Source organism: Geomonas propionica, from assembly GCF_016458235.1.
Taxonomy (GTDB): Bacteria; Desulfobacterota; Desulfuromonadia; order Geobacterales; family Geobacteraceae; genus Geomonas; species Geomonas propionica.
The window spans coordinates 57,672-114,723 of the sequence record NZ_JAEMHK010000005.1 but is presented as its reverse complement, the minus strand read 5'-3'; the positions used below and the strand labels follow the sequence as shown (position 1 = coordinate 114,723).

Here is a 57,052-nt window from a genome sequence, read left to right as displayed (position 1 = left end):
CGTTGCCGAGAATGTTGGAAAGAAGCTGCATGAGGCGCAGCGCGTCGCCGCGGATAGTCGGGAGCGACTCGTCCAGGCCGAGCACCACCTCCTGTTTCCGCATGGAGAAGAAGAAGCGCAACTCGTTCACGCTCGCCTCGATGAGGCGGTTCAGCTGGATGTCCTCGACCTTGAGCTGCAGCCGCTTCTCGTCGATCATGGACACATCCACCATGTCCTTGATGATGTTGTCCAGGCGCGCCGCGGCGTTGGCGATGTTGACCACCATCTCCAGCACGGTCTTGTCCACCTTGTCGGCGAGGTCGGTGGTGATCAGTTCGGAGTACCCCATGATCACGGTGAGCGGCGTCTTCAGCTCGTGCGAGGCGAGCCCCAGAAAGGAGTCCTTCATCCGGTTCAGGCGCGCGAGGTCGGCGGAGCTCTTCTCCAGGTTGAGGATGATCTCGCGCTCGCGGGTCACGTCGCGGAAGATCGCCTGCACCAGGGTCTCTGAGCCGCTCTTTATGCTGGAGGCGTGCAGCATGGCGACCATGGCGCCCCCCTCCTTGCGGCAGAGTTGCATCTCCTCGGCTATGTGCGCCCCTTCGGCCGCCTCGCGGAAGATCCGGTGCACCTTGGGGATGTTACCGATGTTCAAAAGCAGGAGCATCTTGGTGAGCGGCAGGCCGACCAGCTCCTTGGCCTCGTAGCCGAAGAACTCTTCGGCCATCTTGTTGACCATGCGGATGCACTCGTCGGAGCCGATCACCACGATGGCGTCGCTGGCGTCCTCCATGAGCGACTTGTACAGCTCCTCGGAGCGCTCGAGATCGGTGGAGAGTTTCTCCAGCTTGCGGTAGGAGGCCTGCAGCTCGTCGAAGGTGCGCTCCATGTCCTGGTAGTTCTTCTTGATCTCGGCGTCCCTGTTCTTCAGGAACTGGGACATGATGTTGACGTTGCGGGCCAGTTCGTTGAACTCGTAGACCTGCACCTCGCCGATGTGGGTGTCGAAGGCCCCCTCGGAGATCTGCTTCACCCCCTTGAGCAGCATGGAGATGGGCTGCATCACGTATCTCTTCATAAAGAGCATGATCAGGGTGAAGGATGTGATCAGGGAGATGCCCAAGAGGAACAGGGTCTTCAGCACCATCCCCTTCATCTTGTCGAAGACGACCTGCTCGCTGAAGCCGACGTGGGCCTGCGCCAGCGGCTTGCCGTACGGGCTCATCACCATGACGGCGTTGTCGTAATAGGAGTTGGTCGAGCCGTCCACGGTCATGGAGATGCGGCGCTTGTAGACCGGCTCTTCCCCGAGGCGCGCCTCTTCCTTTTGGGATTCCTGGATAGGCATTGCCATGAAGCGCGGATCGCTGGCGAAGAGCACCTTGCCGTTCAGCTCGGTCACCACGCAATAGGCGATGTCCGGGTTCCCCTCGATGATCTCACGGCACTTCTCGGACACACCGGTCATGTCCTTCAATTCCAAACCGAGGTTGATGACCTTCTCGATGTTGGATTTGAGAGCGACGGCAAGTCCCTTGGAACGCAGGCTGAGCGCGTTCACCTGATCCTTGCGCAACGCCATTATGTCCATACCGGAACCAATGAAGATGGTAAGGAAGAGGATCAGGAAGGAAAACAGTAAGATGCGTTTTTCCAGTGTCATTTTCATCTATAGTCTATTTCCAGCAACGGCGTGGAGAAAAAAATGCGCATCATGGGCAACGCCAGCATAATTTATAGTCCAATAAAAAGTCAATTATTATGTGGATTTATTCACCGATAATTTTCCTGTCACAAGCCCGCGAATCGCGGTCATAAGGATCGCTTCCGGTGCCCATTGACGCTATCGACCATAGCAGAAAAAGCTTGAATAAAATCTTGACGCCCACCGGTTCGGCTGTTAGTATCCTCAATTGTGAAAGAATACTTAATTAACAGGAGGGGGACATGGCTTTAAGAGTAGCAGTTAATGGATTCGGCCGCATAGGACGTTGTGTACTCAGAGCTGCTGCACAGTCGCAAGATTTCGAGTTCGTTGCAATCAATGACCTCACTGATGCTAAGACTCTGGCGCACCTGTTAAAGTATGATTCTGTTCATGGGAAATTTCCTGGTGAAGTGTCCGTCGACGGCGATCAGCTCATCGTCAACGGCAAGGCCATCAAGGTTCTGGCGGTGAGAAACCCGGCGGAGCTCCCCTGGAAGGACCTGAAGATCGACATCGTGCTCGAATCGACCGGCCTGTTCACCGCGCGCGACAAGGCCGCCCAGCACCTGACCGCGGGTGCCAAGAAGGTCATCATCTCCGCGCCCGCCACCGACCCCGACCTCACCGTGGTCCTCGGCGTCAACGACAAAGAGTACGACAAGAACAAGCACCACATCGTCTCCAACGCCTCCTGCACCACCAACTGCCTGGCTCCGGTCGCCAAGGTCCTGCAGGACAGCTTCGGCATCGAGAAAGGCCTGGTCACCACCGTCCACTCCTACACCAACGACCAGAACATTCTGGACCTGCCGCACAAGGACCTGCGCCGCGCCCGTGCCGCCGCCCTCTCCATGATCCCGACCACCACCGGCGCCGCCAAGGCGGTATCCCTGGTGCTCCCGGCCCTGAAGGGGAAACTGGACGGCATGGCAATCCGCGTGCCGACCCCGAACGTATCGGTGGTCGACCTGGTGGCGACCCTGTCCAAGTCGACCGATGCCCAGCAGGTCAACGCGGCGCTCAAGGCCGCCGCCGACGGGCCGCTCAAGGGGATCCTCGGTTTCTGCGAAGAACCGCTCGTTTCCTGCGATTTCAACGGCAACACCCTCTCCTCGATCGTCGACGCGTCCTGCACCAAGGTCATCGACGGCAACATGGTAAAGGTCCTCTCCTGGTACGACAACGAGATGGGCTTCTCCAGCAGGGTGGTCGGTCTGATGAAAATCATGTTGTAAGAAGCTCTGAAATTGAATACATATTGCGGGGGGGGAGCTTTTCTCCCCCCTCGTTTATTTTTTTGCGTCTAGGAGGAGTCATGTCAATTCGTTACATCGATGAGATCGAAAACCTTGCCGGGAAGAAGCTGTTCATGCGCGTCGACTTCAACGTGCCTTTGGACGACCACCAGAACATCACCGAGGACACCCGCATCCGCGCCGTGTTGCCGAGCCTGAACTACGCGCTAGACCAGAAGGCGAAGATCGTGCTCGCCTCGCACCTGGGGCGCCCCAAGGGTGAGCGCAAGGAGAAGTACTCCATGGCCCCCGCCGCCAAGCGCCTCTCCAGGCTCCTGGGCAAAGAGGTGAAGCTGGCCTCGGACTGCATCGGTGACGACGTGCGCGCCATGATCGACGCCATGCAGCCGGGCGACGTGGTCATGCTGGAGAACGTCCGCTTCTATGCCGGCGAGGAGAAAAACGACGTTGACTTCGCCAAGGCCCTGACCAACGGCTGCGAGGTGTACGTGAACGACGCATTCGCCGTTTCCCACCGCGCCCACGCTTCCGTCGAGGCGATCACCGACTTCTTCCCGGTGGTGGCTGCGGGCTTTTTGATGAAGAACGAGATGAACTACTTCGAGAAGGCGATGAAGAACCCGATCCGCCCGCTGGTCTCCATCCTGGGGGGCGCCAAGGTTTCCGGCAAGATCGAGGTGCTCGACAACCTGTGCGACAAGGTCGACAAGATCATCATCGGTGGCGGCATGGCCTTCACCTTCCTGAAAGGGATGGGTTACAACGTCGGCAAGTCTCTGGTCGAGGACGACCTGATCGACACCGCCATGAAGGCCTACGAGAAGGCGCGTTCCATGGGCGTCAAGTTCTACCTCCCGGTCGACTGCGTGGTCGCCGACCAGTTCAACCCGGCCGCAGAGACCAAGGTCTGCCCGATCCAGGAAATCCCGGAGGGATGGATGGCGCTCGACATCGGCCCCGCCACCGTGACGCTCTTCGCCGAGGCGCTGCAGAACGCGAAGACCATCGTCTGGAACGGCCCGATGGGGGTCTTCGAGATGGACGCCTTCTCCCGCGGCACCTTCGCCATGGTCTCCGCGGTGGCCAACTCCTACGCGCTCACCATCGTCGGCGGCGGCGACACCGACGTTGCGGTGCACCGTGCCGGCGAGTACGCGAAGATCAGCTACATCTCCACCGGCGGCGGCGCCTTCCTGGAACTCCTGGAAGGAAAGAAACTGCCGGGCATCAAGGTGCTGGAAGACAAGGGACACAAGTAAGTAGCAGGTTGAGGTTAAGGTTGAGGCTGAGAAAAACCTCCCCGGTTTTTTGCCTCTCCTTAACTCGACCTCAACCTTAACCTGTTTTTTAGGAGGGATTAGATGCGCAAGCCGGTCATAGCAGGCAACTGGAAACTATATAAGACAAAGGACGAGGCGCTGGCCCTGATCGAGGAACTGGCCCCGTTGGTGGCCGGGGTTGACAGCGTCGAGGTGGTGGTGGCACCGGTATTCACCGTGCTCCCTTCCCTCCCCGCCGCGCTTGCCGGCACCAGCATCAGCCTGGCCGCCCAGGACGTATTCTGGGAGGAGGAAGGGGCCTTCACCGGCGAGGTGTCGCCGCGCATGCTGCTCGACGCGGGCGCAAGCCACGTCATCATCGGGCACTCCGAGCGCAGGCAGTACTTCGGCGAGACCGACCAGACGGTCAACAAGAAGATCAAGGCCGCGCTCAAGGGCGCACTGGTCCCCATCTTCTGCATCGGCGAGACCCTCGATGCGCGCGAAGCCGGCGAGACCTTCAAGGTGCTGGAGCGCCAGGTGCAGGGAGGGCTGGAAGGCCTGACCGAGACCCAGTTCGCCCCGGTGATCATCGCCTACGAGCCAGTCTGGGCCATCGGCACCGGCAAGGTCGCCACCGACGAGCAGGCGCAGGAAGCGCACGCATTCGTACGCGGCGTGGTGACCAAGATGTTCGGCAAGACCGCCGCCGACAAGGTGAGGATACTCTATGGCGGCTCGGTCAAACCCGACAATGTCAAAGGACTCATGTCCTGCACTGACATAGACGGCGCCTTGGTCGGCGGTGCCAGTCTCAAGGGAGCCTCTTTCGCTTCCATCGTCCGTTTCGGCGAATAAAGGCTTGGTTATTTTTTGCAAATATGCTAAACAGTCTCTTTGGCAGTCTCGTGAACAATCTCGGAGGTTAGGTTTTAAATGACTTATTTACTGGTAACCCTGCACGTCATCGTCTGTTTCGCCCTCATCGTCGTGGTCCTGCTGCAGTCCGGCAAAGGGGCTGAGATGGGCGCATCTTTCGGCGCCAGCGGCAGCCAGTCCGTGTTCGGCGCGGGCGGCGGCAACACCTTCATGAGCAAACTGACCACGTACGCAGCGGTCATCTTCATGCTGACCTCCCTCTCCCTGGCCTTCGTGTCCGGCAAAGGCGGCGGTTCCTCCATCATGTCCAAGGCTCCCAAGGCCAAGCCGGCACCGATGGGCGGCATGCCGCTGCAACAGCCGGTCAAACCGGTGGCACCCGGCAACGCGGCAGCACCCGCGGCTCCGGCCGCACCTGCAGCTCCGGCTGCGCCCGCTGCACCCGCCGCTCCGGCAAAGTAGTTAATTAGAGATTTGCTGTTGACATCTCTGGCGTCAGATGATACAAACTGGGTTCTTCTTGCCGAAGTGGTGGAATTGGTAGACACACCATCTTGAGGGGGTGGCGGGCGATAGCCTGTACGAGTTCGAGTCTCGTCTTCGGCACCAGCTAAACATCGAAAGCGTCCTGCTCCATGAGACAGGACGCTTTTTTCATTCCCTACGTTCCGAACGTGGCGCCCTTCCCTTTTCCGAAACCGCTGCTGCCAATAAAAACTGTCATTCCGCTCTCTTAATTCTTGACTTCGGACTCAGCAGATGATAAAAACTGGGTTCTTCTTGCCGAAGTGGTGGAATTGGTAGACACACCATCTTGAGGGGGTGGCGGGCGATAGCCTGTACGAGTTCGAGTCTCGTCTTCGGCACCACACAAACAAAAAGCGTCCCAGCTTCAGCCGGGACGCTTTTTTGTTTTCTGGTCACCCTCCCCTGCAACAACTGTCACAACCGAAGCGTTACCGTTACACCAACGCTCATCCCCCTTTGATCTTTGGGCAGGACGTATTACACGTCGCTCATCCTCCTTATTCGTCGCGACACTCCCAATTTCCACTGGCATTGCGCAGTCACAGTGGTCCGGTTGACAACCAAACAACACCCCATATAATGTTTACACCGATGACTTTAATGATAATCAAGGGAACAGGGGGTGTGAATGAAAGACATGCAAGACGCACTGAAACAGGCCATCCAGACCGAAAAGAACGCGATGAACTTCTACCAGATCGGCGCACAGCATATGAAGGACAAGGAAGCCAAGCGACTGTTCGAACAGTTGGCCCGTGAAGAGAAGGAACACGCAGCACAGTTCTTCAAGGCCTATCACGGCAACGATCTCGGTTCCTTCGAGGAGTTCATCACCTCGCCGCCGCAAAACGAGGCGCTGTGGGTCACCTCGATCCAGAAGGCCATCGACTCCGACTTCACCGAGCAGAAGGCGCTCGAGTACGCCATGGAGAAGGAGACCCACCTGGAGAAGGCCCTGCGTGAGACCGCCGGCAGAATCACCGACCCGGGCATCAAGGAAATCTTCCTGTGGAACGCCAACGAGACCCACAACCACTTCCTCACCATCGAGGCGGAGTACGCGCGGATCATGGCCATGGTGGACGAATCCGACATGGACACCTACGTCAGGGAATAGCCTGTGACATCGATAGCAGCAACCTCAAGGGGGGCTTCCGAGCCCCTCTTTTTGCATCCGCCGTTTTTTTAATAATTTAGGCGGCCGCCCCAAAAAAGATAATCATTCAGGCATTTTTTTCTTGCACAGGAAGGGCTCCTTTGCTATAAGTAGGTCTCTCGCAAGCCGGAGTGGCGGAATTGGTAGACGCGCTAGATTCAGGTTCTAGTACTCGCAAGGGTGTGCTGGTTCGATTCCAGTCTTCGGCACCAATCAGAAATAACCTGTTGTAACTATTGCAGGTTGCTGAAACTAAAAGGGTTTTCTCGTAGATGTCCACATTCTGGGGCACACGAGGAGACCCTTTTGTTTTACCTCACCAAGATCAACAAGACCTACCAGTTCCGCCTGCGCATCCCCAGCGACCTCCTGCCCCACTTCCAACAGAGAGAGATTCGTCGTACACTGCGCACCACCCGCTACAGGGAGGCAAAGACCCTGCTGCACAAGTTCACTGCTGAGACAGAGAGGATTTTCACCTTGATTCGTTCCAACACCCTCCCCGACGATGTACTCCAGAAGATCATCGACACCTACCTGAACGCAAGCATTACCCTGTTCGAGCGCCAGCGTAACCGAGAGCCTATATCCGCAGACCCCAGACGGCAGCATCGTGTCCAGGATGGTGACGATCTGCTTAGTCAGGTAATCGAATCAGACGAGGGATTCGACCTCTACCAGGAGATGATCGAGAACGACATCGCCAAGAGCAAGAGGCTCCTGGGGCGCAGAAAGGGACAGGAGGTGCCGCAGGTTGTCCGGGCGGCTGATATGTTCATGAAGAAGTTTGACTTGGATCTGGGGAACGATTCGCCGGAGTACGCGAAGCTGTGCAACGAGTTGCTGAAGGCCAAGATCAAGGCCGACACGGTGAACAACGAGCACCTGAACGGCAACTACGACACCGATTACGATGTGGAGCGCCGGAACCGGAAGCAGTCCAAGTCCCTGAAGGAGCTGATTGACATCTACGAGAGGGATAAGATGGACACCTGGAGCAGCCCTAAACGGCTCCAGTCCACTCACCGGCAGATACTTCACATCATTGGAGACGTTCCGCTTGATGCCATAGACCGGGAAGTAAGCATAGACCTTCGTGATGCCCTTAAAGAATATCCGCGCAGCCTACAGAAAAAAGATATGTCTGCTCCTTGGCGTGAACTAGCCAAGAAGCGTAAGGGCCGTCTCTCAGGTGGTTCACAGCACTTTATCCTGACAGAGTTCAGCACACTGATAGACTACGGTAAGACTCACGAATACGGTATCAAGGGAAGTCCCGCAGACGGCCTAGCCGGGAGCAAAGACGACATCAAGCGCATGAAGATTCGGACGCCGTACACCCAGGAGGAGTTGCAACGGATGATCGGCGTACTGGCGGGGGTGGATCGTGAGAAGGAGCCGGAAACATTCTGGCTTCCCCTACTCTTCGCATACACCGGGGCGCGAGCCAACGAGGCCTGCATGTTACGCTGCGCCGACATCGAACAGCGCGGCGACGTGTGGGTGATCTGCTTCCGTAACCGCGAGGAGTTCCACCAGAAGACCAAGAACAGCAAGGACCGGCAAGCACCGATACACCGCGATCTCGTGCGCCTGGGATTCCTGAAGTACGTGGAGGCGCAGAAGGCCAGCGGCAAGGATCGACTGTTTGACAACCTCGTCCTCTACGAGGGAAAGTGGAACAAATACTACGGGAAGGACTTCAACAGGACGTTCAAACAAAAGTTCCTGAAAGGCTACATCAAGGAGCAACTGGCAGAAAAAGACCTGCACAGCTTCCGCATGACAATGATCTCGTGGTTTGTGCAGCGGAAGGACTTGGCGACCGTGCCGAACATCTCGATCCTCCAGAGCATCATCGGCCACTTTGAAGCAGCGGATCTGACGAACAAAATGGAATTTATCAAGGACGCGCAGTTGACACTGGGCACCTACGGCGGCGGGTACGGCAAGGAGCACGAACAGAACGAATTGCTGCAGCACCTTGATTACGGCCTGGATCTGTCGCCACTGCTAAGTAACTGACTTAATTAACTTTTTCAAAAATCCTACGAGCGGGTGGGCAAAAGGGGTCTCGCGTGGGGGCGCTCGGCCACGCTAAGACCGCCCCTACCCCCTCCGAGAATCGCTTCTAGAGGGACTTTAGGACAAGGTGAAGGGGTAGACCTGGGGGTAAAATGCACTTACTGTTCTTCGGGGTGTTGATCTTGATTCATGCCTGCGCTGCTGTCTGGTTCTACCGGCGAGGGTCGCACACCTGGGCGATGTTTAACGGCGGGTGTATCAGCTTGTTGTTGTGGGTGCTGTATCAGAAGCTGTAGAACGAAGAGGGCCACCCCGATCCAGGAGTGGCCCTTCTTGCGTCTACAGTTCCCCTTGGAGGAACAGGTCTTGGATCTCGCTGTCTGCAATGCACAGGTAGTGGAGGGTCTGCCGCTGGCTACTGTGCCCCAGTGCCACCATGATCTCTGGTAGATCGCGCTTGAACGTCACCCGCTGATGATACCCCCACGTTTTGCGTAGTGTGTGGGAGCCGTAGTTGCCCGGCAAGTTGCACCAAGAGCACCACTCTTTGACCAAGCGATTCAGGGTGGAGACTGTGAGCGCCTTGTCTCCCTTCCTGCCGTTGAAGATGGGTACATCGTCTGCGGCATCCGGCATGATCGTCAAAAGAGCCTGCAGCGCATCGTATGCGGCCTTGTTCAACGTCACGTCCCGCTTCTTGCTGGTCTTCTGCTCCCTCACGGTGAAAGTGTCGCCCGGTTGCAGGTGGCGCACCTTCCCCACCGTCAGGGCCAGGAGTTCTGATGCCCGGTATGCGGTGTTGATGCCGACCACGAAGAGGGCGTAGTCGCGGGGCTTGTCGGCCAAGGCCTTCTTGATGAGGTCTATGTGTTTCCGACTCCTGATCGGTTCAACAGAGATGATGCTGCCCTCTTTGGGGGAGTTGCTTGCGCTCTTCGGATTCCACATTTGTAGGCCCTCCATAAATATCAAGTAGCAACCTTATACACCAATACTTGATATTCAGTCAAGCCCAAATTAGAGCCCTTCGGCACCAAATCACACAAGTCACTGTTTTGTAACGGTAATATCTATTTTACCAATATCAACTTCTGCGTAGAAGTTGATATTCACTCCATTTGGGGTTGCGAACGACTTATGCGAGGGTAAATTTAAAGCGACTCTGTCAGAAGGAGAAGCATCTGTGGATTTGACTTCACCGCTATTCACTCTGTTGGGTACGCTGTCAGGAATGTGGATCACCAAACATATCTCACACTACACCCTTACACTGAGTGCCAAGCAGAGGTTCGCTTTGGCATTTGCTGATGAACTGGCAGTGCTCAAAGGTGGATCAGTCGCCATAGAGTGCACAACTGTCATCATGCTTGCGAATGCTCTACCGAAACACCAAAGGGCCTACGTCGAACTCTGGTGCGTTCTTGATAGGGCAGGCAAACGTCAACTTGAGAAGAAATGGAAAACCTATCTCTACGGTCAAGGGAACAGGTGGAACAAGGAGAAATTCATATATCTGGCTTCACCGCATTATGGCACCGAAGAGAGCAGCATGGAACTCGCAGTGCACCACATAGAAAAACTAGTCTCATAACCCGAAGGAGGGTACAGATGAACGGCCTACCGAACTGGTTAAGATGGGTGTTTTTCATCCCCGCAGCAGTCACCACACTGCTCGTGTCCTATCCGGTAATACGCATAGGCAACGACCTATTGAGTCCTGTTACGCACCAACCGATAGGCGTCTGGGCTTCTACCATCATGGCGTGTTTCATTAGCTCGTTCGGGTTCGTCTGGGTAGGAGCTGCTGTCTGCCCGAAGCGTCAAGACATCGTGGCTATTACCCTTACTGCGGTGTACGCACTCGTGGCCGGGGCATGTCTTGGTGGAAAATTTCTGCTCCCGCACAGGGTGTCTACGTCCTGGCTAGAAATATTAGCAATGGTTATACCCGGCACTCTGGGCGCGATCATAGCGTGCAATACGTTCAGAGGTCATCGCTTGATACAATCTGAAGTGGATTGATATTCCCTCTCACCCTGCGCCCCTTCCGATTTGGGGTCCAGGCGGACGCTCTTTGCATATCGCGTGCCACATTTACAGATAATGATTGACAAGATCGGTTTTCAGTGATAAAATGGGGAAGTTCCGGTTCGGAACGACTATACCTGTAGAGTATAGACGTAGATCTGAGCCAATCCCTCCCCGCAACAATCTTGGGATCGCGCGAGCGAAGCGAGCGTGCCATTCCACTCAAGAATCTTTTTTCGGAATCCCACACAACTTGCTATGACAAACAAAAGGCCCCGCCTCTATCTGAGGTGGGGCCTTTGTCTTTCCTGGGATCTACAGGCTACAAGCTACCTTGTCGTGGTCATGACGGCGCAGCCAGTACACAGTTCCCGTTGGGCAATGTCGTAAGTAACGAGTCCTTCTGCTACGAGTTCTTCGGCTTCGGGGCGGTTCTCCAGGTTCTTAGGGCAGGCGGTGCAGGGGTCGGCAGTGGTGTTCGGCATCGGGATCTCCTGGGCGTTGTGGTGGCGGCTACCCTAGCATTAGAGAAATCGACAGTCAAGTCTAATTAGCTAAACCCAATAATCTTTCCACTACTGGAAACGTTTGCAGAGGTGGAATACTGGGTCTGCTCTGTGACGGCGGTGCCTGCGCCCGGTTACTCTTCCCACGGTACGCTGTCAATGTCGGCTGCGGGATCGTGGATCGCGTCGAGCTGGGCACGATACGGGGCTAGTTCGTCATGATCTCGGTGCGGGTCTCGGTCTGCGAGGCCGTCGAACTGCGGTTTGTAGATGTCCAGAGTAGACGGCGGGAGCTTCCGGCGCTTTGTCGGCCTGGGCCGTTTGTAGCTGTTCTCGGATGGATTCCAGATGCCACACCGGCAACGGGTGCCGGGGGTGAAGCCGTAGGACCCGCAGAAGGGGCATTTGTTACGATCACCGGCATACGGGATCTCGATGTTGCGGCGCTTCGGAGCGTGGAGAGTGTGTTCAACAAGCATGATTACTTATTTACCTATTTACCCTATACCTCGGTATGGGTCTGAGAAAGAAATGCCTCTGTAGGCGAAATTTGGAAGCCTCAGCTAGAGGACTGCAGTGACTGAGAGCGGGGTTAGATGCTGGATCATGAGCCAGGAGCGGACCACACGTTCAGCTACCGTTGATGAGATAGCCGGGACGGTGACTTGCCGGGTGACGGTGCGGCCTCTGGATTGGATCGAGTAGAAAACCGGGAAGAGCTGCAATGGATCTCCTTGAACGACAAGAGCCACCCTTTTCGGGGGCGGCTCCTGTGTGTTTGGTCTGGGGTGTCGGTGGTGCGGGGTTAGGCAGGCCCCAAAGCGACCACGGATACGTCCTCGCAGTCAGGGCCTAACTTGGAGCGGATCATGCCAGCGACGAGGGAGCAGGCCTTGTTCGGATCTTCGGCAGGTACGGCGACAGTGCCGCGCCGGGTGGTGCCGTCTGTGAGGTCTGCAGTCCAGCCGACGAGGAAGTCTTGCTTAGGCATTGGCTACCTCCTGGGGGATCGGGATGAGGTAGACGCTGTAGACGTTCTTGCCGACGAGGGTTATCTTGCCAACGGTGAACCGACGGCCTACCGTATCGCGCACGATATGGCCGGGGTCGATCTCATAGAGCGGGTTAGTGGTGAAGACCTCGATGGGGCTGAGGTCGGCAGGAATCGTATCGAAAGAAGAGTTGCCAGTTGTGATGTATGTCATTTGTGTTCCTTTTAGTTTTCGATATGTAGGCGGCGAGGGGAATGACACCCTCGCCGCCTCGGAGAACCCGGCGCATCCCCGCCGGGTGGGCCGCAGTTGCTGAAGCTGCGGAAGCGGTTAGCGTTGGTTCGCCAGTACGCGGAGGGCCTTGACGATCTCAGTCATGGTGACCGTTGCTATCATGGTGTCGGCCTCTTCATTGGCGTGTTGGCGGGTCTTGTCCAGGATCAACGCCTTTAACTCGAAGTCGTCCAGGTGAGCGACTGCTTCGGGATCTTCTTTGCGGATCTCTTTGGCGGTGCGGTCGATGTAGGCTTTCAGGTTGGGAGTCATTACGCCGCTCCTTGACGGAGCTTGAGAAGATCCTGCTGCGGTAGACTCTCGATCTCTTCCAGGATCACCCGGCCTGCGTTGCAGAGGTAGTTCCGCACGTCTGCGCGGTCTTCGTACTTCTGATCGAGAGCGGCTTTCACTGGGGCAAAAGTCTCAGCACCCAGAACAACCTGGGCGGTGATTGCCTTGATGAGAGTCACAGCGTCCTCGCGGATGGCTTCAGTGAAGGCTTCGCTGGCCTCGAAGTCCTCAGTTGCGAATACGGCGGAGGTCTTCTGTTTGGTCGGCTCGTTGTCGATGATCGGTTGCAAGAACATCCTCGTTTGAGAAGAGGCATACTTCAGTACCTTGCGGATGTCGCTTTGAACTTCGGGCTGGGCCGAATACTTGTTGATGATGCTGCGGATGAGTCTGTCGTGGTTCATGTAGTGCTGCTCCTTCTGAGGTTTGCCAGGAGTCTGGCATCGTAGTAGTTAATGTCTGCGGTGGATACTGCGTGGTTTTCAATGTAGTGGCCGTGCCACTCTGGGACATAGGGCCGGAGGTCCAGTGCGTCCCGATGTGACAACAAGCTGCTTCGTGTGGAACGGAGACGTTCGAGGGTGTGGGCTGGATCTCCCAGTGCTCCAGGATCTGCTGCTAGGATCGCGGCGTGTAGGTGAGCGTGAGAGTCACCAGTGTGACCGTAGGAACTAACTGAGATTGACCCGACGCGGGTGTGTAGCAACCTCGTGATGGGCCTGAGAACATGTTCGATGAACAGCGAGTGGCCGTCAGTCAACCGTCGATCTCTGGGAAGTCTCACCGTAGCAAACCAAGTCCACTCCCACGGTTCAAGCAATCCATGTATGTGATTTACAACCAATCTCCTCCTCCAATTCAGTGGATACAAGTATGTCGTCATGGTCACCCAGCACAAGCCAGGATTCCGAGCACTTTGCCGACTCGCACGGCCAAGCGGCCCTCTGGAGGGGCAGATGTTGCACCTGATCGCGGCGACCTCCACCGAGTGCAACGATGGAGCGCATGGCAATTGTCAGAAATTTCTCCTCTCATAGAAGCTATATACATTTGAGAGGTCAAATTTTCCGCGAAAATTTAAATTTTTCTTCGTCTCATACTTTTATGTACAAACAAGCGGTCACTTTCTGCCGCCGATTCAAAAAAAAAATCTGTGACGGGGCAGGCTAGTAACTTCTGGCTAAGGAAAGAGGGCGTGTGGGAGTTCCCCGTCTTGGCTGGAGTCAATGTAGCTGGGTGACGTGTACTAGATCTGGGAGGAGGATGTCGGAGCGGAGAGAGTCAGGGTAACACCTGACACATAACAGACATTCATATATTTATATTATTTATCAGATGATTTGACGGAGTTGCTATCGGGTGATGATCGCTCAGAGAGCTTATTCCACTGTTGACACGCTGCGTTTTACGTGGTATCTCTGGGGCACAATTTAGGGCACACAAGAAAACTTGTGTAGTTTCTATACCTCGCAAGATCAAGGGCTTACAAAGATTGGTTTCGTGTCCAGTCTTCGGCACCAAAAGATCAAGAGGTTGGGCGTTAGCCTAACCTCTTTTTTCTTCCTTCGATCCGCGAGAGACAATGGGGCTGTAGCTCAGTTGGGAGAGCGCTTGAATGGCATTCAAGAGGTCGTCAGTTCGATCCTGATCAGCTCCACCATCAATCAAAAAGGTCCGGCAACTCGCCGGACCTTTTTTTGTTCTCCGACGACTGTCTTTTCCCGTTATCGCCCCCCTACTCCACCTGCCACTACCTTGTGATAGCCGAGCCACTTCTGCGTCTCCTCTGCCTGGTCCCTCGCCCGAACAGTTGGCAGAGGTTATTACCCCAACCGCATGCTAAGAAGGCGTAAAATCAAAGGAGTGTGATGAGAAGCTCGTGAGGCAGGAGGCGGAGCGAGGAGGTCGATCATGAAAAGACACGGTCACCAGCAAATCAGGCACGTAAACCCTGCGGCGGAACTGGACCGCCAGCACCATGGATCGATAGGGGGACAACACTTGGCCCAGCAATTGGTATCAACCTCCCACGAAGGGAAACCCTCCAACCTGCAGCCAGTTATCAACGAGGATTTCACCCCGGGGCGCGACCCGGCGGAAGGGCCCGATGTGGCGTTGACGGCGCCACTACACGAGCGGTGGGCGCAACACACCGCCGAACGTGACCCCACCGAGGGGTCTGCATTGACGGCGACACCGTCCGGCAAAGTGAAACGATGACACCGTCTGCAACCGGAAGCGGGACTGCTCTGTAGCTGTCCCGCTTCTTCATCAGGTACCCGATAATTCTAACCGCACCACTTTGACCAGCCCCGCCACCTCATCCTTTCAATATGTTGCCTACAACCTCGACGCGTATATAATTACCAAGCTCTAATACACCCAACACCATCCCAGTTCGTCAGACCAGTCCACCCATCACAGCAGTCTTTACAACAGGCGGATCTTCGTGACCCCAGGGCGCCTCACCTTCACAAGGCCGGACCGGTCCTTCTACGCAGTGATAGTCGTTGTGGCCGCCCTGCTCGGGTTGCTCAACGTCTTCGTGTATTTATTTTCCCCGCCGACCAGGTTCGAAGTGGTGCAGTGGTATCTGCCGACGGTGCATACCTTCGTTGCCCTTTGCTCCTTCTGTGTCGCTTTCCTTGCCCTCGGCCGGCACCAGGTGCTCAGGTACCCGGCACCCTTCTGGATCGGGATCGCCTATCTCGCCCATTCCATATTCTCAATTTTCCGCCTGTTGGTATTCCCGACCCTGCCGGGCAATCGCGGCATCATCGAAACTATGCCCAGCGTGTCCCCCTGGCTGGTGAACCTGCAGATGGCGAGCCTGGCGGCATGCGTGATAGCCGCTCCCCACATCCCGGTCCCCCGGGACAGACGTTCCGCCTGGATCTTGGCCGTGACGGCAATGGGGGCGGTCACCTTGGCGGCGGTTGCCCTGGTGAAATTCGATCACGCGCTCCCCATCATGGTGGTGGCTGGGCGGTTCACGGAGGCGGAGGTCGCCCTGCTGCTTTTTCTGGCGGCAATGCTCTTCACCAGCGCCGTGGTAGCCACCGCCACCTACCTCGATACCGGAGACCGCCTTTTCGCCTTTACGGCTTTGTCACAACTGGCAGCCACCTCGTCCGTAGCCATGAACGCGTTGGGGGCGAACTGGTTTAACCTCCCCTTCTACCTGGGCCGTAATATCGTCGTGATCGGCTCACTGGTCATGCTGTTCGGTCTCCTTGCCGATTACGTGCAACTGGCGCGCAACGAGCAGGAAAAGAGCGAGGAACTCGCCAAGCGCTCCGAGGAACTGGCGCGCAGCGAGGAGAAGCTGCGCTACAACGAGGCCACCCTGCAGATGGCCATCAACGCCACCGGCATGGGCACCTTCGAATTCGAGCCGCAAACCGGCAAGCTCACCTGGTCCGACCAGGCTAAGAGAAACTTCGGGATGTCACCTGATGCGACGGAAAGCTACGAGTTGTTAATGTCTGCGGTCCATCCGGAAGACCGTCCGGAGGCACAGGAAGCGCTCAAGAGAGCACTGCAGCCGGATAGCGGCGGCTTTTACCGAGCGGAATACCGCACCATCGGCATCGAGGACGGCAAGGAACGCTGGCTCATGGCCAGGGGACAGGTGTTTTTCGACGCCGCTGGAAAGCCGACACGGGTGATCGGGGCCACCCTGGACATCACCGAGCCCAAGAAGGCAGAAGCTCGTCTGCGGCGGATCTTCGACTCCGGCATGATCGGCCTCATCTACTGGAACATGCACGGGGACGTCCTGGATGCCAACGACGCCTTCCTCAGAATGCTGGGACGGAGCCGCGCCGAACTGGAAGCAGGCACGATAAAGTGGAGCGAGCTCACCCCACCCGAGTTCGACGCCCTGGACCAGTACGCCTTGGGCGAACTACGGGCGACAGGCCTGGACACGCCGTACGAGAAGGAGTTTTTCCGCAGCAACGGCACCAGGGTTCCCATCATCATAGGTGCTGCCACTCTGCCCGAAGCCCCTGAGGAAGGTGTCGGCTTCGTGCTGGATATCACCGAGCGCAAGAAGGCCGAGGAGGACGTCCGTCAAGCCAGGAACAGCCTTGAGGTGCGGGTGCGGGAACGTACCGAGGAATTAAGGCGCGCCCTGCAGGACCTGAAAAACGAGACCGAGGAGCGATTGCGCGCCGTCGATGAGCTCAGGGTCAAGGATCAGATGCTCATGCAGCAAAACCGGCTGGCCGCCATGGGGGAAATGCTGGTCAACATCTCGCACCAGTGGCGCCAGCCCCTGAACGTGCTCGGACTCATACTGCAGAACCTGGCCAGGAGCTACGAACGGGGCACCCTGTCCGTGGAGATAGTGCGGAAAAGCGTGGGCCGCGGCACCGAGCTCATCGAACACATGTCCAAGACCATCGAGGACTTCTCCGCGTACCTGAACCCGGACAAAACGAAGCTCCCCTTCGACGTCGGCGAGGTTATCAGTAGCGCACTATCGATGGTGAAGGAAACTCTGCGGGGAATCGAGGTGGAGGTGCACCACCCAGAGGCCGCCGTGCTGGCGGAGGGTTACCGCAACGAATACGCACAGGTGGTGATCAACATCCTGGTCAATGCACGGGACGCGCTGCGTGAAAAATCTATCACCAATCCGAAGGTTACCGTCAGGATCAGCAGACAAGACGACAAAAGCGTGGTGACGGTTTCGGACAACGCGGGAGGGATTCCCGCCGACGTACTGGACAGGATCTTCGACCCCTATTTCACCACCAAGGAGCCCGGCAAGGGGACGGGGATCGGCCTATTTATGTCCAAGGCGATCATAGAGAAGAGCATGGACGGCAAACTGACCGCGCGGAACACGGATAGCGGCGCCGAATTCACCATCGAGGTATGACATGCCTACAGCCAGAGAACGGGTAACGAGCATCCTGTATGTGGAAGACGATGTCGAGGCACGGGAGCTGATCGGCAACTTCCTTATCGAGGAACATCCCCACATCACCGTGTTGATAGCGGCTGACGGAGCACAGGGGCTGGCGCTGTTCAAGGAGCGCCGGCCGCAGATCGTTATCACCGACATCAGGATGCCGGCGATGGACGGCCTCACCATGGCGGGCCACATCCGGGAAGTAGACCAGGAGGTCGACCTGATAGCGGTGAGCGCCTACAGCGATACCAGCTTCCTGGTGCGCGCCATTGAGCTCGGTTTCAGCAACTACATCTTCAAACCGGTAAATTTTTCCAAACTGCACGCCGCCGTAACCGGGATCGTCAAGGTGAGGGAACTGAAGCACCGCTTCACCGAACAGAACGAGCTCCTGCGCAAAAGCGAGCAGCGTCTCCAGGCAACCTTCGACCAAGCGGCGGTCGGGGTCGGGCACGTCGCGATGGACGGCACCTTCCTGCGCATCAACGACAAATACTGTGACATCGCCGGGTGCAACAGCGGTCGCGTGCCGGCCACCATCTACGACTTCACCCATCCCGAAGACCTGCCGGTGTGCCGAACGCACCACGAGCTTCTGCTGGAAGGAAAGCAGCGCAGTTACTCTCTGGAGAAACGCTACGTGCACGAGAACATAACCGTGTGGGCGTCGCTGACAGTTTCCATGGTGCAGGACCGAAACGGCAAGGACACCTTCATGGTGGCCATCATCGACGATATTACCGAGAGAAAGCTCCTGGAGCGGGAAATCGCCGAACTGAACCGGGCACTGTCGGCACGGGCGGAGGAACTTGAGAACGCCAACCGGGACCTCACCGCCTTCAACTACACGGTGGCCCACGACTTGCGCCAGCCCTTGAACCTGATCAGCGGCTACTGCCAGGCCGTCAGCATGACTTGCGGCGGCCTGCTTAACGACGATTGCCGCGACTTCCTGCAGAAGGCCTACGAGGGTACCGTGAAGATGAACAAGCTGGTCAACGCCCTGCTTCAGTTCGCAGAAATGGCACACGCGGAACCGAAGCAGGAAACGGTCGACCTCAGTCGGGAGGCGGAGGAGCTTGCGGCAGAACTGGCGCGGTCGGAGCCGCAGCGGCAGGCGACCTTCATCATCGCCCCCGGCCTGTCGGCACAGGGGGACAACCAGTTGCTCAGGGCGGTCCTTGCCAACCTGCTCGGCAATGCCTGGAAATATTCGGCTAGCCGCCAGGAGACGCTGATTGAATTCGGCAGCACCATGCGTGAGGAGCGGCGCGTTTTTTACGTCAGAGACAACGGCATCGGCTTTGACGCGGCGCAGACCAAGGAGATTTTCGTTCCCTTCCGGCGTCTGCCGGGGGCACAAAGGGCGGGAGGCTTCGGTATCGGGCTGGCGACGGTAGAGAGGATCGTCAAGCGGCACGGAGGCGAGGTTTGGGCGGAAAGCGAACCCGGCCAGGGCGCCACCTTCTATTTCTCCCTACCCTGAACCCAAACGACAAGGAGCGCTGGTGCGTCAGCTAAAGATCCCTTTTGCTTTCCAGCAGGTCCAGGAAAACTTTGAACAGCGCGCTGCGATAGTCGTTTTTCCTGGTTACGATCAACAGGGTCCGTTGCAGATCCACCGGATTCGCCACCTCGCACAGCCACCCATGGTCGAGTTCACGTTGCACGGCCATGCGCGAAATACATCCCACCCCTAACCCGGCCTCCACAGCCTTCTTGATCGCCTCGGTGTGACCCAATTCAAGAGCCACCGCGTAGCTTATTCCTGCCCTCTCCATGGCGGTCTCAAAGATCTCCCGTGTTCCGGATCCCTTCTCCCTCATAATCCATGCCGCGTCCTTGAGCATGTCCGGCGTCGCCCGCCCTAGCGATGCCCACGGATGATCCTTCCCTACGATCAGCACCAATCCATCCCGCCTCCAAGGCGCAGCCGTGAGGGATGGGAGGTGCTGCAGCCCCTCGATGAGCCCCAGGTCGAGTTCGCCCGCCTCGACCCCCTGCTCGATCTGCAGCGCGTTGCCCACTTGCAACAGGGGCTTTGCGCCTGGGTTAAGACGCGAGAACTCGCCGACCATGGCCGGAAGAAGATAATTGCCGATGGTGGTGCTGGCACCGACGATGAGTGAGCCCACCGGTGTCCCGATCGATTCCTCCAGGAACTGCTCAATCCTGCGTACCCTTGCCAGCACCTCGCGTGCCTCGGGGAGCAACTGCCGCCCGCGATCGTTTAAAAAGAGCCGCCGTCCAGAACGCTCGAAAAGCGGCGCCCCCGCCAGCCTCTCAAGTTCCGCGAGCGCCATGCTCACCGCGGACTGTGTCAAGAGCAGCTGACCACTGGCCTGGGTCACCTGCCCGCACACCGCCACCTTCTCGAAGATCTCCAACTGCCTCAACGTGATCGCCATGTCAGCCCCGTCACATAAGTTTAATTAATGTTATACAAATATATTACTCATTTTTATTTATATATCAAGAGCGATATGATCCGACCATGATTTCCACATACGGGAGGGGAAAATGCGGAGAGTAGATATTCGGAAAGTAGTCCTGGGATTGTGCCTTGTAGCAGCCGCCACACCATGGGGCGGCACTGGAATCTCCCTCGCCTTGGGGATTGCCTATGCCCTGACCTTCGGTAGCCCATGGCTGCCGTGCACGGCACGGTTGAGCCGGATCATGCTGCAGCTTTCCGTGGTGGGACTTGGCTTCGGACTGGAGATAGGGGAAGTACTGCAGACAGGGAAGGCGAGTCTGGTTTACACCATCATCGGCATCTGCTGTACCCTCAGTGCGGGGTGGCTACTGGGAAAATTCTTTGGCAACGACAGCAACACCTCGGTGCTGATTTCCGCAGGGACCGCCATCTGCGGAGGCAGTGCGATAGCCGCGATGGCTCCGGTGCTGGACGCCAGGGACGACGAAACCGCGGTCGCCCTCGGCACCGTCTTCACGCTCAATGCTGTCGCTTTGCTGCTTTTCCCTTTCATCGGACACCTACTCGCCCTCCCGCAGGACGTCTTTGGAACCTGGGCAGGCCTTGCCATCCACGACACCAGCAGCGTCGTCGGTGCCGCCTCAGCCTACGGGGCTGAAGCCCTCAAGGTCGGCACCACGGTCAAACTGGCCCGTGCCATCTGGATCACGCCGGTCGTACTGTGCTTCGCGCTGTTGAGGGGATCGAGGGAGAGAATCAGCATCCCTTTTTTCATCATCGGGTTTCTTCTAGCGGCAACTGTCAGGACCGCTCTACCGGCCTATGGAGCACAATGGGATCAGGTCGCGGTATTGGCCACACATTGCCTCAAGATATCGCTTTTCCTGGTGGGGTTGGGGCTGAGCAGGGAAGTGTTCAAGAGAGTGGGACTACGTCCCATGCTGCAAGGCGTGACGCTCTGGGTCACGGTAAGCGGCGCAACCCTGGCGGCGTTGTTGGCGCTGGGGATTGCCTGAAAAGAGCTTACAAAGTACAAAGAGCCCCGGCATCGCTGCCGGGGCTCTTTGGGTAAGGGACGCCCGCCTCGTTGGAGACGGGCTAAATTCTGCAACCTTCTTTGCAGTGCGATACAGGGCGAATAGCAAACTTAGAGGTCCACATAGCCTGATCTCCTTTCCCGAAATAGAAGTTATCTACTTTTACACCGCGACGACAGTCGAAGTCAACATAAAAAGATCAATTCGATCCTTTTTGACTGAGTCGGTTCAATGCACAAGGTCAAATTAACGGCTCATGTGGCACCCTTCACAGGTAGTCGGTCCTTCCATCTTGCCTGCCTCGGCTTCGTGACACCCGATGCAGACCCGGTGGGCGTAGGCCTTGCCAAAACTCCTGATGGCACCGACCCCATTTTCGTGACAGTAGTTGCATTCACCAGAGGCAAGCTTCTCGTGCTTTGCATGTGAGAAGATGACCGTCCCCTTGCTATTCCGAAACTCCATGAAGTCTTTGCCGTTGGCAAAGGCAACCCCGGCAAAGCCGGCAAGAACAACCGGCACCAAAATCCATTTCATGACACCATCCTCCATCCTCATTGCATTGCACAGTTGCCCACACGGACACTATCTAGTACCTTTCAAGATCTAAGTCAACATTTTAGGCTGGCGGCACCCGTAATATCTCATACGATGTCAGACTATGGTAAGGCAAGGAGGAAGCAATGCGCGATATCCCAGATCTTCTCGATTCACTGAAAAGGACACCCAACATTTTGACCCAGTTGGTCCGGAGCATTCCGGAGCAGAAACTCGATGTACGCAGAGGTGACGGCTTCTGGACCATAACCGAGCACGTCAGCCACCTGGCCGAGGTGCAGCCCATGCTGCTGCAGAGGATCGAGCGTTTTCTGAAGGAGGAGCACCCGGAATTCGTCCCCTACCTTCCCGGTCAAGGGGCGGAGGAACCGGACACTCCGGCGCGCTTGGAAATGACGGCGGCTTTGGAGCAGTTCGGGAATTTGCGGACCAGGCAGTTGGAACTGCTGAAAGGGTTGGACGAGACAACGTGGCGCAGGACGGGAACCCATCCGGAATACGAGGCGTACTCGCTGTACACCCTCGTCAGGCACATCCTCATGCACGATCACTGGCACATGTACCGGATGGAAGAGCTCTGGCTGACCCGGGACGCCTACCTCACCCGGCTCGAATAGGATGTTTTAGTGGAGTTGCCCACCGACGTCCGGGCACACCCAGATCACGATGCGCGGATTTCCTTCACCTTGGCGGCGATGAGAGCGGCGGCGTGGTCCACCTCCTCCGCGCTGGTGAGGCGGCCAAGGCTTAGGCGCACGGCGCCAAAACCCTGCGCCCGGGAGAGCCCCATCGCCTTGAGCACGCCGGACAGCTCTCCCTTACCGTCGTGACAGGCGGAGCCGGTAGAGGCCGCGATCTCCGGAAGGCGCGCCAGAAGGTCCGCTCCCACGACACCCTCGAAGCTCACGTTCAACGTATTGGGCAGGCGCTCCTTTTCCGGTCCGTTTAGGAACACGCCGCCGGCCAGCTCCTGAAGCTTGGCGTGCAGGCGATCCCGTAAGACTGCTACCTTCCCCGGCTCCCCGGCGGCGATACGCTGCGCCGCCAGTTCCATCGCTTTCCCAAGGGCCGCCATGTAGGGGACATTCTCGGTCCCCGCCCTCAATCCCCCCTCATGTCCAGCGCCGTGCAAGTAGGGCGCCACGCGCACCCCTTGGCGAATGTAAAGGGCGCCCACCCCTTTGGGGGCGTAGAGCTTATGCCCGGCGACGGTGAGCAGGTCCACCCCCAACTGGTCCACCAGGGTCGGGATCTTCCCCACCGACTGCGCCGCGTCCGTGTGCAGCAGGACACCGCGTTCCCGGGTGATGGCGCTGATCTCCGCGAGCGGTTGGATCGAGCCCACCTCGTTGTTGGCGTGCATGACGCTCACCAGGATGGTCTGCGGGGTGATCGCCTGGCGCACCTGGTCGGGATCGACGCACCCAAAGCCGTCCACCGGCAGGTAGGTCACGGCGAAGCCCTGCTCCTCAAGCCAGCGCAGCGGTTTGAGCACGGCGGGGTGCTCCACCGAGGAAGTGATGATGTGGTTGCCGCGCTCCCGGTTCGCGAAGGCGGTGCCGATCAGGGCCTGGTTATCGGACTCGGTGCCGCCGCTGGTGAAAATGATCTCGCAGGGGGTGCAGCCGAGCGCCGCCGCCACCCTCCCCCGTGCCAGTTCCACCGCGTCCTTCCCTATCTTGCCGTAAGGGTGGTTGCTGGAGGGGTTGCCGAAATGCGTGGTGAGAAAAGGCAGAAGCTCATCGACCACCGCCGAATCAACCGGAGTGGTGGCGTTGTAGTCGAGGTAGATGGGGTCCATAGGTTGTCCTCCGGGAGGCTGCGGCCAGGCGGCAGGCTGGTCCGACCGATCGATCTGCGAGATGGTAAAACAAAAGAGGCCAAGGGGCAATGTTTTGCAGACCTTGGCCTCTTCGTTGGCGTCGCTAGATGCCGGTGCCGTCGTCGCCGTACCCCTTGACCGGGGTGGTCCCGCGCTTGAAGAGCAGGATGCTTACGCCATCGCCGCTGCGGTCGAACTCGAAAGCGAGCTCATGGTCGTAGGCCAACTGCGCCACAGGCTCGAGCTGGGACAGATCCCGCAACCGGATCAGGATGCGGTTCCCCTTGCCCAGGTAGTCGTGGATGCTCTGGGCGAGATCGAGGATGAACAACCCCTTCTCCTCGGTCAGGTCGACTACGTTCAGGTTAGTCGCGGCCACGGCATCCAAGGTGATGTGCCGCGGAGCCCACGGGTTGCTCTCCTCTGCCGACAGGTGTGCCCGCTGCGACTCGTCGGGGGCGTTGAGCACCATGCCTGCCGCCACCGTCGCGTTGGTGAAACGGTCAATAAGAATGAAGCTGCCGGTGTCGCGGTTGGCACCGTAGGGATCGAAGGAAACCGGGCGGTCCAGCTCGATGCGCGCCAGGCCGATCTCGTTCAGCCCCAGCGTGGAGACCTGCTTCTGCTCCAAGGTATTCACGTCCACCGCGTATTGCACCGCGGTCACGCGGCCCGGCGTGATACCGGTGGCGGTCTTCACCAGGTAGAGCTGGCCGGGCTGCAACGGCTCGTCGTGCATCCAGACCAGGTGCGCCTCGGGGTGCCTGGTGTAAAGCGGCGGCGCCTCGGGGCGGGTCAGCATGTCGCCGCGGCTGATGTCGATCTCGTCCTCCAGGGTGAGCGTTACCGCCTGCCCTGCCACCGCCTCATCCAAGTCGCCGTTGAAGGTGACGATACGGGCGACCTTGCTGGTCTGGCCGGAGGAGGCGACCCTGATCTCGTCGCCGGGACGGACGGTGCCGGAGGCGACGGTGCCGCAGAAGCCGCGGAAGTCGAGGTTGGGACGGTTCACCCACTGCACCGGGAGGCGGAAAGGCTGCTCGTCTCGGTCGTCCTCGACCTGAACCGTCTCCAGGAAGTGCAACAGGGGCGGCCCCTGGTACCACGGGGTCTCGCCGCTCTTCTCGATGATGTTGTCGCCGTTCAAGGCTGAAATCGGGAGCGCGGTGATGCTGGTAAAACCAAGCGGCGCGGCGAAGTCGCGGTAATCGGCCTCGATGGCGTTGAACTTCTCCTGGTCGTAGCCGATCAGGTCCATCTTGTTGATGGCCAGGACGATGTGCTTGATCCCCACCAGGGAGACCAGGAAGCTATGGCGGCGGGTCTGGGTCAAGAGCCCCTTGCGCGCGTCGACCAGGATCACAGCCACCTTGGCGGTCGAGGCGCCGGTGACCATGTTGCGGGTGTACTGCTCGTGCCCGGGGGTGTCGGCGACGATGAACTTCCTACGGTCGGTGGAAAAGAAGCGGTAGGCGACGTCGATGGTGATGCCCTGCTCGCGCTCGGCCTGCAGCCCGTCCAGAAGAAGCGCGTAGTCGATGGCTCCCCCCTGGGTTCCCACCTTCTTGCTGTCCGCCTCGAGGGCCGCCAACTGGTCCTCGAAGACCATCTTGGAGTCCCACAGCAGGCGCCCGATCAGGGTGCTCTTGCCGTCGTCAACGCTGCCGCAGGTGATGAAACGGAGCAGCGACTTTTCCTCCTGGCTCTTCAGGTAGGCAAGGATATCTTTCTCGATCAGTTCTGATTGATGTGCCATTAGAAGTACCCTTCCTGTTTCTTCTTCTCCATCGAACCGGCCTGGTCGTGGTCGATCAGGCGCCCCTGGCGCTCGGAGGTACGGGTGAGCAGCATTTCCTGGATGATCTCGGGGAGCGTGTCGGCCTCGGACTCGACCGCGCCGGTAAGCGGATAGCAGCCCAGAGTGCGGAAGCGGACCGACTTGTACTCGACCTGCTCGCCCGGCTGTAGTTCCAACCGGTCGTCGTCGACCATGATCAGCATGCCGTCGCGCTCGACCACCGGACGCACCGCGGAGAAGTACAAGGGCACGATGGGGATCTCTTCCAGGTGGATGTATTGCCAGATGTCCAGTTCGGTCCAGTTGGAGAGCGGGAAGACGCGGATGCTCTCGCCCGGCTTGATGCGGGTGTTGTACAGGCTCCAGAGCTCCGGGCGCTGGTTCTTCGGGTCCCAGCGGTGGTTGGCGCTACGGAAGGAGAATATGCGCTCCTTGGCGCGGGACTTTTCCTCGTCTCGGCGCGCGCCGCCGAAGGCCGCGTCGAACTTGTATTTGTCCAGCGCCTGCTTGAGCCCCTCGGTCTTCATGACGTCGGTGTAGAGCGCGGAGCCGTGGGTGAAGGGGGAAACCCCCTTTTTCACCCCGTCCTCGTTCACGTGCACTAGGAGTTCCATGCCGGACTCCTTGGCCATGCGGCCGCGGAAATCGATCATGTCGCGGAACTTCCAGGTGGTATCGACGTGCAGCAGCGGAAACGGCGGCGGTGCCGGGTAGAAGGCCTTGCGGGCCAGGTGCAGCATCACCGCGGAATCCTTGCCGATGGAATAGAGCATCACCGGGTTATCGAACTCGGCCACCACCTCGCGGATGATGTGAATGCTTTCGGCTTCGAGTTGCTGCAGATGGGTCAGATTTTTCTTCATGGCATTATCCCGTATCGATCTTCGTGTGCCGGTACATTAACAGCACCGGGCGCGTCATCCCCTACCCTGTTACCTGCGATGCAGGCCGCACTCCTTGTGCTCAGGGTTTTCCCACCACCAACGCCCGGCACGGGCATCTTCGCCCGGCTGGACCGCCCTGGTACAAGGGGCGCAGCCGATGGAGCGGTAGCCCTGCTTCAGGAGGCGGTTCTGCGGCAGGCGGCGCTGCTCGACGAATTGCGTAAGCTGCACCTCGCTCCAGTCCAGCAGCGGGTTCAGTTTCAGGATGCCGCCGTTCAACTGGTCCAACTCGATGGCCTTCAGGTCGGTGCGGGTGACGTTGTGCTCGCGACGCATGCCTGTGATCCAGCCGGCGAGCCCTTGCAGCGCGCGACCCAGCGGCTCCACCTTGCGGATGTGGCAGCACTCGTGGCGGTTGTCCAGGGATTCTCGGAAGGAGAACAGCCCCTTCTCGCGCTCCAGTTTCTCCACCGCCTCGTGCTTCGGGAAATACCAGTCGATCTGGATCCGATAGCGTTCGGTGAGGGCGTCGGCCACCTCGTAGGTTTCCTCGTTGAGCCTGCCGGTATCGAGGGCGAACACGCCGATCTCCAGACCGGCCTCCTTGGCCAGTTCGATGATGGCGACATCCTCCAGCGAGAAAGAGCAGGCAAGTTTCACGGGACCATGGGCGGCTTCAAGGCCGAGGCGAAGGATCTCCTGGGCGGTTGCGTTGGCGGGGACTTCAGGCACAGCAGTCATTGGGGCTTCCTTTCCAGATGCGATTCGGTTCCATGAGCGGCAGTCGTATAAAACCACCGATGTACGCTTGAGTGACGTTGTAGCTTATTCAACCAAAGCAGTCAAGAAAATTTATCTTAATTGCACAGCACAGTGGTAGGTTTTTGTATTACTCTGTTGTCGCGATTGGCAACGGGAAAACAACTTAACTCATAACACACTGTTTATGAACAACATTATGAGACAGGACGCTGTCAAACGGAGGCTCGTACTGGGATATAAACTTGACGGAGAGGAAGCTGCAGAGGCCGCTACAGAAGAGGATACTACAGCAAAGGCAGGGGGGAATGGCGGTGACTGTCCGGGGCAGCCTCAGTGCGAGTCGTGCAGCACCTGGATCGTTCTCCAGGCGCCGGAGCGAAAGCGCAGCGACCAGATTACGGCGGTGAATAGGACGAAGCAGGTGGCCAGGGTCCACTCGGCAACCAAGCCGGGCATAAAACTGTCGATCAGCCACAGGAAAAGCAGGAACCCCGCGGAGGAATAAACGAAGGTGCGGGCGACCCAGTTGGTGTCGCCGGCGGAAGAGAGGACGCAGCCGGTCATGACGTTAGCGGCGTCGAAGAGGCAGTAAAAGGCGACGAACTTCATGATGATGGAGCCGGTCTCGACGATGCGGACAGACTCCGGGCCGTGACCGGCGAAGACGGAGATGAGCGGCGCCGAGCAGGTGGCGAACAGCACCGCCATCACCAGCATCCAGACCTCGCACACCAGCAGCGACTGCGAGGCGATGGCTGGGACCTCGTCGTCCTCCCCTGCCCCGCGCGCGTGCCCGACAAGAATGCCCGCCGCCTGGCCCAGACCGAGCGCAGGGAAAAAGGCCATGCCGTTGATCCGGAAAGCGATGCTGGAGGCAGCCAGTTCCACCGTCCCCAACCGGCCGAGCACGACAAGGAACAGGGTCCAGGCCAAGAGCTCGCCGCTTATGCGCAGTCCCATTGGCATGGCGAGTTTCAGGAAGCGGGAGAATTCAACGCGGTCCAGGCGCCGGGCGCTGCGGTCGGAGTAGCCGCGGCCGACCACGAAGATGGCGGCGTAGAGGAGCGCGGCAACACCCTGGGCCGACACGGTGGCGAGCGCGGCGCCGGCGATCCCCAACCGCGGGAAACCCCAGGCACCCAAGACCAGTCCCCACGCCAGGAGCGCGTTGATCACGAAGGAGAAAAAGGTCACCGCGGTGACGATGACCGGGCGACCGATGCCGGAGAGCCAGCCGGCCAGCGCCGAACTCAGTACCGGAAAGAGTGAGCCGGCCATGCAGATGGTGAAGTAGCTTATCTCGTCGGCGGCGACGTCAGGGGTGTGCCCCGCCAATCGGAACAGCTGGCCGACTGGCCAGGCCACCGCAATGGCGAGGCCCCCGGAGGCGAGAGCGGTATGGATACCGAGCCAGGCCGATTTGCGCACTCCGGCCGCATCGCCTCGCCCGTGGCTGTGGGCCACGAAGGTGCCGGCATAGCCGGCCGTACCGAAGAGAAAACCCTGGAACAGGATCACAGCGAGTCCCGCGGGACCGATGGCCGCCACCGCGGCGCTGGAATACCGGGACAGCACGATGGCGTCCACGATCTGCATCAAGGTGATGGCTGAGGTGGAAAGTATCATGGGGCCTGCCAGCTTGAGCAGGCGCGGAACGTGGTTGGTCACTGGATAGGGCTACCTTTTGATCTCAGAGTCAGAATCGCAGCATGGGGCTCATCCACAAATTGACGGGCGGGAGGCGGTCCGAACCGCAAAGATAACGCCAACGGCCTGAGAAAACAAGACCGTTGCCGAGAGATACTGCAAAGGATGTTTCTTGCACAGTGAGAAAAATTCATTACACTTAAAATATTTTAATACATTTAAGGAGGGCCTTATGAGTTGGCAACTGTATGTCAAGGCTGCCCAGAGCGTTCTCGACTCGGCGCGGATTCCGTCCTCAGTGGAACTGATATCACTGATCAAGCGTGTGAATCCCACATGCCTTAAGCTTCCCGAGACTGACAGGGAGTTTGGCTACCGTATCAAAAATCGGCTGCAAAACCTGCTTCTGGAGACCTACGGAGAAACTTTTCACCTGGCGCCTCATCCCTGCAACACTGACACAATCCTCATCAAGCACAATACCCTGCCCTCCATCGACGCCTGCCATGCAGATCTCAACGCCCTTTCGATGAAGGCGCTTAACACCGTAGGCAGCATCCCCTCTGCAGCAGCGTCTGCCCCGACAAACAACGACGCGAAGGGGTCGAAATCCAGGAAACGGACTGCCAGCGGTTCGCCTAAGGAAACCCTGAGAAACGCGGAACTTCTGCTTGAGCAGTACGAGTACCCTCAGGCAGAGGAACTCCTGGCCGCCATTCGAATCACTGTCCACGGGGATTTGCCGACCCTGATAAAAGCCGCGAGGATCTTGACGGAACAGATCGGAGCATACCAAAGGGCTATCGAGTTCTTACTGGCGCAGCCCAAGCACGTGCTTAAGGACAAGGTCGTCCGGGAACTGCTCGCCATGACCTATTACGGTAACGGCTCGATTGCCGAGGCGAGGGCTCTTTTCGAATCGGGAGAGCCTGGGGATCTCGAGAAAGGCTCCCTGTATGCCTACGCCGACATTTCCTTCAAGGATGGGAACTTGTCAAAGGCCTACTATCTTCTGAAGATGGCAGACGAAAAAGAGGGATTCGTGACCGCCCACACCAGCTTGAGAAAAGAGATAGAGGCGGCCATGCTCAAGGAAGCCGAGCCTTATCTGCAAAAGGCGGAGGTGGCCTTCGCCCGCACCGATCTCAGCCAAGCGCAGTCCCTGCTTCAGCGAGCCCTTTCCCTTTACCCGAACTTCAAGAAGGCGCGCGAACTGGCCGGAGAGGTTGAGTCGAGGAAGACCGGAGCGGAAGTAGAGAATCTCTGGCAACGATTCGGGTCCAGCGGGAAGGGTAACGAAAGGCTCAATTTACTGGCGCAGCTTCTGGAGCGGGACAAGGAGAGAGGCGAGCAGATCAGGAATCTTATGGCAGAGGAAAGGAATCGCCAAAAGAAAGAGGCGGTGAATAAGCACCTCGACACTCTCCGAGGACTCGCCGCGCAGGAACGTTGGGAGGAGTGCTACGACAATCTGCTCTGGCTGTCGCGCCAAGGGGAGGAGACGGATTACCATCAGGCCTGCGCCATATCTCCTTATTTTTCTGTCCTCTGCCACAACAAGGGGCTTCGGAGACTCCCGGACGGAGATGCCAGGGAGCAGTGGCTTAGGTTGGTCAGACTCAAACGGCAGGTGCAACAGGGACAGGCGGAAGGTTGCTGGGAGGTGGTGCAGGACCTGCAGCAGTATTTTCACTGCTACCCTCTGTTCAAAGAGCTCTACGACACCCTCTTCGAACACGAGTCGGCGAAGGCGAGGCGAGAGGCAGAGCAATTGCTTTCTTTGATGGATGAACTGGACGAGTGGGAGGAAAAAAGCGACGCGTTGACCACAGCGAGAAAGCTCTACGCCCAACTACAAAAGCCGTTAGCGCTACTGCCTGCGGCGGAGAGGGCAGACTACAAGGAGGACGCGAAACGCGTAATGCACCGGCTCGAGCCGGAGACGGAGTGCGAGTGGGACCCACTGGATTACCGGGAGGCCCTGGTATTGGGAAATTCCACTAAAGCGGCACAACTCAGAAAGACATTGCCCACCCCCTTAGTGGCACAGTTGCTTGATAACCTCGACAACGAGGTTGCGCAAATGTTCGCTATTTCCGCCGAAGCGATCCCGATAACAGTTTCGCCGGACCTGGTCGTGGATCTTTCCTCGGAATGCGCCCCGTGCCTGGAAAAAATCAGCTCCACCGACCGGCACGTACTGTTGCGCGAGAATGAAGAGACCATCGTCGTCCTCCACATGTGGCGCATGAGTGCCACCAGGTACCGATCGCCTAACTTCAAGGATCTGGACGTGATAGATTTCTTGCCAGACAAGGACGTCTTCCTCTTGGTGAACACTCAAACCAACAACACTGTGTGGCGCGCCACACTTTCAGAAAAGGAAAGCCGATTCACGGCTGTTTTCGACATCAATCAGCACTTCCAGTACGTGGAGGGCGCATCATTTGAGGGCATATATATGTCGTGCAGTAAGGAGAATTCCTACTACGCCGTCATCCGGGAAGGCAGCACTTTCAGAGTCGTGAAGCAATCCATCGACCTCGTCAGCAGTGTGGTGAGAACCTATGAGGCACCGTGCGAGAGCGTGGACGCTTTCCGGCTGTCATACCAGCCGGACAGATTCGTGGCGATTACTGAAAGTTACACCCATGTTTTGGAGAGCAACCTGGACCCGCCGAGAGGGTGCAGCAGAATAGGCGCAAGCCATGGGCTCAATTGCCTCGGTATCGACGCGGGCAAAAGCCAGATCTATGCTCTTGGGGACGGCGTCGTAAACGTCCTAAATACCAAGTTGCGAGCGGTGAAGCAGTATTTGAATGCGGCAACCGTCGCGCATATGAGTATTTCGGTATTAGCCGGGATCTGTCCCGAAAAGGACATTGCGCTTCTCACTCTCAATGGGAGGAGTTTGTTCTACAACTTGAAAAACAACAAGTTCAGCCAAAAGTTCTCGGGTAAGCGTGTACTGTCCACAGAAACCCCGAGCCGATGGTTTTACACCGAATTCGATACCACAAACCTTGCCGTGAAGGTGAAGGATATCACCGACGAATTGGACAATCTTCTGGAATGGCAAGTCTTTTTCACACCTGGTGGCGACGAAGCCGCTGTCATCGAATTTGTCGAGAAGTTGGAGAATCCCGACTTCTTCAGCATCGTGCAACCAGCCTCTCCCAGAGAAGACACCCCTATACATGACACCAATTGCTAATGGTCCGGTGGAAGCATGTCGACCATGCACGAAGGGCTGCCCCTGAACTCCGCTTTGTGGGTGTTGCAAGCTCATTGGCCAGGGCTGGAAGAAACAGTGCGGGCCTCACTCGTGACGCAGGGCGTCGATGGGGTTGAGGCCGGCTGCCCGGCGCGCCGGGAAAAGACCAAAGATAACCGCAAAGGCCGCAGGAAAGAAGAAGAATAGCAGGTGGATCTAACTCTTTTTCTTTGCCACATCTGCTGCGAGTGAATTCGCATATCATCCGGGCGAGAAATTGCTATAACTCTTCAAAACACAACCGATAAGTAGAAAGAGAAGCAGCTACTGAGTTGCACCGTCTTTCTCACAAGTGACGAGGCTTCGCATAGACTGACCAGATGAGGCTGGCAGGATGGGCACTGGAAATAAAGAAGGGCCCGCCATTCTTGGACGCGCCCTTTCCTTATCACCACGCGCCAGGCTTGGGCCTGGCGCACCGACTCGCGCCTAGTGCCTGTTCAGCACGCGCAGCGTGTCGTTGGCTTCCTGCAGTTTCTTCTTGAGGATCTTCAGCTCTTCGACTGTGTAGGTGCTGGCGCCCTGCTCATTGATAGCGACCTGCAGCTTCCTGATCCTGTCCTGGATGCTGTCGACCTGGTTGTTGCAGTCTTTGATGAGCATCGCGCATTCCTTCTCGCACTGTGCGTCGCCTGCTTTGTGCATGCTGCCGTGGTTGGCCTCGTCAGCCAGGACCGGGGTTGCCGCCGCGAAAAGGGATACTGCCATAAGGACCAAAAGTTTCTTTTTCATCGTTACATCCTCCTTGATCAAGTTTTTTTTGTAGCGCGTCGTTGCGCTTCTGTCTAACTAAAAGCATCGAGCGTGCCAACTTGTAACCGACTGTTTTTTCGTGGGTGAACTGACCAGGCAGCAACATCATTAGAGAATATTCGACAACACTCGTGGTTTATTCAGCAGGTTGCATGTATGGACCGGAGCCAGGGGCAGCGCCACGGTCTACGTGGATCAATCCCCGGCAACAAGGAGCAAATGATGGCACAACTGTTCGAGGAAAGTTGTATCGGGAGCCTGCGGCTGGGAAACCGCTTCCTACGCTCGGCGACGTGGGAGGGACTGGCGGACCAGGACGGCTCGGTCACGCAGCGGCTCACCGACATGATGGTCGAACTGGCGCAAAACGAGGTCGGCCTGATCATCTCAGGCTACGCCTTCGTCACCAAGGGGGGGCAATCCACCCCCTGGCAACTGGCGGCTTGGCACGACCGCTTCCTGCCCGGACTGCGCAGCATGGCCGCTGCCGTTCATGCGGCCGGTGGCAAGATCGCGCTGCAGCTCGTCCACGCCGGCCGCTTTTCGTCGGAAGAGCTGACCGGTGAGCGTCCCCGCGTCCCTTCGAGCGACGGCCCACTGAACCAGGCGCTGACCGGCACCGAGCTCGAGGCACTGATCTCGGCCTTTGCCGATGCGGCGGCCCGGGGGAAAGCGGCCGGGTTCGACGCGGTGCAGCTGCACGCCGCACACGGCTTCCTGCTGAGCGAATTCCTCTCCCCTGCGTTTAACCGGCGCGAGGACGGCTACGGCGGTTCCTTGGAGAGCCGCGCCAGGCTGCTCTTGGAGGTGGTCCATGCGGTGCGGTTGCGCGTGGGCAAGGATTACCCCATTCTGGTGAAGATGAATTCCGATGATTTTCTCGAGGACGGCATGGGGGCGGAGGAGGCGCTGCGGGTCGCCAAAATGCTGGAGCGTGCCTCGGTTGATGCCATCGAATTTTCCGGCGGCACCCCCCTTTCCAATGACTTGATCCCGGCGCGCCTTGGCGAGCTGACCAGCCGGGAGCACGAAGTCTACTACCACGGCGCCGCCCAGGAGTACCAGCAACGGATGGGGATTCCGCTGATCCTGGTGGGGGGGATACGTTCCTTCGAGGTGGCGGAGGAGTTGGTGCAGCGGGAAGAGGCACAGTTCATTGCGCTGAGCCGCCCCCTGATTGGCGAACCGGACCTGGTCAGGAGATGGCACCAAGGAGACCGGGGCAAGTCTCTGTGTCTTTCCTGCAACGGCTGCTGCGGACCGGCGCTGGAAGGGCTGGGACTGCGTTGCGTGATCCTCGATCCAGAACAGGAGCGGGCATAAACCAAGCCCCCCGCGTCTAATACCGCCGGGGGCTTGGTTTGCCATCGTTGGTTTTAAGGGGACAGGCACCTGGCGGAGCCAGTCCCCTTAGGCCGGGATGCTGACTAGGGCAGCCACCAGCCGCCTCCCCTCCGCGTCGCACAACACGTCAAAGGTCACCTCTCGGGCATCGGCGCCCGCTTCCTTGCGCTTCACCCCCATCCGGTCCACGATCAGGGTTTCCTTCCCCACCCACAGATACTCCTCGGCCCGCCCCAGCACGTCAGCCACCACACCTAGGTAGACCTCCAGCATCTTGTCGTCCTTCCCCATCGCCAGGAGCTGCGCCTCGATCTCGGCAAGCTTATTCTCCAGCCCCGCCACATCGGTCTCGCCCCCGGAACGGGGATCGAATCCAAAACCGCCGCGCTGCAGCAGGGAGAGCTTGGAGTTTAGCAGGGTACGGTGCTTTTCCAGGTTGCCCCGCTTGGCCTTCAGCTCGGTGATCCGCCCGAGGGCTATGCGCAGCAGGTGGTCGTACGCCCGGCGCTTCAACTGATAGCGGGTCTCCTCCTCGTTGCCGTTCAGGTCCATGAGCCGGTGTCCCTCGAAGCTAACCGTCACCTGCGGCACGTCGCGCAGCACCACGTCCCCGGAAAGCGATGCGCCCAGCATCAGCCGCTCCCGTTTTTCCATGAGCAGGAGCGCAGTCGCGCCATGCTGCAGTCCGGCCCGCTTGCCGCGCAACTGGGCAAGGTTTGGCTCATGCTCCAGGAAATTCCCCAGTTCGGAGGCGGTTACGAAATAGGTGCGCAGGTTGGCATTGTTGTCGTAGCTTTGTGGGTCGAGTGGCAGGATGGGGCCGGTGCCGTCCACGAGGGCGATGACGTGGCCGATGGCATGGACGACGGCGGGGCGGAGCTTTTTCTTGTAGGAGAAAACGGCACGGATCCAGGGATCGGTGCCGTCGACGGCGCGCTCGATGGCCTTGTTGACCAGAGCGTCGGGCACGGCACCTCCCTTGGTGCCGCGCCGGAAGATGGACTGGAAAAATCTTAGCAACTGCTGCCTCCGTACTTATTTGACCTCGCCGGTCTGACCGATGTCGTAGTCGCGCTTCATGGTGTACAGGCTCCGGATCAACTCGTATTCGAAGGGCGACCCGGTCTGGCGGTACCTGAAAGGGATACGGTGCCGGCGATCCACGGCATAGATGCCGGAATAAGCATAGGTGAAGGTGCTGTCGTTGATCCATGCCACCGGGCCAAGGTAGTTCGAAGTGGCCACATCCGCCACGAGGCCCGTGGTGTCCCTGACGTTGGAGGCGCCCAGCACCGGGAGCATCAGATAGGTGCCGCTGCCGCTGCCGTAATGCCCCAGCGTGAGCCCAAAATCCTCGGTCTGACGGTTGAGCCCCATCTTTTTGGCCTGATCCCACAGGCCGCCCACGCCGATGGTCGAGTTGATCACGAACCGGCTTACCGTGATGCCGGCGGCCTTGAGATTGAACTGCATGAGATTATTAGTCAAGTTCGTAATTTCACCGAGGTTGTCGATCGCGTCGGAGACGCGGTCCTCGACGTAGTTGGGCGTGATGAACTCGTACCCGCGCACAATCGGGCGATAGAGGTACTCGTCGAAGTAATAGTTGAACCGGTAGCTGCCGCGGTTGAACCCCTCCACGGAATCCTTCACGTCCAGCATGTTGGGCTGCCCGGGCTTGACCAGGTCCTCGTAGCGCCTGAGCGGCGGCTCGACCGGACCGGTCACTATGGGCGCGGTACTGCAGGCGGAGAGCAGCAGCACAGCCAGCAGCGGCACCAGGAGGCTTCCCTTGGTAAGGAAACCGGCGCTCCGTTTCGCTGTTGCATAAGCCATCGAGCACGGTATGTGATCTCTGTAGTTTTTCATGATCACTCCTCCTTCCCTTTGAGAAAGCCGGTGATGGCAGAGACGACGTCTGGGTGGAACATGTTGCCCATGTGACCGCCGCTGGGGAAGATCCAGGCCCGGTCGCCGAAAACCCGTTCCAGGTACTCGATGTCCCCGGGGACCAGGATGATGTCGTCCTCGTTGTGGATGAGCCCGAACTTGCCGGATCCTTTCAGGTATCCCTCGAGCGAGCGCAGGGTTTCCCGCCGCAGCAGTTCCTCGCGGGTCAGGCCCGGCTCCATCTTCTGGTAATGCGGGAACAGCCACTGTTCGAAGTAATCGATGAAGCTGGTCTTGTAGGCAACGGTTGCGTAGCGGGTGAGCGAGGTGGTCGAGGTGAGACGGACGTTTTTGGGAACGATGTAGCCTCCCCCGTTCATCACGTCCGCGGTGAAAATCATGTCGGCCGCGTTCATGCGCGCCGTCAGACCTATCAGGGCCGCCAGGTTGCTTTCGCTGGGCTGCATCCGCTTGTAGGTGCGGTACATCGACTCGCCGCTCAACCCGCCCGGTCCCCACGATTCGGTCAGGTGCATGGTCTCGCTGAAGACGCCGCGGAACCAGGTGTCGAAGTTGTCCATCCCCCCAGGGACGTTCTGCACCAGCAGCCGGTCCAGCGCCGAAACCGAGTCGTACAGGCAGACCGGCGGGTTGATCAGGAGCACGCGCTTGAAGTCGAAGTGGTGTTCCCGATCGTCGAGTTTGGCGACGAAAGCGGCATCGAAGCCGCCCAGGCTGTAGCCCGCAAGCAGGAACTGGGAGACCTGGATGCGATCGCGCACCTTCTGGTAGGCCAGGTCCATCACCCGGTACAGGTCCTTGGCGTCATCGGTGGCAATGCCCGGGAGTCCGCTGGCCGCGTTCACCACGAAGTCCATGTGGGTCGGCGAGGTGATGGAGATGACGTGGAAGCCCGCCTGGTAGAGTACCTTTTGCAACTTCAGCATGCGCGGCACGTCGAAACGGGAACCTGAGCCGGCAACCAGGAAGACCAGCGGGGCCTTGTGTTCCTGGTACACCAGCGAGCAAGCGAGCCCCTTCTCGTACCAGAACACCTCGGGGATCTCCCGGTGCGGGAAAGGACGGATCACGAACTCGTAAACCGGGACCTGGTCCGGTAGCCGGACCTCGAATTCCTTCGGGAGTTCCATCACCGTCGCCTCGTACGGGTTCACGAACGGGTAGAAATAGGATTGCGGGGGAGCCGCGGTGGCAGGCCGGTCGGCGAGCAGGGAAACGATCAGCAGGGTCAATGCCAGTAAACGTTTCATGGATACCTCCCAGAGCCGGTGCTAGGGGATCAGGCCGGACTCTTTGAAATAACGGGCCGCCCCTGGGTGCAGGGGGATTACGGTGACCTGGGCCGCCTGCTCCTGTGTCAGATCCTGAAGAATGGGGTGCTGACGCCGGAACAGGTCGAGGTTGCCGAGGATCTCGCGCACCACATGGTACACGGACTCGTCGGACTGGTCGGCAGAGGTGAACAAGACAGTACGAACGCCCAGGCTCTGCACGGTGCCGCTGACTTGCACGTTGGGGTAGAAGCGCATGGGGATGAGCACCGGCGCGAGCAGCGGGTTGTTGGCGGTCACCTGTTTAATCAGGGTTTCGTCCAGCGGGACCAGGAGCACCTTGCGGTCACCGGCGCTTGCCTCCAGCACCGTCAGGTTCGGGTGGCCGACGATGCAGAGATAGGCGTCGATGTCGCCTTTTTGCAGCAGTTCCGGGGCGATCGCCGTGGAGTGCTGGGAGCTGATCACCTCACCGGGGTTGAGTCCCGACATCTGCAGCAGCGCATTGGCGTAGGTGTTGTCGATGGAGCCGGGAGCGCCGATATTGAGCCTTTTCCCCTTCAGGTCAGCGACGCGCTTTATGCCGCTGTCCACCGCCGCCACGATGGTGACCGTTGCCGGGTAGAGCCCGAGCACCGCCCGCAGTTTCCCTCTTGCCTTACCCTCCCAGGGACGTACCCCCTGCATCGCCCTCTTCAAGAGTTCCGTCTCGGCGATGCCGAAGGCCGCCCTCCCCTCCGCCACGGCGTCGATGTTGGCTACCGACCCCGCCGAAGCGACGGTAGCGAGCCTCATGCCGTACACCGCACTCTTTTTGTTGAAGATCTTGGCGGTGGCGCTGGCCGCTGCGTAATAGGAACTGGTGGTGGTGCCTGAGGAGATGGTGAAGGATTGAATAGAAGCAGCGAATGAACTGGATGGCAATAAGGGCAGGACTGCAACTGCGAGGAGTGCACAAAAGCGCGCGGCCGGTCGACAAACTTGCATGGGGTCCCCCCGTGAAGCCGATTTCGACAACAAGCTTAAGTTATACCATCTTTTCTCACCGTCACACATTAGACCTGGCTGGATACGGCGCAGCGGCGCGGGGAAACTCTAGTGCTTGAGAAGAAAGTGGACCAGGTTGACCGGCCACTCCGGTTGCGGTTCGGGAGCGAGTGTGTAGTAGGCGACGATCAAGGCGAGGGCGGCGATGCAGCAGTAGAGAGTGAGGCGTGCACGGGACAACGGGGCTCCTTTCGGCCACAGGGGATTCGACACAGTTCGCCCCCCTGCGCGGGGTACTGCTTCCCCGGGCCGCTACCGGCCCGGGGCTGTTTTGTGTCTTACTTGCTACCGCCGCCCAGTACCTTGTACAGGGTGACCATGTTGTTCAGTCGCGCGAGGCGGGTGGTGATCAGGTTCTGCTGGGCCGCGTACAGAGAGCGCTGCGCGTCCAGGACGTTGAGGTAGCTGTCGACCCCGGTCTGGTAGCGGGCCTGGGAGAGACGGAAGGTCTCGGCGGTGGCGCCGGTCAGGGACTGCTGCGCCGCCACCTGCTCGTCGATGGTGCCGCGCTGCGCCAGGGCATCTGCCACCTCGCGGAACGCGATCTGGATTGCTTTCTCGTACTGCGCCACTGCTATGTCGCGGTCCACCTGGGCCACGTCGAGGTTGGCCTTGTTACGCCCCCCCTCGAAGATCGGCACGGAGATGCTGGGTGCGAAGCTCCAGGCGAGGTTGCCTCCCTTGAACAGGCCGGAAAGCTGATCACTGCCAAAGCCCACGCTGGTGGTGAGGGCGATGCGCGGGAAAAATGCGGCGCGCGCTGCACCGATATTGGCGTTGGCCCCTTTCAGGTTGAACTCGGCCTGCAGGATGTCGGGCCGAGAGAGGAGCACGTCGGACGGAAGCCCGGGCGCCACGTCGCTGACCGCGGTCAGAGCCTCGGTCAGCGACTTGGGCAGGAGATCCTGCGGGACGTCGGAACCGACCACCAGGACCAGGGCGTTCAGATCCTGGGCCACTAGCGTGGTGTAACGGGCGATGTCCACCCGGGCGGAGTCGACGCTGGTCTGTGCCTGCTGCAGGTCCAGGGCGGAAGCAACCCCTGCTTCGAACCTGCTCTTGCTGAGCCGGTAGGACTCCTGCTGGTTGGCCAGGGTATCCTTGGCAAGTAGCAGGCGCTCCAGGTCGGAGCCAAGGGTCAGGTAGGCGTTGGCCACCTGGGATACCAGGGTGATCTGCACGCCGCGCCTTGCCTGTTCGGTGGCGAGGTACTGCTCCAGGGCCTGGTCCTTCAGACTCCTGATCCTGCCGAACAAGTCCAACTCGTAGGAACTGATGCCGACCGAGACGTTGTAAGAGTGGCCGACGCCGCCGTTGCCGTTCTGGGTCAGGTCGTCCGCCGTCTTCCTGACGGAAAATGCGCCGTCACCGGTCACCGTGGGGAGGAGGTCGGCGCGCCTGATCTGGTACAGGGCGCGGTAGCGGTCCATGTTCAGCACGGCCACCTTGAGGTCGCGGTTGTTGTCCAGGGCGAGCGTGATCAGTTTCTGCAACTGCGGCTCGACGAAGAATTCCTGCCACGGGATCTCGGCCAGCGGCTTCTGCGCCACCGGCTCCGCCTTGTAGGCCGGACCTGCCGGCCAGTTATTGGCGACCGGAGGGGCCGGCTGGGTGTATTTGGGTGCCATTGAGGCGCATCCTCCCAGGAACAGGAAGGCGGCCAGGGCAAGTGGTCTGGCTATCGTGCGTGTCATGCTAGTGCACCTCCGCAGCGGCAGCGGCTTTCTTGGCCGATCCGTGCTTCTTGGTGAACGTCTTCGTCACCAAGACGAAGAAGAACGGTATGAAGATAAGGTCGATGAAGGTCGCCGACAACAGACCGCCGGTGACCGCGGTGCCGATGGCGTTCTGCGCTCCCGCGCCCGCCCCCTTGGTGAGCGCGAGCGGCAAGGTGCCGAAGAAGAAGGCGAGCGAGGTCATGATGACCGGACGCAGCCTGATCTTTACCGCGGTGAGCGTCGCCTCGACTAGTTCGTGCCCCTGGTGCATCTGGTCCTTGATGAACTGGATGATCAGGATGGCGTTCTTGGTGGAGAGGCCCACGGTGGTCAGAAGGCCGATCTGCAGGTAGATGTCGTTCGGGAGCACCCTGAGCGTTACCGCGGTCACCGCGCCGACCAGGCCCAGGGGGAGCATGAGCAAGTTGACGAACGGTATGGTCCAGCTCTCGTACAGTGCCGCGACCGCCAAGAAGACGACCAGCAGCGAGATGGCGTAGAGGGCCGGCGCCTGCTTGCCGGCGGCCTTCTCCTCGTAGGAGAGTCCGGTCCACTCGTAGCTGATCCCGGCGGGGAGCTTGGCGGCCATGGCCTCCATCTCAGCCATCGCCTCGCCGGTGGAGATCCCCTTGGCGGCGTTACCCATGATCTCGGTGCTGGGGATGCCGTTGTAGCGCTCAAGACGCGGGGAGGCGTGCTCCCATTTGGCGGTGGCGAAGGCGGAGAAGGGGACCATCTCTCCCTTGTCGTTTTTCACGTACCACTTGTTGATGTCCTCGGGGACCATGCGGTAGGCCGCGTCGGCCTGCAGGTACACCTTCTTGACCCTGCCGTTTTGCAGGAAGTCGTTGACGTAGGAAGAACCCCAGGCCGTGGCCAGGGTGTTGTTGATGTCAGCGAGCGACACCCCCAGGGCGCCGGCGCGGACGTCGTCGATGTTCAGCTTGAACTGCGGGGTATCGTCCTGGCCGTTGGGGCGCACCGCCATCAGCTTCTTGTTCTGGCTCGCCATGCCCAGGAGCTGGTTCCTGGCGTCCATGAGCGCCTGGTGCCCAAGGCCCGCGCGGTCCTGCAGGTGGAAGTCGAAGCCGTTGGCCTGGCCCAACTCAACCACTGCCGGCGGCGAGAAGGCGAAGGCCATGCCGTCGCGGAACTTCGAGAAAGCACCCATGGCGCGGCCGGCTACGGCGGGGGCTTTCAGGTCCGGGGTGGGACGCTCTTTCCAGTTCTTCAACTTCACGAAGGCGAGGCCCATGTTCTGGCCACGGCCGGCGAAGCTGAAGCCCGCCACCGTGATCAGGGAGTCGACGCTCTTCTTCTCGTTTTCCATGAAGTGCTGTTCCACCTTCTCGAGCATCTTGAGGGTGCGTTCCTGGGTGGCGCCGGCCGGAAGCTGGATCTGGCAGACGATGAAGCCCTGGTCCTCATCCGGTAGGAACGCGGTGGGGAGGCGCAGGAAGAAGAAGGCCATAATGCCGACCAGGAAGCCGTAGAAGGCCAGGTAGCGCAGGGGCTTCCTGAAGGAGTTGCCCACGATGGACTCGTACTTGTGGCGTGCCTTGTCGAAGATCTTGTTGAACCAGCGGAAGAAGCCGCAGAACCAGCCCGATTCGCAGGCCTCATGACCCTTGACGACCGGCTTCAGGAGGGTGGAACACAAGGCCGGGGTCAGGATCTGGGCGGTGAAAACCGACAGAATCATCGCGGAGACGATGGTGATGGAGAACTGGCGGTAGATGACGCCGGTGGAGCCTCCGAAAAACGCCATCGGGATGAAAACGGCGCAAAGGACGGTGGCGATGCCCCACAGGGCCGAGGTGATCTGCCCCATCGACTTCACCGTGGCGTCGTGTGGTGAAAGCCCCTCCTCGGTCATGATCCTTTCCACGTTCTCGACCACGACGATGGCGTCGTCGACCAGGAGGCCGATGACGATGACCAGGGCGAACATGGTCAGGGTGTTGATGGAGAAGCCCGCTGCGAAGAGCACCCCCAGGGTACCCAGGAGCACGACCGGCACCGCGATGGTCGGGATCAGGGTCGCCCTGATGTTCTGCAGGAACAGGAACATGATGATGAAGACCAGGCACACGGCCTCGATCAGGGTCTTCACGACCTCCTCCATGGAGATCTTCACGAAGGGCGTGGTGTCGTAGGGATAGACCACCTTGGCACCGCCGGGGAAGAACTTCTCCAGCTCAGCCATCTTGGTCTTGACCCGCTCCGCGGTGTCGAGCGCGTTGGCGCCGGCGGCAAGGCGCAGCGCCATGGCGGCCACCGGCTTGCCCTTGTAGCGTGCCAGCGTGTCGTAGTTCTCGGTGCCGATGTCGATCTTGGCTACGTCCCTGAGCTTCACGGTGGAGCCGTCGGGGTTGGTGCGCAGCACGATCTCCTGGAACTGCTCCTGGTTCTGCAACAGGGTGCGCGCCGTGATGGTGGCGTTTAACTGCTGCCCCTGCATGGCCGGCATGCCGCCGAACTGGCCGGCGGAGACCTGCGCGTTCTGGGCCTGCAGCGCGTTGGTGACGTCGGCCGGGGTCAGCTTGTAATTGTTGAGTTTTTCAGGGTTCAACCAGATGCGCATCGCATTCTGGGAACCGAACACGGTCACCTCGCCCACGCCCTCGATACGGCTCACGATGTCCTGGACGTTGGACACCATGTAGTCGGTCAGCTGGTAGCGGTTCAGGCTGCCGTCCTCGGAGACGATGCCGACGATCATCAGGAAGTTGCGGGTCGATTTGACGACCTGGATCCCCTGCTTCTGCACCACCTGCGGCAGAAGCGGCGTGGCGAGTTGCAGCTTGTTCTGCACCTGCACCTGGGCGATGTTCGGATCGGTCCCGGCCCTGAAGGTCAGGTTGATGGAGACCGCGCCCGCGGAGTCACTGGTGGAGGACATGTAGATCAGGTTGTCGATGCCGTTCATCTTTTGCTCGATCACCTGGGTCACGGTGTCCTGAACCGTCTGGGCCGAGGCGCCCGGGTACATGGCGTTGATCGAGATCTGCGGCGGCGCGATGGGCGGGTACTGGGAGACCGGCAGCGACTTCATGGCCAGCAGGCCAGCCAGCATGACGGCGATGGCGATAACCCAGGCGAAGATGGGTCTGTTTATGAAAAACCTGGACATGGAATAAGCTCCTTAAATCTAAAGGCGACGTTCTACGTTCTTATGTTCTGCGTTCTACGTGGACGTCTGCTGTGTGCGCCTGTGTGGTTCGCCGATTACTTCTTCTGGGATTGTGCCGGGGCTGCGGGTGCTGCCGGGGCGCCCGGGGCTGCCGAAGCTGCCGGCTTGGCGCCGGTGGCACCTGCGCCGCCCTGCCCGGCCGCTGCCGGACCACCCTGGCCTGCCGCGCCGGGAGCTGCACCCGGGCCGCCCTGCCCTTCGGGGGACTGGAATGGCACCACCTTGACCTGGGTGCCGGGACGCGCCTTCTGCAGCCCCTCCAGGATTACCTTCTCGCCCGGCTTCAAGCCGGAGCTCACCAGCCAGGCGTCACCCACGGTGCGGGCCACCTGGATCGGCCTGGGTTCGACCTTGTTCTCGGCGCCCACCACCATGACGATGGCCTGGCCTGCCGCATTGCGGGTCACGCCGCGCTGCGGGATCAGGATCGCGGACTCGTTGATCCCCTCCTCCAGGATGGCACGCACAAACATGCCGGGGAGCAGGGTCTGCTTCGGGTTCGGGAACACCGCGCGCACGGTGATGGAGCCGGTGCTCTGGTCCACGGTCACGTCGGAGAACTTGAGCGAGCCGGTCACCGGGTACGGGGTGCCGTCTTCGAGCAGGAGCTTGACCCGGGCCTGGCCGGCCTGGTCGCGCTTCAAAAGCCCGGTGGCGAGGCTGCGGTTCAGTTTCAGCATGTCGGAGCTCGACTGGGTCACGTCGACGTACACCGTGGATAGCTGCTGGATGGTGGCCAGGGCGGTCGGCTGGCTCGCGGTCACCAGCGCGCCGTCGGTCACGGTGGAGCGTCCGATGCGGCCGGAAATGGGGGCGGTCACCTTGGTGTAGGCCAGGTTGATCCGCGCCGTCTCGACGGCTGCCTTCGCGGAGGCGACGTCGGCCTCGGCCTGCTTGAGCGCGGCGTAGGCGGCGTCGTAGTCCTGCTTGCTGACCGCGTTGATCTTGACCAGTTCGCGGAAACGCTCCTCCTTCAGCTTGGCAGGGAGGACGTTGGCTTCGGCGCGCGCCTCGCTGGCCTTGGCGCTGGCGTAGGCGGCCTGGTAGGTCGCGGGATCGATCTGATACAGCACCTGGCCGGCCTTGACGTCGCTCCCCTCGGTGAAGACCCGTTTCAGGACGATGCCGCTCACCTGGGGACGGACCTCGGCGATCAGATATGGAGAGGTGCGCCCCGGAAGTTCGGTGGTCAGGGCGACGCGCTCCGGCTTCACCTCGATGACGCCCACCTCGGCCGGCCCCATCGGCGGGCCGGCCTGCTGCTGTTTCTTGCCGCACCCGGCGAGAAGCAGTGAGCCGCTCAGAACTACAACGACGGATAACAACTGTGCCCTGTACTTGATCTGCATGAAAACACCTCGTGTGGTTGGTTGTTGCCGTTAAAAAGGATGCAAGCGGCGCCCCGCGGCCCGCCCGGTTATTTGCGCTTAAAAGTGACTATCAAGACGATGCCGCCCCAAGTCAGGGCGCACAGGATCAGACTGAGTTTCATCAACATCGGAAAAACCTCGCGTTACTTTAGGAATGAACGATCCGTCAACGCTAGCGACGCAGCGCGTCCCAGCAGGCGCCGACCACCTGCTCGATCAGCGCATCATCCAGCTTGATGAACCCCAGGATGTGGTCGCGACAGATGTCGATCAAGGGACCGAAAAAGAGCGCGAACAGGATGGCCAGCTCCAGCGGCTTGAAGATTTGCTGCTCCACCGCCTCGTGGAACAGTTCGCTGATGACGTCCTTTCTCCCCTGGCCGAAGATCTTCTCGCGCCGGTGGTCCACGCCGTAGGGGGAGTTGTGGAACTGCTCGACGAAGCGCAGTTGCAGCGGCTCGCTGATCAGATGGCGCACCAGCGCCGTCCCGATGTGCACCAGGCGCTCGCGCACCGGCCCGTCCTCGGGATACCCCTGCATCATCACCTCGACGAAACGTTCTTCGACGTTCTTGTAGATCCAGCGGATCAGGTCGTCCTTGTTCTCGAAGTAGCGGTAGATGGTCCCGGCGCCGACGCCGGCCTTTTCCGCGATCATCGCCATGGGGGCACCGTGGAAGCCCTGCTCCGCCACCAGTTCGAGAGCCGCCTGGATGATGGCTTCGCGCTTCTCGGCGCACTTGTCTGTCTTGTCACACTTGTGGGATTTATCCATCATGTCTCTCCTGCGGAATGAACCTTCATTCCTTATATTCCCCCTCCCCCATTCCTGTCAATAAGGCAAAATGGCAAAAACGATTAAAACGGGTGAAGGTTAGCTGTCTGCAGGGGGAATGGACGGGAATCGGTGCTCAACACGGACGGTTTGACTGCGACAGGGATTTGGAGTAGATTCCCATCTCTGTCACAGCGCAGCGCGCCACCACACTGAAAAGGGAATGCCATGATTGAACTGTTACGCAAACGCCGCAGCATTCGAAAATTCACCGATGAGCCGGTATCCACCGAGGCCGTCGAGACACTGATAGAGGCCGCGCTGAGAGCGCCCGCCTCACGCAGCCTGAACCCGTGGGAATTCATGGTGGTGGACGACCCCGAGCTGCTTCAGCAACTGGCGGCATCCAAGCAGCACGGCTCGGAGTTCGTGGCCCGAGCCCCGCTCGCCATCGTGGTCTGTGCCGACAGCACCAAATCCGACGTCTGGATCGAGGACTGCTCCATCGCCGCCATCTTGGTACAGTGCACCGCGTTGTCGCTGGGGCTTGGGAGTTGCTGGGCCCAGATCCGGGAGCGCAAGCACGACGCGCAAAAGAGCGCGGAAGGGTACGTGCAGGAACTGCTGGGACTCCCGGAACAGGTGAAGGTGGAGTGCATCATCGCCATCGGGCACCCGGCGGAGACCCCGAGGCCCCTGCCCGCTGACAGGCTGCAGCGCGAAAAGGTGAAGCGCAACCGCTGGTCCTAACGCGACAGACTGCACGGCTATGCGGAAGATCCTCGCAATCCCGAGACTTCGTCCCCCCTCCCCTTGCGGGAGGGGGTAAGGGGGTGGGGGATGATGCCATCATCACCAAAAGCTTGCGGCTTCACCCACCCCCCGCCCCCCTCCCGTCAAGGGAGGGGGAGGAGGATGTGCGAATAAAGAAAGGCCCGCCCCAATGAGGGGGCGGGCCTTTTCTTGTATGTTGCGGAGCCAGATGAAAAAAAAGGCACACCCCGGAGGAGGTTAACAAGGGTGTGCCAATAACACCGTTTAGCCGCCGTTGATTTCGGACTTTATGTTGTTCAACAGGGAGCGCAGCGATTCGTCGATCTGCTGCTCCAGGAGCCGACGCTCCTCGCCGGTCAGGACCTGGGGACGCTGGTGCGGGTCGGCAGCAGCGACCTCGCCGGCCTCTTCGGTGGCGGCCGGCAGCGGACCACCGCCCGCTATCTGCTCGTAGTGAACGTGAGGACCGGTGGACCTGCCGCTGTTACCGGAGAAGGCGAGCACCGCCCCTGCCTCGACCAGTTCCCCTGAACGCACGTTCAGTTTCGAGTTATGCCCGTACAGCGTGCGGTCCCCGTTGTCGTGCGCCACGATCACGGTGGCACCGTAGCCGCGACGCTCCCCGGCGAAGATCACTTTCCCGCCACGCGTCGCCCGTACCGCCGTGCCGGTGGGGACGGCGATGTCGATGCCGCGGTGAAAGGCGAGTTTGCCGCTACCGAAAGGATCGAGCCGCCAGCCGATGCCCGAGGTGACCACGCCATCCACCGGAAGGGCGCCGCCGGCCAGCGCAGGCAGGGGGGCGCTGCATAGAAGGATGGTCAGGATGAAAAGCAGGTAGCGTGTCACGCGTGATCCAATCAAAAGAAGATGTGCTGCACAGGACAAGGGGGCTATATCAAGTTACGTGCCGGTTGCTCCGTCCGCAGCTAACCAGCCGATTTTACGGCCTTCCCGCCAACCATAGTTCCGCTGCCGGGCACAGGTGTTGGAGAATATTCCCTGACAACTGCGGAATATTCGGCAACTTTGGATGTATGCGCGTGAATAAGCGGAAAGTGACGGGCGAATGATTATTCGCCCCTACAGGTGACGGACCGCCTCTCTCTCCGCAAAAAAGGGTCGGCTCTAACCGGAGCTGATCCGTAAAAAAGGGACCGCGATCAGGCGGTCCCCCGTACTGCGCGATAGTGTCTTGTCCGTCACTGGTCCCGGAAGCGGTAGGGCCAGGCCATGATGCCACCGTCCATGAACTTGACGTCGGCGAAGCCGGCCGCATCGAGAATCTTCTGCGCCTCGTATCCCCTGAGGCTGATCTTGCAGAAGGCGACGATCTCCTTGTCCCTCGGGAGCTCGTCCAACCGCTCGCGCAGCGCTCCCAGCGGGATCAGTTTCGCCCCCGCGAGGCCGATCTCGCCGTGCTCGGCGGGGGAGCGGACGTCCAGCAGGATGAAGTCGTCCCCGTCGTCGAGCTTTCTTTTCACCTCCCGCGCCGAGATGCCGCGAGCGTGGCCGGCAAGCTTATTCTTCATGATGTCGGCGGCGACGATGAGGTTGTCCATGGCGGCGCTGTAGGGGGGCGCGTAGGCCAAGTCCAACTGGGACAACTGCTCCACGCTGGCCCGGAAGGTGATGGCGGCGGCAGCCGCGTCGAGCCGTTTGTCCACGGCCCCCTCACCCGCCGCCTGCAGCCCGAGGAAACGGCCGGTGCCGCGCTCGGCGACCAGCTTCAAGAGGATCGGCTTGGCGCCGGGATAAAAATGGGCGCGGTCCGGCGCCGGGGAGAGCACGGTCTCCACATCGAACCCCAGGGCGCGGGCCTCGTTCTCGGTGAGGCCGGTCTTGCCCGCGTTGACGTTAAATATCTTCAGGATGCTGGTGCCGATGACGCCGGCGAAGGTCGCTTCCCCGCCCGCCGCGTTGATCCCGGCGACCCGCCCCTGCTTGTTGGCGGTGCTCCCGAGCGGGATGAACACCTTTTTGCCGGTGACGAGGTGCGTGGTCTCGCAGCAGTCGCCGCAGGCGTAGATGTCGGGGTCGCTGGTCGCCTGCCGCTCGTTCACCGCGATGGCACCGGTGACACCGATGGCAAGCCCTGCGTCCCGGGCCAAGGCCACGTTCGGCCTCACCCCGGGGGCGAGCACCACCAGGTCGGCGGCTACCTGCTGCCCCCCGGCGATCACCTGCTGCACCCTCCCCTCGCCGGCGAAAGCGGTGACCGCGCTGCCGGTCAGCACCGTCACGCCCTGCAGTTTCACCTGCTTCTCAACCACCGCAGCGACCTCCGGGTCGAGGACGCCCGGCAGGAGTTGGTCGCGCATCTCCACCAGGGTCACCCGCATCCCCTTGCCCTGCAGCGCTTCCGCCGTCTCCAGGCCGATCAGCCCCGCGCCGATGATGCACGCCGCGGCACCTGCTACGGCGCGTTCCTTGAGCAGTTCCGCGTCCTCGATCGACTTCACCGTGAAGACGTTGGGCAGAGAAACATTCTCGATGGGAGGCACCACGGGGGAACTGCCGGTCGCCAGCACCAGCTTGTCGTAGGAAAGCTCGGTCTCCGCGGCCCCCTCACGCAGGCGGACCACCTTGCGCTCCCGATCGATGCCGATCACTTCGGTGTTGGTGCGCACCGAAACGCCCTTGACCTTATTGAAGAAGTTGGCGTCGCGTACCACACCTACCGGGGTGCTCATCAGTTCCTTCAACTCCTTCACGGTGTCGGAAAGGTAGTACGGGATGCCGCAGGCGCCGTACGATATGAAGTTGCCGCGGTCGAGCACGATGATCTCGGCCTTGGGATTCGTCCTTCGTGCCTTGGCGGCGGCCTTGGCCCCGGCGGCGTTAGCGCCGATCACCACTATTTTCTTATTCATCAGATCTCCTTGCTGCTTCGTCTGCAGGGCTCCGCGCCCCCGCCCCAGCGACCAACCGTTCCCTACCCGCGCCCGCTACACCGCATCACGACTGGATGGGGGTGTCCACCTTGCCGCGCATATCGATCACTACCCGACCGGCCAAAAGAGCGAAAGGCCAGGTGTGCCAAAAGAGGTCGAATATATCCAACGGCCGCACCAGGGTCCCCGACAGGAGCATTTTCACCTTCTCCACCAGGTGCGGCTCGGGCACGAAAGGAGCGCAGCCCAGCAGCACCGCGATGGGAATAAGGGTGCCGTATCCCGGCAATTTCAGCTTGGTCATATCGTCCTCCCCCCGGCAGCCGGCCCCGGTCCTCTCGCGCGGTCGCAGCCGCATCGGCACAATACACATTCGGCTTTTTGCATGTCAAGTTAAATCCTGCGTTTGGCGTGGCACCGTAGTTCCAGCGGCGCCAGGTGCGAGCGAGGTGCAAAAAAAGAGGAGGCCGCGTGGGCCTCCTCTTCTCGACTTCGTGCAACGCCCAACTGGGCGGCCGGTCAGAACCTTCAGCCGCCGCTGTGGCACTTCGTTTCCGATGTGTTCCCCGTCGCGAAGGTGGACATCGCCTTGTTGACGGCGGCTGAACCGCAGGTCGGGCAGTTGCACGCGGCCTCCGCACCCCCTTTGTGCAGCTTTTCGAAACGGGTTCCGCAGTCGTTGCAAACGTACTCGAAAATTGGCATCGCAGCTCTCCTGATCTTTGATTCAAAGTTTCGCATATAGTATAGCCGCTATTATTGCGTGTCAAGGGATGATCGCGCTACCCCTTCTTGCGTCAGCACTTTCCAGATCCGCTCCGCCGCCCGGCCGTCCCAAAGCGGCGGGACCTGCGCCGTGTTCTTCTTGGCCAGGCTTTGTTCGAACCCGTTGAGAATCCCACTCGGCGAGGTTCCCGCCAGGACGTTGCTACCGATTGCCACGGTGATGGGGCGCTCCGTGTTTTCCCTGATGGTGACGCAGGGGACCCCCAGCGCGGTGGTTTCTTCCTGGAGTCCACCGCTGTCGGTCAGGACCGCCTCGGCATCCTTCCACAAGAACAGGGCCTCCCGGTAGCCCAGCGGCGGCAGCAGGACCACCTTGTCCGAGAGGCGAACGCCGTGTTCCCGCATCATCTTGGCGGTGCGCGGATGCACCGGGAAGATGATGGTCCGACTCTGGGCGAGCCGATTCAGGGCCTCCGCTATCCCCGAGAAGGTTTCGCGGCTATCGACGTTGGAGGGGCGGTGCAGGGTGAGGAACAGGTAGGGGCGCGCCTGCTCCTTCAGTCGAAAGCCGTTGAGCAGCGTCTGGTCCTGGCGCGAGAGGCACCCGACCTGGTGCAGGAGGTTGTCCACCATCACGTGCCCTACCGCATGGATGCGCCCGGCGGGCTTCCCCTCCCTGAGCAGGTTGTCGACGCCGCTCTCCTCGGTGACGAAGAAATGGTCCGAGATGGCATCGGTGACCATCCGGTTGATCTCCTCGGGCATGGCGAGATCGAAACTGCGCAACCCGGCCTCCACGTGGGCCACTTCGATGCCGCACTTCTTGGCCACTATGGAGCAGGCCAAGGTGGAGTTCACGTCCCCCACCACCAGGACCAGGTCGGGACGTTCCTGGAGGCAGACCTCCTCGAAGGCCACCATCACGGTGGCGGTCTGGGCGGCATGGCTGCCGGAGCCCGCGTTCAGCGAGTAGTTCGGCTTCGGGATCTCCAACTCCTGGAAAAAGGTGCCGGACATCTCCTGGTCGTAATGTTGGCCGGTATGCACGATGCTGCAGCGCACCGACGGGCAGGCAAGGGAGGCGCGGTAGATAGGGGCGATCTTCATGAAATTGGGTCGAGCACCGGCAACCAGCAGGACGTTCATGGCTTCCTCTTCGGTCAGCAGCCCGGGTGAAACGGCGCGTTGCAGGACTGCCGCATGGTTTTATTAGGGTCCGTAAAACATTGTAAGTTTTTAACATTGGCGCCTGCGATTGCAATCTTTCAGGGGCTTGCGACGCGACAATTCATCAAAACATGATTCTATCGATGAAATTAATTTTAGTTGACCTCCCGAAGGTTAACCAATAGTATCGGAGTGTTTCCGGCTGATTACCTTTTACCAGACCGTTTTATTTTGATGTACACAGGTTTTACCGCCACTTGTCACGCTTCGAGCCTGTTACCAAGATATGCAGGAAGAGGAACAGCCATTTGCCACTGCAAATCCTCATCATCAGCGACAACGAATCCTTCACCGCCTACCTGGGTGAACTGCTGCAGCGCGCCGGGCACGTCGCCCGTTCCGTGGAGCGGGAAAAGGAAGCCTTCCCCGCCATCAGGCGGCAGAAGCCGGACCTGATCATCCTCGCCATGGAGGCGTCGAAGATCGCCCCCCTCGCCATCGAGCACCGGGTACAGACGCCGTCGGGACCGCGCTCGGTCCCGGTCATCGTCATCTCCGAGTGCCTGAGGCTCGAGGCGGAACTATTGCAGGTGTTCGACTTCATCGGCAAGCCGCTCGACGTGAAGCGCCTTCTGGACGACGTCTCCGCGGTGGCGCTCAGAAAGGCGGTGCCGCCCCAGGAGCAGGAGCTTGACAGCCGGCTGGCCGCCTCCTTTTCCCGGCACATCCTCTCCCACAGCGGCCTGCACTTCGACAAACGCAACCAGCCGGCCCTGACCCGGGGATTACTGAAACGGATGTCGGCGCTGCGCCTGACCGATTTCAAGGAGTACCTGCAGTACCTCAAGGAGCACGGCGAGGACCGGCACGAGCTCCAGAAGCTCTTGCAGTTCCTGACCGTCGGCGAGACCTACTTCTATCGCTATCCGGCCCATTTCGACGTGCTGCGGGAGCGCTTCGCGGAGCAGTCCGCCAGCGCCGCGCCGATCCGGATCTGGTCGGCAGGATGCTCAACCGGCGAGGAGCCCTATTCCATCGCCATGGCCCTCATGGAAGCGCTTCCCGACTGGCGGCAGCGCGACATCAGGATCATCGCAACCGACATCAACAACCGCTCGTTGAAAAGGGCGCGCGAAGGGGTTTACTCCCCGTGGTCCATGCGGATAACGACGCCTGAGCAGTCGGCGCGCTACTTCAGGCGGGTCGGCGAAAGTTTCCTGATCCGGGACGAGGTGAAACAGCTGGTGCAGTTTTCGCACTTGAACCTTTCCGTCCCGTGCCGGGAGCCGGTCTGCGACCAACTGCGGGAACTCGATGCCGTCTTTTGCCGCAACGTGCTGATCTACTTCACCCCGGACACCGCCGCTGGCATGCTGCAGCGTTTCACGCAGGCGCTCAAACCCGGGGGCTTTCTTTTCCTGGGACATTCGGAGACCTTGCTGCAGCGGGGGTTGGAACTTGAGTTAAAGCGCAAGGAGCGCAGCTTCTACTATGTAAGGAGCGGCGTGGGAGCACCGACCGCGGCCGCTGCCCCGCCGCGCCAGCCCCTGCCGCAGGATTTCGACGACGGCGCCCCCCTCACCGAGGATCAGATCCGGCTGGCGAGGGCGTGGCTCGGGGAACAAAGGCCGTGGGGGGAAGATGCCGAGCCGCATTCGGCCCCGGCGCAGGTGTCCCCGGAACCGGCGCCCCCCGCCCCCACTCCGGCCGCTCCCCAGCCGCCAGCAACCGACGACGCCGACCTGCTGCGCTCCGCGCGCGAGCTTTTCGACCGGGAGGAATTCGATCCTGCGCTGGAGCTTTTGGAACTGGTGCTGCAGCGCCGACCGGACCTCCCGGAAGCGCTGGTGCTGAAGGGGTTCATCCTGGCGGGAAAAGGGGCACTGGAGCAGGCGCTCGCGACCAGTGAACGGGTGCTCGTCCTGAACGACCTCCTCCCGGAAGGGTATTTCCTCAAGGGGGTGCTCCTGGACGCGGCGGACCGGCTGGACGAGGCGGCCCGGGAGTACCGCAAGGCGCTCCTTTTGGACCACGACTTCATCATGCCGCGCTTCCACATGGGGCGGCTGCATCTGCGCCAGGGGCGCATCGCCGAGGGGACGCGGGAAATAAGAAACAGCATCAGGATCCTGTCCCGCTTTGGCGATCAGGAGACGGTCCCCTTCTCCGGGGGGCTCACCAGGGCCGTCTGCATGCTGCAACTGCAGAACACGCTGGCACGGGTGGCCTAGGCGCCGCCGCTGCCGCCATGAGAGGTACTTAGATGGGAGACGACAACAGCTACGACATCCGCACCATCCTGACCCAGATGCGGGAAGAATACTGGCAGGCGCTCGCCGAGGAGGAGAGCGAGGCGAAGGAGATGCTGGAATGCCTGGTGTTCACCCTGGGTGGGAAACGCTACGCCTTCGAGACCCACTACGCCTGCGAGGTGATCCGGGTCCCCAAGCTGGTGCGCGTGCCCGCGGTGCAGAGCCTCATCAGGGGGATCTTCAACCTGCGCGGCGAGATCACCGCGGCCATCGACATCCGTCCCATGCTGGGAGTCCCCCAGCCCGAGATCGGCGCCACCGGGCGCATCCTGGTGGTGCGCGCCGAGAACTTCGCCACCGGAATCCTGGTCGAGGCGGCGCACGGGGTACAGGGGCTCTGTTTCGACTGTTTCGAACCGGTCGCAGCCGGTTCCGGCGTCAAGGCGCAGTTCATCAGGGGGCACTTCAACCTCGAGGAGGGAAGCGTGATCCTGCTCGACATGGAGGCGCTTCTCGCGGCCCCCGAGCTGGTGGCGGGAGACGCCTGAGGGCGCGGGGACCCGTGCGCCAAGGGACCTTTCAGCAGCGAAAACGGTTACTAATCGGCACTAACTTTGATATTGGGGTTTCGACATGTCCAACAAGCTATCGGTAAAGATCGTCAGCGTCCTGATCATGGTCATGGTGGTTATCATGACCGCCTTCTCGGTTTACTTCGTCCGTTCGCGGCGCGCCAACATGGAGGAGGAACTCCTTTCCAAGGGGCGCATACTGGCGCAGACCGGCGCCCGGTCCATGGAACGGATTCTCGAGGAGGCGGTTGCCAACGGGACCCTCACCCAGGAGCAGCTCTTCGACGAGCGCTACGTCCCGATCCCGAACACGGAGCCGCAGAAGTTCCACACCCAGTTCGACCACTTCATGGACCAATCGGTGCAGTCGCTCGAGGACGAGTTCCTGAAGGACGACCAGATCGTCTTCGCGGTGCTCACCGATAAAAACGGTTACATCCCGACCCACAACACCAGATACTCCGCCCCCCTTACCGGCGACCGGGACAAGGACAAGCTCAACAACCGCACCAAGCGGATGTTCAACGATCCTGTCGGGATCGCCGCATCGAAGAACGTGGAGCCGATGCTGAAGCAGGTCTACAAGCGCGACACCGGCGAGACCATGTGGGACCTCTCCGCCCCGGTCTACGTGAAGGGGAAACACTGGGGCTCCTTCCGGATCGGCTTCTCCATGGTGAAGACCGAGCAGAAGGGGGCCGAGCTCAGGAACCAGATCGTGGGGAGCATGGCGGTCATGCTGCTCGTGGCGAGCATCACCATCCTGGTGGTGGTGAGCCGCGCGGTGCAACCGTTGCGCAAGCTGACCGAAAAAGCGCACAAGATCACCGGCGGCGACCTGGACGAGACCATCCCGGTGGAGAGTAACGACGAGATCGGTGAACTGGCCGAGGCCTTCAACGTGATGACCACGGTGATCGTGCGGGACCTCAAAGACGAAATCGGCCGCTCCGGGCGCCTGATCGCTTCGGTCAAGGAGGCGGTGATCCAGCTCTCCAGCGCCGCCAATGAGATGATGGCCATCAGCGCGCAGCAGGCCTCCGGCTCCACCCAGCAGGCGAGCGCGGTCCAGGAGGTGACCACCACCAGCGAGGAGATCGCCATCACCGCCAAGATGATCACCGGCAACTCCAAGAGCGTGGAGGCGGTCGCCGAGGATACCACCAAGAACTGCAACAGCGGACGCGAAGACGTCACCAACGCCATCGAGGGGATGGGCCAGGTCAGAAGCCAGGTGCAGAGCATCGCCAAGAGCATGCTGGAACTGGGGGACAACAGCCAGAAGATCGGCGGCATCGTGGAGATCATCGACGAGATCAGCGACCAGACCAACCTCCTGGCCTTGAACGCGGCCATCGAGGCGGCGGGCGCCGGCGAGGCGGGCAAGCGCTTCGCCATCGTGGCCCAGGAAGTGAAGCGGCTCGCCGACCGTACCGTGGAGGCGACCCGGCAGATCAAGGGGCTGATCGGCGAGATCCAGCGCGCCACCAACAACACCATCATGGTCACCGAAGAGGGGACCAAGGCCGTCGACGCGGCGTCGCAGATGGTGGACAAGGTCCAGTTCTCCTTCGCCTCCATCATGTCCACCGCCCACGAAACCGCCCGGACCGCCAAGGAGATCACCCTTTCCACACAGCAGCAGACCTCGGCCTGCGAGCAGATGGCGGAGACCATGACCGAGGTGCGCGACGTGGCGCAGCAGGTGGCGCTCTCGGCGCACGAGACCGAGAAGGCGATCGCCGAGATCCTGGAACTGGCCGAGCGCCTTAAGGAGATCACCGAGGAAGAGGCCTAGATGGCGAACCGTTACCTGGAGATCTTCTGCCGCGAGGCGGAGGAGCATCTGGCCTCGCTGCAAAGCGGCCTGCTGGTGCTGGAGAAGAACCCGGCCCGGACCGACCTGTTGCACGAGCTGCTGAGAAACGCGCACACCCTGAAGGGGTCGGCGCGCATGGTCGGGCTCGCCGACATCAGCGCCATCACCCACACCATGGAGGAGCAGCTGAAGGGGATGGAGCGGGGCGAGCGCACGGTGGACGCCCAGGCCATCGACCTGCTCTTGCGCGGGGCGGATGCGGTGGCGGTGATCACCGCGGCGCTCATGCGCGGCACCGCGCCGGAGCTGGACGTGGAGCGCTTCGTCGCCGAGTACGAGCGGGGGGAGTTGGGGCAGCACCTCAAGGCCGAATCCAAGGAGGCCCAGCCCGAGGCGCTCGCGGACACGGTGCGGGCCGACGTGAAGACCCTGGACCATCTGGTCAACCTGGTCGGCGAGCTGATCATCAACAAAAAGCGGCTGGAGGCCAAGCTCGAGCGCCTGAAGGAGATCGGCCACGCCCTCCCCGCTGAGCACGCCGCGCCGCTGACGACCTTCCGGGGCGAGCTCGAGGAGGACGTCCTCTACCTCGACTACCTGATCCAGGAATTGCACGGCAAGGCGATGGGGCTGCGCATGCTGCCGCTGCGGACCATCTCGGACGGGCTGGAGCGCCTGGTGCGGGACCTGGCCCAGCAGTTGGGACGCGAGGTGCAGTTCCAGATCGTCGGGCAGGCCATCGAGATGGACCGGGTGCTCCTGGAGGGGCTCAAGCCGATCCTGATCCACCTCCTCACCAACTCCCTCAGCCACGGCATCGAGGCGCCGGACGCGCGTGCCGCCGCGGGGAAGCCGCGCCGCGGCACGGTGCTGCTGTCGGCCCGCCACCAGGGGAACTCCGTGCTAGTCGAGGTGCGCGACGACGGGCGCGGCATGGACCCGGCCGGCATCAAGGCCGCAGCGCTCGCGCGCAGGGTGATCGACGCGCGCGAGGCGGACCTGCTCACCGACGAGGAGGCGCTCTACCTCACCTTCCGTCCCGGATTCTCCACCGCCGAGATCGTCACCGACGTCTCCGGGCGCGGGGTGGGCATGGACGTCGTGAAGAAGAACATCGAGCGGGTCAAGGGGAGCGTCACCCTCTCCAGCGAGCCGGGGAGCTACACCCAGATCACCCTGCAGCTCCCGCTCACCCTTTCCGTCCTGGACGCCCTGATCGTGGCCTGCGGCGGCGAGACCTTCGCCATCCCCACCACCTACCTGCAGGAGATCGTCAAGGTGCGCGCCAGCGAGATCGACACCCTGGGTAGCGGCGAGGTGATCAAGGTGCGCGGGGCGACCACGCAGCTGTACAGCCTGCCGGGGATGCTGGGCCTCCCCGAGCGTCGCGAGGCCGGGAACGCGACGCTCTCGGCGGTGGTGCTCAAGCACTGCGACCAG

Annotated in this window: 50 protein-coding genes and 4 tRNA genes (2 of these 54 only partly in view); 24 read left to right on the top strand and 30 right to left on the bottom strand. The window is 60.3% G+C overall.

Features of this window, described 5'->3' with window-relative positions:
* A protein-coding gene (locus tag JFN90_RS08460; protein ID WP_199394679.1) for an ATP-binding protein crosses the window boundary here: on the bottom strand, positions 1-1,651 show its 5' portion. Its footprint begins 425 nt before the window's first position; only the first 1,651 of its 2,076 coding nucleotides appear in the window; it begins with the start codon at positions 1,649-1,651; its stop codon lies beyond the left edge, outside the window.
* A 278-nt stretch (positions 1,652-1,929) separates the two neighbouring features.
* Between JFN90_RS08460 and gap the strand changes: the two genes are divergently transcribed.
* From gap to JFN90_RS08415, 9 genes are all read left to right on the top strand, one after another.
* On the top strand, positions 1,930-2,925 hold the full coding sequence (gene gap / locus JFN90_RS08455) for a type I glyceraldehyde-3-phosphate dehydrogenase (protein ID WP_199394678.1): 996 nt from the start codon (positions 1,930-1,932) through the stop codon (positions 2,923-2,925).
* Positions 2,926-3,005: 80 nt separating this feature from the next.
* Positions 3,006-4,205 carry a phosphoglycerate kinase gene (gene pgk / locus JFN90_RS08450; protein ID WP_199394677.1) on the top strand — a complete coding sequence of 400 codons (1,200 nt, stop codon included), beginning with the start codon at positions 3,006-3,008 and terminating at the stop codon, positions 4,203-4,205.
* A gap of 102 nt (positions 4,206-4,307) precedes the next feature.
* On the top strand, positions 4,308-5,063 hold the full coding sequence (gene tpiA / locus JFN90_RS08445; protein ID WP_199394676.1) for a triose-phosphate isomerase: 756 nt from the start codon (positions 4,308-4,310) through the stop codon (positions 5,061-5,063).
* A 78-nt stretch (positions 5,064-5,141) separates the two neighbouring features.
* Positions 5,142-5,546, top strand: a complete 405-nt coding sequence (gene secG / locus JFN90_RS08440) for a preprotein translocase subunit SecG (protein ID WP_199394675.1) — start codon at positions 5,142-5,144, stop codon at positions 5,544-5,546.
* 60 nt (positions 5,547-5,606) lie between these two features.
* Positions 5,607-5,693 (top strand) — tRNA-Leu (locus JFN90_RS08435).
* Between the two features lie 173 nt (positions 5,694-5,866).
* A tRNA-Leu gene (locus JFN90_RS08430) sits at positions 5,867-5,953 on the top strand.
* 287 nt (positions 5,954-6,240) lie between these two features.
* The gene (locus JFN90_RS08425; protein WP_199394674.1) at positions 6,241-6,729 is read left to right on the top strand and encodes a ferritin-like domain-containing protein; all 489 of its coding nucleotides are present in this window, start codon (positions 6,241-6,243) and stop codon (positions 6,727-6,729) included.
* A gap of 164 nt (positions 6,730-6,893) precedes the next feature.
* Positions 6,894-6,980, top strand: a tRNA-Leu gene (locus tag JFN90_RS08420).
* A gap of 94 nt (positions 6,981-7,074) precedes the next feature.
* Positions 7,075-8,793, top strand: coding sequence for a DUF6538 domain-containing protein (locus tag JFN90_RS08415; RefSeq protein WP_199394673.1), 1,719 nt, complete (start codon positions 7,075-7,077; stop codon positions 8,791-8,793).
* Positions 8,794-9,132: 339 nt separating this feature from the next.
* Here the strand turns inward: JFN90_RS08415 and JFN90_RS08410 are convergent, their stop codons facing one another.
* A complete protein-coding gene (locus JFN90_RS08410; protein ID WP_199394672.1) occupies positions 9,133-9,741 on the bottom strand; it encodes a tyrosine-type recombinase/integrase in 609 nt (202 codons plus the stop codon).
* 235 nt (positions 9,742-9,976) lie between these two features.
* Here JFN90_RS08410 and JFN90_RS08405 point away from each other — a divergent pair, with 235 nt between their 5' ends.
* Positions 9,977-10,384: a hypothetical protein gene (locus tag JFN90_RS08405; protein WP_215906737.1), complete on the top strand. Its 408-nt coding sequence runs from the start codon at positions 9,977-9,979 to the stop codon at positions 10,382-10,384.
* A gap of 766 nt (positions 10,385-11,150) precedes the next feature.
* Here the strand turns inward: JFN90_RS08405 and JFN90_RS08400 are convergent.
* The 6 genes from JFN90_RS08400 to JFN90_RS08375 form a co-directional block, all read right to left on the bottom strand.
* Entirely contained in the window at positions 11,151-11,306 is a 156-nt protein-coding gene (locus JFN90_RS08400; RefSeq protein WP_199394670.1) for a hypothetical protein, read from the bottom strand.
* Between the two features lie 155 nt (positions 11,307-11,461).
* The gene (locus JFN90_RS08395) at positions 11,462-11,806 is read right to left on the bottom strand and encodes a hypothetical protein (protein ID WP_199394669.1); all 345 of its coding nucleotides are present in this window, start codon (positions 11,804-11,806) and stop codon (positions 11,462-11,464) included.
* Positions 11,807-12,132: 326 nt separating this feature from the next.
* Positions 12,133-12,318, bottom strand: a complete 186-nt coding sequence (locus JFN90_RS08390; protein WP_199394668.1) for a hypothetical protein — start codon at positions 12,316-12,318, stop codon at positions 12,133-12,135.
* A complete protein-coding gene (locus tag JFN90_RS08385; protein ID WP_199394667.1) occupies positions 12,311-12,532 on the bottom strand; it encodes a hypothetical protein in 222 nt (73 codons plus the stop codon). Before JFN90_RS08385 ends, JFN90_RS08390 begins: the two co-directional genes overlap by 8 nt.
* A gap of 117 nt (positions 12,533-12,649) precedes the next feature.
* On the bottom strand, positions 12,650-12,865 hold the full coding sequence (locus JFN90_RS08380; RefSeq protein ID WP_199394666.1) for a hypothetical protein: 216 nt from the start codon (positions 12,863-12,865) through the stop codon (positions 12,650-12,652).
* On the bottom strand, positions 12,865-13,290 hold the full coding sequence (locus tag JFN90_RS08375) for a hypothetical protein (RefSeq protein ID WP_199394665.1): 426 nt from the start codon (positions 13,288-13,290) through the stop codon (positions 12,865-12,867). The genes JFN90_RS08380 and JFN90_RS08375 overlap by 1 nt, the downstream gene beginning before the upstream one ends.
* 1,180 nt (positions 13,291-14,470) lie before the next feature.
* Between JFN90_RS08375 and JFN90_RS08370 the strand changes: the two genes are divergently transcribed.
* The 4 genes from JFN90_RS08370 (at position 14,471) to JFN90_RS08355 (ending at position 19,293) form a co-directional block, all read left to right on the top strand.
* Positions 14,471-14,546: transfer RNA gene (locus JFN90_RS08370), tRNA-Ala, on the top strand.
* A gap of 251 nt (positions 14,547-14,797) precedes the next feature.
* The gene (locus JFN90_RS08365; protein WP_199394664.1) at positions 14,798-15,106 is read left to right on the top strand and encodes a hypothetical protein; all 309 of its coding nucleotides are present in this window, start codon (positions 14,798-14,800) and stop codon (positions 15,104-15,106) included.
* 229 nt (positions 15,107-15,335) lie between these two features.
* Positions 15,336-17,774 carry a PAS domain S-box protein gene (locus tag JFN90_RS22520; protein ID WP_199394663.1) on the top strand — a complete coding sequence of 813 codons (2,439 nt, stop codon included), beginning with the start codon at positions 15,336-15,338 and terminating at the stop codon, positions 17,772-17,774.
* 1 nt (position 17,775) lies between these two features.
* Positions 17,776-19,293, top strand: a complete 1,518-nt coding sequence (locus JFN90_RS08355; RefSeq protein ID WP_199394662.1) for a sensor histidine kinase — start codon at positions 17,776-17,778, stop codon at positions 19,291-19,293.
* A 31-nt stretch (positions 19,294-19,324) separates the two neighbouring features.
* On the opposite strand, the gene JFN90_RS08350 is transcribed toward JFN90_RS08355, so the two are convergent.
* Positions 19,325-20,215 carry a LysR family transcriptional regulator gene (locus tag JFN90_RS08350; RefSeq protein ID WP_199394661.1) on the bottom strand — a complete coding sequence of 297 codons (891 nt, stop codon included), beginning with the start codon at positions 20,213-20,215 and terminating at the stop codon, positions 19,325-19,327.
* Positions 20,216-20,327: 112 nt separating this feature from the next.
* On the opposite strand from JFN90_RS08350, the gene JFN90_RS08345 reads away from it, so the two are divergent.
* Positions 20,328-21,260 carry a YeiH family protein gene (locus tag JFN90_RS08345; protein WP_199394660.1) on the top strand — a complete coding sequence of 311 codons (933 nt, stop codon included), beginning with the start codon at positions 20,328-20,330 and terminating at the stop codon, positions 21,258-21,260.
* Between the two features lie 267 nt (positions 21,261-21,527).
* Here the strand turns inward: JFN90_RS08345 and JFN90_RS08340 are convergent, their stop codons facing one another.
* Positions 21,528-21,818, bottom strand: a complete 291-nt coding sequence (locus JFN90_RS08340; RefSeq protein ID WP_199394659.1) for a cytochrome c3 family protein — start codon at positions 21,816-21,818, stop codon at positions 21,528-21,530.
* 146 nt (positions 21,819-21,964) lie between these two features.
* Here JFN90_RS08340 and JFN90_RS08335 point away from each other — a divergent pair, with 146 nt between their 5' ends.
* Complete coding sequence (locus tag JFN90_RS08335) at positions 21,965-22,456, top strand: DinB family protein (RefSeq protein ID WP_199394658.1); 492 nt, start codon at positions 21,965-21,967, stop codon at positions 22,454-22,456.
* 44 nt (positions 22,457-22,500) lie between these two features.
* On the opposite strand, the gene JFN90_RS08330 is transcribed toward JFN90_RS08335, so the two are convergent.
* The 5 genes from JFN90_RS08330 to JFN90_RS08310 all read right to left on the bottom strand — a co-directional run bounded on the left by JFN90_RS08330 (position 22,501) and on the right by JFN90_RS08310 (position 28,773).
* On the bottom strand, positions 22,501-23,640 hold the full coding sequence (locus tag JFN90_RS08330) for a cysteine desulfurase family protein (RefSeq protein ID WP_199394657.1): 1,140 nt from the start codon (positions 23,638-23,640) through the stop codon (positions 22,501-22,503).
* A gap of 124 nt (positions 23,641-23,764) precedes the next feature.
* Positions 23,765-25,417 (bottom strand): sulfate adenylyltransferase subunit CysN, encoded by a 1,653-nt coding sequence (gene cysN / locus JFN90_RS08325; protein ID WP_199394656.1) that lies wholly within the window; start codon positions 25,415-25,417, stop codon positions 23,765-23,767.
* The gene (cysD, locus tag JFN90_RS08320; protein ID WP_199394655.1) at positions 25,417-26,322 is read right to left on the bottom strand and encodes a sulfate adenylyltransferase subunit CysD; all 906 of its coding nucleotides are present in this window, start codon (positions 26,320-26,322) and stop codon (positions 25,417-25,419) included. The genes cysN and cysD overlap by 1 nt, the downstream gene beginning before the upstream one ends.
* 69 nt (positions 26,323-26,391) lie before the next feature.
* Positions 26,392-27,084 carry a phosphoadenylyl-sulfate reductase gene (locus JFN90_RS08315; protein ID WP_199394654.1) on the bottom strand — a complete coding sequence of 231 codons (693 nt, stop codon included), beginning with the start codon at positions 27,082-27,084 and terminating at the stop codon, positions 26,392-26,394.
* 351 nt (positions 27,085-27,435) lie between these two features.
* Positions 27,436-28,773, bottom strand: coding sequence for an MATE family efflux transporter (locus JFN90_RS08310; protein ID WP_328755438.1), 1,338 nt, complete (start codon positions 28,771-28,773; stop codon positions 27,436-27,438).
* 211 nt (positions 28,774-28,984) lie between these two features.
* On the opposite strand from JFN90_RS08310, the gene JFN90_RS08305 reads away from it, so the two are divergent.
* Both JFN90_RS08305 and JFN90_RS08300 read left to right on the top strand, forming a co-directional pair.
* A complete protein-coding gene (locus JFN90_RS08305) occupies positions 28,985-31,966 on the top strand; it encodes a tetratricopeptide repeat protein (protein WP_199394653.1) in 2,982 nt (993 codons plus the stop codon).
* Positions 31,967-31,981: 15 nt separating this feature from the next.
* On the top strand, positions 31,982-32,173 hold the full coding sequence (locus JFN90_RS08300; protein ID WP_199394652.1) for a hypothetical protein: 192 nt from the start codon (positions 31,982-31,984) through the stop codon (positions 32,171-32,173).
* Positions 32,174-32,455: 282 nt separating this feature from the next.
* Here the strand turns inward: JFN90_RS08300 and JFN90_RS08295 are convergent, their stop codons facing one another.
* Positions 32,456-32,758 carry a hypothetical protein gene (locus tag JFN90_RS08295; protein ID WP_199394651.1) on the bottom strand — a complete coding sequence of 101 codons (303 nt, stop codon included), beginning with the start codon at positions 32,756-32,758 and terminating at the stop codon, positions 32,456-32,458.
* A gap of 243 nt (positions 32,759-33,001) precedes the next feature.
* Between JFN90_RS08295 and JFN90_RS08290 the strand changes: the two genes are divergently transcribed.
* A complete protein-coding gene (locus tag JFN90_RS08290; RefSeq protein WP_199394650.1) occupies positions 33,002-34,102 on the top strand; it encodes an NADH:flavin oxidoreductase in 1,101 nt (366 codons plus the stop codon).
* Positions 34,103-34,189: 87 nt separating this feature from the next.
* Here the strand turns inward: JFN90_RS08290 and JFN90_RS08285 are convergent, their stop codons facing one another.
* The 9 genes from JFN90_RS08285 to JFN90_RS08250 form a co-directional block, all read right to left on the bottom strand.
* The gene (locus tag JFN90_RS08285) at positions 34,190-35,143 is read right to left on the bottom strand and encodes a hypothetical protein (protein WP_199394649.1); all 954 of its coding nucleotides are present in this window, start codon (positions 35,141-35,143) and stop codon (positions 34,190-34,192) included.
* 15 nt (positions 35,144-35,158) lie between these two features.
* Positions 35,159-35,992 (bottom strand): MlaA family lipoprotein, encoded by an 834-nt coding sequence (locus JFN90_RS08280; protein ID WP_236018914.1) that lies wholly within the window; start codon positions 35,990-35,992, stop codon positions 35,159-35,161.
* Between the two features lie 2 nt (positions 35,993-35,994).
* Positions 35,995-37,284, bottom strand: coding sequence for an alpha/beta fold hydrolase family protein (locus JFN90_RS08275; RefSeq protein ID WP_199394648.1), 1,290 nt, complete (start codon positions 37,282-37,284; stop codon positions 35,995-35,997).
* Positions 37,285-37,305: 21 nt separating this feature from the next.
* On the bottom strand, positions 37,306-38,292 hold the full coding sequence (locus JFN90_RS08270) for a TAXI family TRAP transporter solute-binding subunit (protein ID WP_199394647.1): 987 nt from the start codon (positions 38,290-38,292) through the stop codon (positions 37,306-37,308).
* Between the two features lie 108 nt (positions 38,293-38,400).
* A complete protein-coding gene (locus tag JFN90_RS22380; RefSeq protein ID WP_268898643.1) occupies positions 38,401-38,532 on the bottom strand; it encodes a hypothetical protein in 132 nt (43 codons plus the stop codon).
* A 98-nt stretch (positions 38,533-38,630) separates the two neighbouring features.
* Complete coding sequence (gene adeC, locus JFN90_RS08265; RefSeq protein ID WP_199394646.1) at positions 38,631-40,046, bottom strand: AdeC/AdeK/OprM family multidrug efflux complex outer membrane factor; 1,416 nt, start codon at positions 40,044-40,046, stop codon at positions 38,631-38,633.
* A 1-nt stretch (position 40,047) separates the two neighbouring features.
* On the bottom strand, positions 40,048-43,203 hold the full coding sequence (locus tag JFN90_RS08260; protein WP_199394645.1) for an efflux RND transporter permease subunit: 3,156 nt from the start codon (positions 43,201-43,203) through the stop codon (positions 40,048-40,050).
* Positions 43,204-43,298: 95 nt separating this feature from the next.
* Positions 43,299-44,612: an efflux RND transporter periplasmic adaptor subunit gene (locus tag JFN90_RS08255; protein ID WP_199394644.1), complete on the bottom strand. Its 1,314-nt coding sequence runs from the start codon at positions 44,610-44,612 to the stop codon at positions 43,299-43,301.
* Positions 44,613-44,805: 193 nt separating this feature from the next.
* Complete coding sequence (locus tag JFN90_RS08250; RefSeq protein ID WP_199394643.1) at positions 44,806-45,408, bottom strand: TetR/AcrR family transcriptional regulator; 603 nt, start codon at positions 45,406-45,408, stop codon at positions 44,806-44,808.
* A gap of 228 nt (positions 45,409-45,636) precedes the next feature.
* Here JFN90_RS08250 and JFN90_RS08245 point away from each other — a divergent pair, with 228 nt between their 5' ends.
* Positions 45,637-46,158 (top strand): nitroreductase family protein, encoded by a 522-nt coding sequence (locus tag JFN90_RS08245; RefSeq protein ID WP_199394642.1) that lies wholly within the window; start codon positions 45,637-45,639, stop codon positions 46,156-46,158.
* 288 nt (positions 46,159-46,446) lie between these two features.
* On the opposite strand, the gene JFN90_RS08240 is transcribed toward JFN90_RS08245, so the two are convergent.
* From JFN90_RS08240 to wecB, 5 genes are all read right to left on the bottom strand, one after another.
* Entirely contained in the window at positions 46,447-47,031 is a 585-nt protein-coding gene (locus tag JFN90_RS08240) for a M23 family metallopeptidase (protein WP_199394641.1), read from the bottom strand.
* Between the two features lie 353 nt (positions 47,032-47,384).
* Entirely contained in the window at positions 47,385-49,055 is a 1,671-nt protein-coding gene (locus JFN90_RS08235) for an FAD-dependent oxidoreductase (RefSeq protein ID WP_199394640.1), read from the bottom strand.
* Between the two features lie 85 nt (positions 49,056-49,140).
* Positions 49,141-49,380, bottom strand: coding sequence for an RND transporter (locus JFN90_RS08230; RefSeq protein WP_199394639.1), 240 nt, complete (start codon positions 49,378-49,380; stop codon positions 49,141-49,143).
* A 224-nt stretch (positions 49,381-49,604) separates the two neighbouring features.
* Positions 49,605-49,781, bottom strand: a complete 177-nt coding sequence (locus JFN90_RS08225; RefSeq protein WP_199394638.1) for an FmdB family zinc ribbon protein — start codon at positions 49,779-49,781, stop codon at positions 49,605-49,607.
* A gap of 51 nt (positions 49,782-49,832) precedes the next feature.
* A complete protein-coding gene (wecB, locus tag JFN90_RS08220; protein WP_199394637.1) occupies positions 49,833-50,948 on the bottom strand; it encodes a non-hydrolyzing UDP-N-acetylglucosamine 2-epimerase in 1,116 nt (371 codons plus the stop codon).
* A 329-nt stretch (positions 50,949-51,277) separates the two neighbouring features.
* On the opposite strand from wecB, the gene JFN90_RS08215 reads away from it, so the two are divergent.
* From JFN90_RS08215 to JFN90_RS08200, 4 genes are all read left to right on the top strand, one after another.
* On the top strand, positions 51,278-53,200 hold the full coding sequence (locus tag JFN90_RS08215) for a CheR family methyltransferase (protein ID WP_199394636.1): 1,923 nt from the start codon (positions 51,278-51,280) through the stop codon (positions 53,198-53,200).
* Between the two features lie 32 nt (positions 53,201-53,232).
* Complete coding sequence (locus tag JFN90_RS08210; protein ID WP_199394635.1) at positions 53,233-53,769, top strand: chemotaxis protein CheW; 537 nt, start codon at positions 53,233-53,235, stop codon at positions 53,767-53,769.
* A gap of 85 nt (positions 53,770-53,854) precedes the next feature.
* The gene (locus JFN90_RS08205; RefSeq protein ID WP_199394634.1) at positions 53,855-55,591 is read left to right on the top strand and encodes a methyl-accepting chemotaxis protein; all 1,737 of its coding nucleotides are present in this window, start codon (positions 53,855-53,857) and stop codon (positions 55,589-55,591) included.
* Positions 55,592-57,052 carry the 5' portion of a hybrid sensor histidine kinase/response regulator gene (locus JFN90_RS08200; RefSeq protein WP_199394633.1) on the top strand. 582 nt of this gene lie beyond the right edge of the window, so only the first 1,461 of its 2,043 coding nucleotides appear in the window; its start codon is at positions 55,592-55,594; its stop codon lies off the right edge, out of view.

Excerpts from the sequence above, each read along its gene's own strand:
- JFN90_RS08210 (WP_199394635.1), top strand. The coding sequence starts at position 53,233 with ATGGGAGACGACAACAGCTACGACATCCGCACCATCCTGACCCAGATG.
- JFN90_RS08425 (WP_199394674.1), top strand. The coding sequence starts at position 6,241 with ATGAAAGACATGCAAGACGCACTGAAACAGGCCATCCAGACCGAAAAG.
- adeC (WP_199394646.1), bottom strand. The coding sequence starts at position 40,046 with ATGACACGCACGATAGCCAGACCACTTGCCCTGGCCGCCTTCCTGTTC.
- JFN90_RS08300 (WP_199394652.1), top strand. The coding sequence starts at position 31,982 with ATGTCGACCATGCACGAAGGGCTGCCCCTGAACTCCGCTTTGTGGGTG.
- JFN90_RS08365 (WP_199394664.1), top strand. The coding sequence starts at position 14,798 with ATGAAAAGACACGGTCACCAGCAAATCAGGCACGTAAACCCTGCGGCG.
- JFN90_RS08280 (WP_236018914.1), bottom strand. The coding sequence starts at position 35,992 with ATGAAAAACTACAGAGATCACATACCGTGCTCGATGGCTTATGCAACA.
- JFN90_RS08270 (WP_199394647.1), bottom strand. The coding sequence starts at position 38,292 with ATGCAAGTTTGTCGACCGGCCGCGCGCTTTTGTGCACTCCTCGCAGTT.
- JFN90_RS08275 (WP_199394648.1), bottom strand. The coding sequence starts at position 37,284 with ATGAAACGTTTACTGGCATTGACCCTGCTGATCGTTTCCCTGCTCGCC.
- JFN90_RS08345 (WP_199394660.1), top strand. The coding sequence starts at position 20,328 with ATGCGGAGAGTAGATATTCGGAAAGTAGTCCTGGGATTGTGCCTTGTA.
- JFN90_RS08260 (WP_199394645.1), bottom strand. The coding sequence starts at position 43,203 with ATGTCCAGGTTTTTCATAAACAGACCCATCTTCGCCTGGGTTATCGCC.
- wecB (WP_199394637.1), bottom strand. The coding sequence starts at position 50,948 with ATGAACGTCCTGCTGGTTGCCGGTGCTCGACCCAATTTCATGAAGATC.
- JFN90_RS08230 (WP_199394639.1), bottom strand. The coding sequence starts at position 49,380 with ATGACCAAGCTGAAATTGCCGGGATACGGCACCCTTATTCCCATCGCG.
- JFN90_RS08350 (WP_199394661.1), bottom strand. The coding sequence starts at position 20,215 with ATGGCGATCACGTTGAGGCAGTTGGAGATCTTCGAGAAGGTGGCGGTG.
- JFN90_RS08385 (WP_199394667.1), bottom strand. The coding sequence starts at position 12,532 with ATGACATACATCACAACTGGCAACTCTTCTTTCGATACGATTCCTGCC.
- JFN90_RS08295 (WP_199394651.1), bottom strand. The coding sequence starts at position 32,758 with ATGAAAAAGAAACTTTTGGTCCTTATGGCAGTATCCCTTTTCGCGGCG.
- JFN90_RS08205 (WP_199394634.1), top strand. The coding sequence starts at position 53,855 with ATGTCCAACAAGCTATCGGTAAAGATCGTCAGCGTCCTGATCATGGTC.
- pgk (WP_199394677.1), top strand. The coding sequence starts at position 3,006 with ATGTCAATTCGTTACATCGATGAGATCGAAAACCTTGCCGGGAAGAAG.
- JFN90_RS08395 (WP_199394669.1), bottom strand. The coding sequence starts at position 11,806 with ATGCTTGTTGAACACACTCTCCACGCTCCGAAGCGCCGCAACATCGAG.
- JFN90_RS08305 (WP_199394653.1), top strand. The coding sequence starts at position 28,985 with ATGAGTTGGCAACTGTATGTCAAGGCTGCCCAGAGCGTTCTCGACTCG.
- secG (WP_199394675.1), top strand. The coding sequence starts at position 5,142 with ATGACTTATTTACTGGTAACCCTGCACGTCATCGTCTGTTTCGCCCTC.
- JFN90_RS08355 (WP_199394662.1), top strand. The coding sequence starts at position 17,776 with ATGCCTACAGCCAGAGAACGGGTAACGAGCATCCTGTATGTGGAAGAC.
- JFN90_RS08225 (WP_199394638.1), bottom strand. The coding sequence starts at position 49,781 with ATGCCAATTTTCGAGTACGTTTGCAACGACTGCGGAACCCGTTTCGAA.
- JFN90_RS08290 (WP_199394650.1), top strand. The coding sequence starts at position 33,002 with ATGGCACAACTGTTCGAGGAAAGTTGTATCGGGAGCCTGCGGCTGGGA.
- cysN (WP_199394656.1), bottom strand. The coding sequence starts at position 25,417 with ATGGCACATCAATCAGAACTGATCGAGAAAGATATCCTTGCCTACCTG.
- JFN90_RS08410 (WP_199394672.1), bottom strand. The coding sequence starts at position 9,741 with ATGTGGAATCCGAAGAGCGCAAGCAACTCCCCCAAAGAGGGCAGCATC.
- gap (WP_199394678.1), top strand. The coding sequence starts at position 1,930 with ATGGCTTTAAGAGTAGCAGTTAATGGATTCGGCCGCATAGGACGTTGT.
- tpiA (WP_199394676.1), top strand. The coding sequence starts at position 4,308 with ATGCGCAAGCCGGTCATAGCAGGCAACTGGAAACTATATAAGACAAAG.
- JFN90_RS08380 (WP_199394666.1), bottom strand. The coding sequence starts at position 12,865 with ATGACTCCCAACCTGAAAGCCTACATCGACCGCACCGCCAAAGAGATC.
- JFN90_RS08375 (WP_199394665.1), bottom strand. The coding sequence starts at position 13,290 with ATGAACCACGACAGACTCATCCGCAGCATCATCAACAAGTATTCGGCC.
- JFN90_RS08340 (WP_199394659.1), bottom strand. The coding sequence starts at position 21,818 with ATGAAATGGATTTTGGTGCCGGTTGTTCTTGCCGGCTTTGCCGGGGTT.
- JFN90_RS08250 (WP_199394643.1), bottom strand. The coding sequence starts at position 45,408 with ATGGATAAATCCCACAAGTGTGACAAGACAGACAAGTGCGCCGAGAAG.
- JFN90_RS08330 (WP_199394657.1), bottom strand. The coding sequence starts at position 23,640 with ATGGACCCCATCTACCTCGACTACAACGCCACCACTCCGGTTGATTCG.
- JFN90_RS08335 (WP_199394658.1), top strand. The coding sequence starts at position 21,965 with ATGCGCGATATCCCAGATCTTCTCGATTCACTGAAAAGGACACCCAAC.
- JFN90_RS08400 (WP_199394670.1), bottom strand. The coding sequence starts at position 11,306 with ATGCCGAACACCACTGCCGACCCCTGCACCGCCTGCCCTAAGAACCTG.
- JFN90_RS08315 (WP_199394654.1), bottom strand. The coding sequence starts at position 27,084 with ATGACTGCTGTGCCTGAAGTCCCCGCCAACGCAACCGCCCAGGAGATC.
- JFN90_RS08235 (WP_199394640.1), bottom strand. The coding sequence starts at position 49,055 with ATGAATAAGAAAATAGTGGTGATCGGCGCTAACGCCGCCGGGGCCAAG.
- JFN90_RS08255 (WP_199394644.1), bottom strand. The coding sequence starts at position 44,612 with ATGCAGATCAAGTACAGGGCACAGTTGTTATCCGTCGTTGTAGTTCTG.
- JFN90_RS08245 (WP_199394642.1), top strand. The coding sequence starts at position 45,637 with ATGATTGAACTGTTACGCAAACGCCGCAGCATTCGAAAATTCACCGAT.
- JFN90_RS08390 (WP_199394668.1), bottom strand. The coding sequence starts at position 12,318 with ATGCCTAAGCAAGACTTCCTCGTCGGCTGGACTGCAGACCTCACAGAC.
- cysD (WP_199394655.1), bottom strand. The coding sequence starts at position 26,322 with ATGAAGAAAAATCTGACCCATCTGCAGCAACTCGAAGCCGAAAGCATT.